The organism is Heyndrickxia camelliae, from assembly GCF_002844575.1.
Lineage (GTDB): Bacteria > Bacillota > Bacilli > Bacillales > Bacillaceae_C > Margalitia > Margalitia camelliae.
Genome location: NZ_PIQO01000024.1, coordinates 1 through 55,657, shown reverse-complemented (window position 1 = coordinate 55,657; position 55,657 = coordinate 1). Strand labels below are relative to the sequence as shown.

General features: G+C 36.5%; 58 protein-coding genes and 3 pseudogenes. 22 read left to right on the top strand and 39 right to left on the bottom strand.

Going from position 1 to position 55,657, the window contains the following annotated elements:
* Nucleotides 1–278 precede the first annotated feature (278 nt).
* Together CWO92_RS21605 and CWO92_RS26465 are read left to right on the top strand one after the other, a co-directional pair.
* A complete protein-coding gene (locus CWO92_RS21605) occupies nucleotides 279–1,409 on the top strand; it encodes an ABC transporter ATP-binding protein (RefSeq protein ID WP_101356276.1) in 1,131 nt (376 codons plus the stop codon).
* Between the two features lie 47 nt (nucleotides 1,410–1,456).
* The gene (locus CWO92_RS26465) at nucleotides 1,457–2,974 is read left to right on the top strand and encodes a glycine betaine ABC transporter substrate-binding protein (RefSeq protein ID WP_302466789.1); all 1,518 of its coding nucleotides are present in this window, start codon (nucleotides 1,457–1,459) and stop codon (nucleotides 2,972–2,974) included.
* A gap of 37 nt (nucleotides 2,975–3,011) precedes the next feature.
* Here the strand turns inward: CWO92_RS26465 and CWO92_RS21595 are convergent, their stop codons facing one another.
* The 3 genes from CWO92_RS21595 to CWO92_RS21585 are packed head-to-tail and all read right to left on the bottom strand — an operon-like array spanning nucleotide 3,012 to nucleotide 4,675.
* A complete protein-coding gene (locus CWO92_RS21595) occupies nucleotides 3,012–3,344 on the bottom strand; it encodes a YrdB family protein (RefSeq protein ID WP_101356275.1) in 333 nt (110 codons plus the stop codon).
* 18 nt (nucleotides 3,345–3,362) lie between these two features.
* Nucleotides 3,363–4,040 (bottom strand): MBL fold metallo-hydrolase, encoded by a 678-nt coding sequence (locus tag CWO92_RS21590; protein WP_101356274.1) that lies wholly within the window; start codon nucleotides 4,038–4,040, stop codon nucleotides 3,363–3,365.
* A complete protein-coding gene (locus CWO92_RS21585) occupies nucleotides 4,037–4,675 on the bottom strand; it encodes a TetR/AcrR family transcriptional regulator (RefSeq protein WP_101356273.1) in 639 nt (212 codons plus the stop codon). Before CWO92_RS21585 ends, CWO92_RS21590 begins: the two co-directional genes overlap by 4 nt.
* A 275-nt stretch (nucleotides 4,676–4,950) precedes the next feature.
* On the opposite strand from CWO92_RS21585, the gene CWO92_RS21580 reads away from it, so the two are divergent.
* The 3 genes from CWO92_RS21580 (at nucleotide 4,951) to CWO92_RS21570 (ending at nucleotide 7,268) form a co-directional block, all read left to right on the top strand.
* A complete protein-coding gene (locus CWO92_RS21580) occupies nucleotides 4,951–5,811 on the top strand; it encodes a pirin family protein (RefSeq protein ID WP_101356272.1) in 861 nt (286 codons plus the stop codon).
* A 76-nt stretch (nucleotides 5,812–5,887) separates the two neighbouring features.
* On the top strand, nucleotides 5,888–6,439 hold the full coding sequence (locus CWO92_RS21575; protein WP_101356271.1) for an NADPH-dependent FMN reductase: 552 nt from the start codon (nucleotides 5,888–5,890) through the stop codon (nucleotides 6,437–6,439).
* Nucleotides 6,440–6,821: 382 nt separating this feature from the next.
* Nucleotides 6,822–7,268 (top strand): C40 family peptidase, encoded by a 447-nt coding sequence (locus CWO92_RS21570; RefSeq protein ID WP_101356270.1) that lies wholly within the window; start codon nucleotides 6,822–6,824, stop codon nucleotides 7,266–7,268.
* Between the two features lie 46 nt (nucleotides 7,269–7,314).
* Here CWO92_RS21570 and CWO92_RS21565 read toward each other — a convergent pair whose 3' ends face one another.
* The 7 genes from CWO92_RS21565 to hutU form a co-directional block, all read right to left on the bottom strand.
* Nucleotides 7,315–7,842 carry a 5' nucleotidase, NT5C type gene (locus tag CWO92_RS21565; protein ID WP_321207797.1) on the bottom strand — a complete coding sequence of 176 codons (528 nt, stop codon included), beginning with the start codon at nucleotides 7,840–7,842 and terminating at the stop codon, nucleotides 7,315–7,317.
* A gap of 72 nt (nucleotides 7,843–7,914) precedes the next feature.
* Nucleotides 7,915–9,033 carry a DUF1835 domain-containing protein gene (locus tag CWO92_RS21560; protein ID WP_101356268.1) on the bottom strand — a complete coding sequence of 373 codons (1,119 nt, stop codon included), beginning with the start codon at nucleotides 9,031–9,033 and terminating at the stop codon, nucleotides 7,915–7,917.
* Nucleotides 9,034–9,104: 71 nt separating this feature from the next.
* Complete coding sequence (locus CWO92_RS21555; RefSeq protein ID WP_101356267.1) at nucleotides 9,105–10,058, bottom strand: DUF4871 domain-containing protein; 954 nt, start codon at nucleotides 10,056–10,058, stop codon at nucleotides 9,105–9,107.
* Entirely contained in the window at nucleotides 10,045–10,569 is a 525-nt protein-coding gene (locus CWO92_RS21550) for an RNA polymerase sigma factor (RefSeq protein ID WP_101356266.1), read from the bottom strand. Before CWO92_RS21550 ends, CWO92_RS21555 begins: the two co-directional genes overlap by 14 nt.
* A gap of 366 nt (nucleotides 10,570–10,935) precedes the next feature.
* Nucleotides 10,936–11,937: an agmatinase family protein gene (locus CWO92_RS21545; RefSeq protein ID WP_101356265.1), complete on the bottom strand. Its 1,002-nt coding sequence runs from the start codon at nucleotides 11,935–11,937 to the stop codon at nucleotides 10,936–10,938.
* Nucleotides 11,931–13,208: an imidazolonepropionase gene (gene hutI, locus CWO92_RS21540; RefSeq protein WP_101356264.1), complete on the bottom strand. Its 1,278-nt coding sequence runs from the start codon at nucleotides 13,206–13,208 to the stop codon at nucleotides 11,931–11,933. Before hutI ends, CWO92_RS21545 begins: the two co-directional genes overlap by 7 nt.
* Before the next feature lie 22 nt (nucleotides 13,209–13,230).
* On the bottom strand, nucleotides 13,231–14,898 hold the full coding sequence (gene hutU, locus CWO92_RS21535; protein ID WP_101356263.1) for a urocanate hydratase: 1,668 nt from the start codon (nucleotides 14,896–14,898) through the stop codon (nucleotides 13,231–13,233).
* Nucleotides 14,899–15,213: 315 nt separating this feature from the next.
* Here hutU and CWO92_RS21530 point away from each other — a divergent pair, with 315 nt between their 5' ends.
* Nucleotides 15,214–15,561 carry a YkgJ family cysteine cluster protein gene (locus CWO92_RS21530; RefSeq protein WP_101356262.1) on the top strand — a complete coding sequence of 116 codons (348 nt, stop codon included), beginning with the start codon at nucleotides 15,214–15,216 and terminating at the stop codon, nucleotides 15,559–15,561.
* A 28-nt stretch (nucleotides 15,562–15,589) separates the two neighbouring features.
* Here CWO92_RS21530 and CWO92_RS21525 read toward each other — a convergent pair whose 3' ends face one another.
* The 5 genes from CWO92_RS21525 to CWO92_RS21505 all read right to left on the bottom strand — a co-directional run bounded on the left by CWO92_RS21525 (nucleotide 15,590) and on the right by CWO92_RS21505 (nucleotide 21,301).
* A complete protein-coding gene (locus CWO92_RS21525; protein WP_133120601.1) occupies nucleotides 15,590–17,056 on the bottom strand; it encodes a helix-turn-helix domain-containing protein in 1,467 nt (488 codons plus the stop codon).
* A gap of 218 nt (nucleotides 17,057–17,274) precedes the next feature.
* Nucleotides 17,275–18,105: an energy-coupling factor transporter transmembrane component T family protein gene (locus tag CWO92_RS21520; protein ID WP_101356260.1), complete on the bottom strand. Its 831-nt coding sequence runs from the start codon at nucleotides 18,103–18,105 to the stop codon at nucleotides 17,275–17,277.
* Nucleotides 18,096–19,808 (bottom strand): ABC transporter ATP-binding protein, encoded by a 1,713-nt coding sequence (locus CWO92_RS21515; protein WP_101356259.1) that lies wholly within the window; start codon nucleotides 19,806–19,808, stop codon nucleotides 18,096–18,098. The genes CWO92_RS21520 and CWO92_RS21515 overlap by 10 nt, the downstream gene beginning before the upstream one ends.
* A gap of 34 nt (nucleotides 19,809–19,842) precedes the next feature.
* Entirely contained in the window at nucleotides 19,843–20,400 is a 558-nt protein-coding gene (locus CWO92_RS21510) for an ECF-type riboflavin transporter substrate-binding protein (RefSeq protein ID WP_101356258.1), read from the bottom strand.
* A 40-nt stretch (nucleotides 20,401–20,440) separates the two neighbouring features.
* Nucleotides 20,441–21,301, bottom strand: a complete 861-nt coding sequence (locus tag CWO92_RS21505) for an SAM hydrolase/SAM-dependent halogenase family protein (protein ID WP_101356257.1) — start codon at nucleotides 21,299–21,301, stop codon at nucleotides 20,441–20,443.
* Between the two features lie 705 nt (nucleotides 21,302–22,006).
* Here CWO92_RS21505 and CWO92_RS21500 point away from each other — a divergent pair.
* Nucleotides 22,007–22,426 carry a hypothetical protein gene (locus tag CWO92_RS21500; protein ID WP_101356256.1) on the top strand — a complete coding sequence of 140 codons (420 nt, stop codon included), beginning with the start codon at nucleotides 22,007–22,009 and terminating at the stop codon, nucleotides 22,424–22,426.
* A 55-nt stretch (nucleotides 22,427–22,481) separates the two neighbouring features.
* Here the strand turns inward: CWO92_RS21500 and CWO92_RS21495 are convergent, their stop codons facing one another.
* A complete protein-coding gene (locus tag CWO92_RS21495) occupies nucleotides 22,482–23,909 on the bottom strand; it encodes an alanine/glycine:cation symporter family protein (RefSeq protein WP_101356278.1) in 1,428 nt (475 codons plus the stop codon).
* A gap of 150 nt (nucleotides 23,910–24,059) precedes the next feature.
* Between CWO92_RS21495 and CWO92_RS21490 the strand changes: the two genes are divergently transcribed.
* The gene (locus tag CWO92_RS21490; protein WP_101356255.1) at nucleotides 24,060–24,545 is read left to right on the top strand and encodes a PCYCGC motif-containing (lipo)protein; all 486 of its coding nucleotides are present in this window, start codon (nucleotides 24,060–24,062) and stop codon (nucleotides 24,543–24,545) included.
* A gap of 62 nt (nucleotides 24,546–24,607) precedes the next feature.
* Here CWO92_RS21490 and CWO92_RS21485 read toward each other — a convergent pair whose 3' ends face one another.
* The 5 genes from CWO92_RS21485 to CWO92_RS21465 form a co-directional block, all read right to left on the bottom strand.
* Nucleotides 24,608–24,919, bottom strand: coding sequence for an iron-sulfur cluster assembly accessory protein (locus CWO92_RS21485; protein WP_101356254.1), 312 nt, complete (start codon nucleotides 24,917–24,919; stop codon nucleotides 24,608–24,610).
* A 238-nt stretch (nucleotides 24,920–25,157) separates the two neighbouring features.
* Nucleotides 25,158–26,018, bottom strand: coding sequence for an AraC family transcriptional regulator (locus CWO92_RS21480; protein WP_101356253.1), 861 nt, complete (start codon nucleotides 26,016–26,018; stop codon nucleotides 25,158–25,160).
* Nucleotides 26,019–26,236: 218 nt separating this feature from the next.
* Nucleotides 26,237–26,473 carry a spore germination protein gene (locus CWO92_RS21475; protein ID WP_101356252.1) on the bottom strand — a complete coding sequence of 79 codons (237 nt, stop codon included), beginning with the start codon at nucleotides 26,471–26,473 and terminating at the stop codon, nucleotides 26,237–26,239.
* A gap of 15 nt (nucleotides 26,474–26,488) precedes the next feature.
* A complete protein-coding gene (locus tag CWO92_RS21470) occupies nucleotides 26,489–26,722 on the bottom strand; it encodes a hypothetical protein (protein WP_101356251.1) in 234 nt (77 codons plus the stop codon).
* A gap of 75 nt (nucleotides 26,723–26,797) precedes the next feature.
* Nucleotides 26,798–26,989 carry a hypothetical protein gene (locus CWO92_RS21465; protein WP_158176632.1) on the bottom strand — a complete coding sequence of 64 codons (192 nt, stop codon included), beginning with the start codon at nucleotides 26,987–26,989 and terminating at the stop codon, nucleotides 26,798–26,800.
* Between the two features lie 259 nt (nucleotides 26,990–27,248).
* Here CWO92_RS21465 and CWO92_RS21460 point away from each other — a divergent pair, with 259 nt between their 5' ends.
* From CWO92_RS21460 to CWO92_RS21440, 5 genes are all read left to right on the top strand, one after another.
* Complete coding sequence (locus CWO92_RS21460) at nucleotides 27,249–27,455, top strand: hypothetical protein (RefSeq protein ID WP_101356249.1); 207 nt, start codon at nucleotides 27,249–27,251, stop codon at nucleotides 27,453–27,455.
* Between the two features lie 239 nt (nucleotides 27,456–27,694).
* Entirely contained in the window at nucleotides 27,695–28,819 is a 1,125-nt protein-coding gene (locus CWO92_RS21455; RefSeq protein WP_101356277.1) for a GerAB/ArcD/ProY family transporter, read from the top strand.
* Between the two features lie 592 nt (nucleotides 28,820–29,411).
* Nucleotides 29,412–29,798, top strand: a complete 387-nt coding sequence (locus CWO92_RS21450) for an MFS transporter (protein WP_101356248.1) — start codon at nucleotides 29,412–29,414, stop codon at nucleotides 29,796–29,798.
* Nucleotides 29,799–29,811: 13 nt separating this feature from the next.
* Nucleotides 29,812–30,708 (top strand): MFS transporter, encoded by an 897-nt coding sequence (locus CWO92_RS21445; RefSeq protein ID WP_101356247.1) that lies wholly within the window; start codon nucleotides 29,812–29,814, stop codon nucleotides 30,706–30,708.
* A 123-nt stretch (nucleotides 30,709–30,831) separates the two neighbouring features.
* Entirely contained in the window at nucleotides 30,832–31,404 is a 573-nt protein-coding gene (locus tag CWO92_RS21440) for a DUF421 domain-containing protein (RefSeq protein WP_101356246.1), read from the top strand.
* Between the two features lie 149 nt (nucleotides 31,405–31,553).
* Here CWO92_RS21440 and CWO92_RS21435 read toward each other — a convergent pair whose 3' ends face one another.
* From CWO92_RS21435 to CWO92_RS21410, 6 genes are all read right to left on the bottom strand, one after another.
* On the bottom strand, nucleotides 31,554–32,327 hold the full coding sequence (locus tag CWO92_RS21435) for a putative protein N(5)-glutamine methyltransferase (RefSeq protein ID WP_101356245.1): 774 nt from the start codon (nucleotides 32,325–32,327) through the stop codon (nucleotides 31,554–31,556).
* Nucleotides 32,328–33,023: 696 nt separating this feature from the next.
* The gene (locus tag CWO92_RS21430) at nucleotides 33,024–34,430 is read right to left on the bottom strand and encodes a sensor histidine kinase (RefSeq protein ID WP_101356244.1); all 1,407 of its coding nucleotides are present in this window, start codon (nucleotides 34,428–34,430) and stop codon (nucleotides 33,024–33,026) included.
* A gap of 3 nt (nucleotides 34,431–34,433) precedes the next feature.
* Nucleotides 34,434–35,147 carry a response regulator transcription factor gene (locus CWO92_RS21425; protein WP_101356243.1) on the bottom strand — a complete coding sequence of 238 codons (714 nt, stop codon included), beginning with the start codon at nucleotides 35,145–35,147 and terminating at the stop codon, nucleotides 34,434–34,436.
* A 73-nt stretch (nucleotides 35,148–35,220) separates the two neighbouring features.
* A complete protein-coding gene (locus CWO92_RS21420) occupies nucleotides 35,221–35,583 on the bottom strand; it encodes a YxeA family protein (protein WP_101356242.1) in 363 nt (120 codons plus the stop codon).
* Nucleotides 35,584–35,599: 16 nt separating this feature from the next.
* A complete protein-coding gene (locus tag CWO92_RS21415; RefSeq protein ID WP_101356241.1) occupies nucleotides 35,600–37,525 on the bottom strand; it encodes an ABC transporter permease in 1,926 nt (641 codons plus the stop codon).
* 2 nt (nucleotides 37,526–37,527) lie between these two features.
* Nucleotides 37,528–38,283, bottom strand: a complete 756-nt coding sequence (locus CWO92_RS21410) for an ABC transporter ATP-binding protein (protein ID WP_101356240.1) — start codon at nucleotides 38,281–38,283, stop codon at nucleotides 37,528–37,530.
* An 854-nt stretch (nucleotides 38,284–39,137) separates the two neighbouring features.
* On the opposite strand from CWO92_RS21410, the gene CWO92_RS21405 reads away from it, so the two are divergent.
* Genes CWO92_RS21405 through CWO92_RS21395 form a run of 3 tightly spaced genes read left to right on the top strand, consistent with a single transcriptional unit; the run spans nucleotide 39,138 to nucleotide 41,445 of the window.
* Nucleotides 39,138–39,965, top strand: a complete 828-nt coding sequence (locus CWO92_RS21405) for an amino acid ABC transporter substrate-binding protein (protein WP_101356239.1) — start codon at nucleotides 39,138–39,140, stop codon at nucleotides 39,963–39,965.
* Complete coding sequence (locus tag CWO92_RS21400; protein ID WP_101356238.1) at nucleotides 39,952–40,650, top strand: amino acid ABC transporter permease; 699 nt, start codon at nucleotides 39,952–39,954, stop codon at nucleotides 40,648–40,650. Before CWO92_RS21405 ends, CWO92_RS21400 begins: the two co-directional genes overlap by 14 nt.
* Before the next feature lie 60 nt (nucleotides 40,651–40,710).
* Nucleotides 40,711–41,445 carry an amino acid ABC transporter ATP-binding protein gene (locus CWO92_RS21395; RefSeq protein WP_101356237.1) on the top strand — a complete coding sequence of 245 codons (735 nt, stop codon included), beginning with the start codon at nucleotides 40,711–40,713 and terminating at the stop codon, nucleotides 41,443–41,445.
* A gap of 315 nt (nucleotides 41,446–41,760) precedes the next feature.
* Here CWO92_RS21395 and CWO92_RS21390 read toward each other — a convergent pair whose 3' ends face one another.
* Complete coding sequence (locus CWO92_RS21390; protein ID WP_101356236.1) at nucleotides 41,761–42,249, bottom strand: CBO0543 family protein; 489 nt, start codon at nucleotides 42,247–42,249, stop codon at nucleotides 41,761–41,763.
* A gap of 453 nt (nucleotides 42,250–42,702) precedes the next feature.
* Nucleotides 42,703–43,107 (bottom strand): hypothetical protein, encoded by a 405-nt coding sequence (locus CWO92_RS21385; protein ID WP_101356235.1) that lies wholly within the window; start codon nucleotides 43,105–43,107, stop codon nucleotides 42,703–42,705.
* 120 nt (nucleotides 43,108–43,227) lie between these two features.
* Between CWO92_RS21385 and CWO92_RS25150 the strand changes: the two genes are divergently transcribed.
* Nucleotides 43,228–43,434, top strand: a complete 207-nt coding sequence (locus tag CWO92_RS25150; protein WP_133120600.1) for a hypothetical protein — start codon at nucleotides 43,228–43,230, stop codon at nucleotides 43,432–43,434.
* Nucleotides 43,435–43,997: 563 nt separating this feature from the next.
* On the opposite strand, the gene CWO92_RS21375 is transcribed toward CWO92_RS25150, so the two are convergent.
* Both CWO92_RS21375 and CWO92_RS21370 read right to left on the bottom strand, forming a co-directional pair.
* A complete protein-coding gene (locus CWO92_RS21375; RefSeq protein ID WP_101356233.1) occupies nucleotides 43,998–44,465 on the bottom strand; it encodes a hypothetical protein in 468 nt (155 codons plus the stop codon).
* A 457-nt stretch (nucleotides 44,466–44,922) separates the two neighbouring features.
* Nucleotides 44,923–45,273, bottom strand: a complete 351-nt coding sequence (locus CWO92_RS21370) for a VOC family protein (RefSeq protein ID WP_101356232.1) — start codon at nucleotides 45,271–45,273, stop codon at nucleotides 44,923–44,925.
* 632 nt (nucleotides 45,274–45,905) lie between these two features.
* Between CWO92_RS21370 and CWO92_RS26385 the strand changes: the two genes are divergently transcribed.
* The 3 genes from CWO92_RS26385 to CWO92_RS21360 all read left to right on the top strand — a co-directional run bounded on the left by CWO92_RS26385 (nucleotide 45,906) and on the right by CWO92_RS21360 (nucleotide 47,459).
* The gene (locus CWO92_RS26385; RefSeq protein WP_268877613.1) at nucleotides 45,906–46,028 is read left to right on the top strand and encodes a hypothetical protein; all 123 of its coding nucleotides are present in this window, start codon (nucleotides 45,906–45,908) and stop codon (nucleotides 46,026–46,028) included.
* Between the two features lie 389 nt (nucleotides 46,029–46,417).
* Entirely contained in the window at nucleotides 46,418–46,864 is a 447-nt protein-coding gene (locus CWO92_RS21365) for a MarR family winged helix-turn-helix transcriptional regulator (RefSeq protein ID WP_101356231.1), read from the top strand.
* Nucleotides 46,865–47,006: 142 nt separating this feature from the next.
* Nucleotides 47,007–47,459, top strand: a complete 453-nt coding sequence (locus CWO92_RS21360; RefSeq protein WP_101356230.1) for an ArsI/CadI family heavy metal resistance metalloenzyme — start codon at nucleotides 47,007–47,009, stop codon at nucleotides 47,457–47,459.
* Between the two features lie 218 nt (nucleotides 47,460–47,677).
* On the opposite strand, the gene CWO92_RS21355 is transcribed toward CWO92_RS21360, so the two are convergent.
* The 3 genes from CWO92_RS21355 to CWO92_RS21345 all read right to left on the bottom strand — a co-directional run bounded on the left by CWO92_RS21355 (nucleotide 47,678) and on the right by CWO92_RS21345 (nucleotide 49,991).
* Nucleotides 47,678–47,893 carry a hypothetical protein gene (locus CWO92_RS21355; RefSeq protein ID WP_101356229.1) on the bottom strand — a complete coding sequence of 72 codons (216 nt, stop codon included), beginning with the start codon at nucleotides 47,891–47,893 and terminating at the stop codon, nucleotides 47,678–47,680.
* 450 nt (nucleotides 47,894–48,343) lie between these two features.
* On the bottom strand, nucleotides 48,344–48,961 hold the full coding sequence (srtD, locus tag CWO92_RS21350) for a class D sortase, LPxTATN-specific (protein ID WP_101356228.1): 618 nt from the start codon (nucleotides 48,959–48,961) through the stop codon (nucleotides 48,344–48,346).
* Nucleotide 48,962: 1 nt separating this feature from the next.
* Nucleotides 48,963–49,991, bottom strand: a complete 1,029-nt coding sequence (locus CWO92_RS21345) for a processed acidic surface protein (protein ID WP_235851651.1) — start codon at nucleotides 49,989–49,991, stop codon at nucleotides 48,963–48,965.
* 468 nt (nucleotides 49,992–50,459) lie between these two features.
* On the opposite strand from CWO92_RS21345, the pseudogene CWO92_RS21340 reads away from it, so the two are divergent.
* Nucleotides 50,460–50,798: pseudogene (locus CWO92_RS21340) on the top strand (transposase); the annotation flags it as partial.
* 178 nt (nucleotides 50,799–50,976) lie between these two features.
* On the opposite strand, the gene CWO92_RS21335 reads toward CWO92_RS21340, so the two are convergent.
* Nucleotides 50,977–51,303, bottom strand: a complete 327-nt coding sequence (locus CWO92_RS21335; protein ID WP_437177569.1) for a cupin domain-containing protein — start codon at nucleotides 51,301–51,303, stop codon at nucleotides 50,977–50,979.
* A 324-nt stretch (nucleotides 51,304–51,627) separates the two neighbouring features.
* Between CWO92_RS21335 and CWO92_RS21330 the strand changes: the two genes are divergently transcribed.
* Nucleotides 51,628–52,116 carry a DinB family protein gene (locus CWO92_RS21330; RefSeq protein ID WP_101356226.1) on the top strand — a complete coding sequence of 163 codons (489 nt, stop codon included), beginning with the start codon at nucleotides 51,628–51,630 and terminating at the stop codon, nucleotides 52,114–52,116.
* Between the two features lie 921 nt (nucleotides 52,117–53,037).
* On the opposite strand, the pseudogene CWO92_RS26705 reads toward CWO92_RS21330, so the two are convergent.
* The 4 genes and pseudogenes from CWO92_RS26705 to CWO92_RS21315 form a co-directional block, all read right to left on the bottom strand.
* Nucleotides 53,038–53,795: pseudogene (locus CWO92_RS26705) on the bottom strand (transposase); the annotation flags it as partial.
* A gap of 449 nt (nucleotides 53,796–54,244) precedes the next feature.
* Complete coding sequence (locus CWO92_RS26170) at nucleotides 54,245–54,541, bottom strand: alpha/beta fold hydrolase (protein ID WP_235851650.1); 297 nt, start codon at nucleotides 54,539–54,541, stop codon at nucleotides 54,245–54,247.
* A gap of 8 nt (nucleotides 54,542–54,549) precedes the next feature.
* A pseudogene (locus CWO92_RS26165) lies at nucleotides 54,550–54,878 on the bottom strand (serine hydrolase domain-containing protein); the annotation flags it as partial.
* Nucleotides 54,879–55,077: 199 nt separating this feature from the next.
* Entirely contained in the window at nucleotides 55,078–55,596 is a 519-nt protein-coding gene (locus tag CWO92_RS21315) for a YfiT family bacillithiol transferase (protein WP_101356225.1), read from the bottom strand.
* Between the last annotated feature and the right edge of the window lie 61 nt (nucleotides 55,597–55,657).

Below are 55,657 nucleotides of genomic sequence, written 5' to 3'. Positions count from 1 at the left end.
ATATGTTTTTTCATCACTTTTACCCCAAATTTCTACACTTCCCCCTCCTTTTTCCTCGCTCTCCCCCTGTTTTTCCTCACCCATCCCCGTTTTTGGTTTCTACATATTTTTTCGGGTTCTTCAGCAATAACATCCTGGTTCATTTTTCCCCATCAATTTGGAAGTTCTACAATAGAAATTCAGCCCTAATGGATTCTAGAACTTTTTACCTAAAATTTTTAAAAAGTGTTTCACATATAAATTTTAGGGTATAGGAATATCGGAGGTGATTTTGAACATTGATAGAATTTAAGAATGTTTCCAAACAATACGATGGTGGCTATTTGGCCATTAAGAATTTGAATTTCACGATTAAGGACAACGAATTGCTTGTTCTGATAGGTCCAAGTGGTTGCGGGAAAACGACCACCATGAAGATGATTAATCGAATTATCGAACCGACCAGTGGCGAAATAACCATCAACGGAGAAAGTATCAAACAGCGGAACCCTGTCGAGCTGAGGAGAAGTATCGGTTATGTCATTCAGCAGATTGGGCTGATGCCGCATATGACGATTAGGGAAAATGTGGCGTTAGTTCCGAAGCTCAAAAAATGGGAGGAAGCACAATACAAGGATAAGGTGGATGAGCTCATGCGTATGGTGGGGCTTGATCCAGATGTCTTGGGTGACCGTTTTCCAGATGAATTATCCGGTGGACAGCAACAGCGAATTGGAGTAATTAGAGCTTTAGCAGCTGACCCAGATATCATTTTGATGGATGAGCCTTTCAGTGCGCTAGATCCAATTAGCAGGGAACAATTACAAGAAGAATTAGTACGCCTACAGCAAGAAATTAAGAAAACAATTGTGTTTGTTACACATGATATGGATGAGGCGTTAAAGATTGCCGATCGTATTTGTATTATGAAAGATGGAGAAATAGTTCAAATTGACAAACCAGAAACAATTCTAAGACACCCAGCAAATGAGTTTGTGCGTCAATTCATTGGTAAAGATCGTCTACAGGACTCCACTATTCTTCCTGAAATTGAACAACTCATGGTACCCCCAATTACTGCCTACCCTTCACGCGGACTCGCTGAGGCTGTAAAAATCATGCGTCAAAAACGAGTGGATAACTTACTAATTGTGGATAAAGATCACCATTACTACGGAATCGTGAATATATGGGATATGAGACGTGCATACGAAAATGAAGAATTGACACTAATTGATCTAATTCAAAAGGACATTCCTACCATTGCGCCGGATGAGAACCCAGAAAAGGCTTTTCAATTAGTGAATGACTCCCCATACGGCTTTGTTCCGGTTATTGACTATGACCAAAGAGTAAAAGGGATTATCAATCGATCCAGTATTGTAAAATTTATCGCAGATCGTTTTGATGATTCAACGGGAGGGATCTAGACATTATTAGTCTATGGAAAGAATTAAAAGATGTTTTTGTTAATCGTTTGCCTGAGGTTGGTAGTTTACTAGTTGAACATATATATCTATCCTTAATATCTATTATTATCGCTATTATTGTTGCGGTTCCCCTTGGAATTTTCCTTACCCGACGTAAGAAAATTGCAGACATTGTTATCGGAATTACTGCAGCTTTGCAAACCATTCCTAGCCTCGCCTTACTTGTCTTTCTAGTACCCTTTATCGGGACAGGTAAACCACCTGCTATTATCGCTTTAACCATTTATGGTTTATTGCCAATCCTTCGTAATACATATTTAGGTATTATGAATGTGAACAGTAGTACGGTGGAAGCAGGTATCGGAATGGGTATGACTAGCAGACAGGTACTCTGGAAAATTGAACTTCCCCTAGCTTTAAACGTCATAATGGGTGGTATTCGGACCGCAGCTGTTATGGTGGTTGGGGTAGCAACGATAGCAGGATTAATTGGAGCTGGCGGTTTAGGAGACCTAATTTTCCGTGGTTTACAAACCTATAATTCCGGGCTTATTATCGCGGGAGCATTGCCATCCGCATTAATCGCTATTTTATTCGATATGATTTTAAAACGTTTCGAAAATGCAGCTAAGCCAGGAACCAAGAAGAAAATGTCAAAGGCGAAGAAATGGGTTGCTGCTTCTGTTACTACTGCCGTCCTTATTGCCGGTATTACGGTTGGAGTGGTTAAAGCTTTCCATAATAAAAACGCCATTACCATTACCGGTAAAAATTTTACGGAACAAGAGATTATGGTCAATATCTATAAAGAGTTAATCGAAGACCGTACCAATTTAAAAGTAAATAAACAATCTTTCATCAGCGGCTCGGCAGCTGTATTTCAAGGCTTAAAAAAAGGAGACTACGATATTAGCGTCGAGTATACAGGTACAGGATTAATGAATTACTTAAAAGAAAATATTGATTCAACCGATCCAGATAAAGTATATAACTACGTTAAGAAACGGTTTAAAGATAAATACAATATTATTTGGTTAGATCCAATTGGCTTTAATAACACCTATTCGCTCACCATTCGCGAAGATGATGCGAAAAAATGGAATATCAAAACCATTTCGGATTTAACTGAAAAGGCCCCGGAGCTAACTCTTGCCTCTGAACCGGAATTTCTTGAACGAGACGATGGATATCCAGGCTTAAAAAAGGCATACGGAATAGCATTCAAGAAAACGCAAGCAATGGATTCCGGTATTATTTATAGTGCAGCGAAAAATCATAAAGCGGACGTCATCGATGCCTATACAACAGATGGCCGAATACCTGCCTTCCATCTGAAGGTATTAGAGGATGACAAACATGTATTTCCACCGTATAATGCGGTTCCGGTTGTCAGAGGGGAAGTTCTCAAAGAACACCCAGAACTCAAAAAAGTACTGAATTTGCTTGCCGGAAAAATCTCTGATAAAAAAATGCAGGAATTAAATGCGGAAGTAGATATTCATAAGAAAACATATAAAGACGTAGCCCATCAATTTTTAGTGGATGAAGGATTACTGAAAAAATAATTTTAAAAGGGTCAGTGAAGGTTGTCGCTGATCCTTTTCATTTATTTATTACATTTTCAAGAATTAGAACAATAACCGCTACTAAAAGAAAAATTGCTGCTGGTGTATGCTCTCCTGTCGTATATACAGCAAAAGAGGCTAATCCAAAAACAATAATTTTCAGTATAATACGTAATGATAAATTTACTGGAAACATCGCTTTTGGAGCAAGAAATAGCCCCCAAAAGATGGCAACCAGAAAAGGCGTTCCAATTCCAAGCAGCAGTTTCACTCCGATTCCTTTCCCGGTATCAAATCCCCAAAAACCATAAGCAACTAAAGCCACTATCTCGACAAGAAAAACAATTGCGAATAGGAAATATTGAAACATTAGGAACCTCCTCCCTATTTAAATCGAATTCTGGCTCATTTCTTGAATATAGCGTTTTAATTGACTCGCAGGTTGAAGGACTGAATTTCCATGACACACCTCTAATCTCTTCGGTTGCAGCTGATCAATAATCCTGCTGCTATTTACAGCTTCTTTCATATCGGCAGTAAACATGGACATTGGCTTTTGCAACTGACCTTTTTTTGATGTAAATAAATCACCTGCTAGCAACACCTCATCTTCTACATGATAATATGCGACATGACCTGGTGAATGGCCCGGTGTATGATAAGGCCTTAAGCCAGCAAAACTTTGAAGATTCCCCTGATCATCAATAGACAATGCTTTTGTAATCCCCCTGTTTACAGACTGTGCTGCTTTTTTTCTTCTTGGATAAGGAAGCTCACCTTCCATATAAGGGATTTCTATTGGATGCGCATACACGGGGACATTTTTTTCCTTTAAAATTGTCTTTAATGCACCGACATGATCTGAATGACCATGAGTTAACAAAATGGTATGGAGAGGTCCTCTTTGGATTTTTTCTATACTTTTTAAAATGCCTTTTGCCATAGAGGAAATGCCTGCATCAACAAGTGTCACACCATTTTCATCTGCTACAATCCAGACATGAATAGGAATGATCATCCACGTTTTCAAACTCCAAATATGCTCAGAAATTTGTTCCACTTTCATTTGTTACAGCCCCTTTGTTTTAATTTTTCCTTAAATCCCAGAAGCAAAATCTCCACTGCCTGATGAAAAGTAGGTGTTAACCTTGCCATTAAAACTTCCAATGGTTCGTGCGGATAAGCATATGTTGCAATAATGCCCTGTATGGTAAAGAAAAATATTCGACTAAAAGCTAAAACTTGCTCATTATCATCAATGGAAAGGCATTCTTGAATTCCAAGCCTAATGATATTAAATAACTCTAAACGAATTCTGTTAATTTCTGAATCTGGTTCCTCTACATCGACTCTTGAAGATCTTGTAGTAATAAAAATGGAATACATACTTCGATTAAGTAGACAAAAATAAATAAACTCTCTGCTAATCTCCATTAATTTCTCTTCAGATGTTATGGTCACATCCTTTGAGATATTTTCTAATTTCTCCTTCAGCATTTGTAATACAGGCATGGATAGTTTGTGTAAAAGTGCTTCCTTATCCTTGAAATAAATATAAATGGTGGTATGGGAACACCCTGCTTCTTTGGCAATCTCCCGCATCGTTACATGGTCATAGCCCTTTTTTGAAAAAAGCCTGCTTGCAGCATGTAGTATATTCTTCTTTGTCTCCTCAGATCGTTGTTCCTGTTTACTCGACATTACCATTCCTCACACTTCTTCAGTTCATTTATCAACTAACCAACGGTTACTAACCTATGGTTATAATATAACCGTTGGTTAGTTTTGTTGTCAAACTATTTTTTGAGAATATTACGATAAGTTACTTTCCAATATCACCATATGTTTAAGTCCTTTTTTATTGTAATGTAACTTAACATTAATTATCTCAAATCAATATATTTTTCATTTTCCACCCGCATGTGTATCATATTAAAAGCAAACGAAATATAAAAATTCCGAAAGAAGGAATCTTCATGCAAGGTCATTCTATCTTTCAACGAGATATAAAAAGTCATTGGAATGTACATTATAATCAAAACGGATATCCTCATGTACAACAGGGCTGGATACTGCATCCTGAGCGTCAAAAGGAATTCGATCCATTTATATTAATGGCTGAGGATTGGTTTAAACGAGGCACCTTCTCCGATCATCCCCATCGTGGCTTTCAAACAGTGACATATGTAGTGGATGGACGCCTTGAGCATATTGATAATCATGGCGGTCATTCCATTTTAGAAGCTGGGGATGTCCAGTATATGAATGCAGGATGGGCAGCAAGACACGCAGAGGAAGCTGTGGATGATGATTTAATTCACACACTTCAATTGTGGCTGAACCTTCCCAAATCATTAAAGAACACGAAAACGTCTTATCAAAACATTTTTGTGGAAGATGCTCCAGAGGTCCGCTTTGACGGTGGCAGAATCAAGGTTTACTCCGGTGATGTAGCCGGTGTAAAAGGTCCAATGGAAAGCTTAGTACCACTAACCATGTCTGAAATTAGCTTTTCTGCCGGTGCCACGTATAGACATGTTATACCAGAAAATCATAATGCCTTTTTGTATGTATTATCAGGCGAGCTTGAATTCGGTGCAAGCAAAACAATCTTGGAGAAAACAGGTGCAGCAACACTTACTTTTAATCAAAGTGGATCCGGAAACAGTGAGCTTGTCATCAAAGCACATACTCGTTCAAAAGTGCTCATTTATTCTGGGGTACCAATTGAGGAAGAGGTAGTTACTTATGGACCGTTTGTTATGAATACAATGGAAGAAATTAAACAAGCCTTCCGTGACTACCGTGCAGGAAAATTTGGTCCACCGGCAGTTTAATTTGATTTTTTAACATCTGATGATATAATAAACGCAGTTAGTTACTTTTTGTAATCAAAAAAGGAGGAACATAAAAATGAAAAAAATCGTAGCATTAGTAGGAAGTAATCGCAAGGAATCCTATAATAAGAAACTTGCTTTATATATGCAAAACCGTTATCAAGATAAACTGGATATCGAAATTTTACCAATTGATGAGCTTCCTATGTATAATCAAGATGATGAACTTGATCCACCCGCAATTGTAAATGAAATTAAAGGAAAAGTAAAAGAAAGTGATGGAGTTTTAATTGTTACACCTGAGTACAATCATTCCATTCCGGCTGTTTTAAAAAATGCGATTGATTGGTTCTCAAGAGTAGATAGAGTAATGGTAAATAAGCCGGTTATGATTGCAGGAGGATCCGGTGGTGTATTAGGTACAGTGCGTGCGCAAATGCACCTTCGCCAAATAATGAACTCACCAGGTGTTTCCGCACTTACTTTACCAGGAAATGAAGTATTTATCGGTGCTATTCAAAGCAAGATAGATGAAACAGGAAAACTAGTTGATGAAGCTACTATCCAATTTATCGATTCCGTTGTGGACAATTATATTCATTGGATTGAACAAACAAAAGGATATTAATTAGCAAAGCACAAGCGCCTTTCTCATCTGCGTACGGTTGAGTGAAATAGCTTTTCCAATTTCACCTGATGCTGACTTATCGTAGAGAGGAGACAGTACGTAATATTCGTATTACAAAAAAAAAAGATCAAACCAAATTGGTTTGGTCTTTTTTTATTACTATCTTGTTAGAAATGATGAACAGAAGGTAACTTTGTTACAAGTTTTTATCACAGCATTCGTAAGAAAAGCCGATGAGATAGAATTTCCACTCCATAATATAATGAAGTTGGTGTCAAACACTGTCACATTATGAAATACAACTGTAAATCCCCTGTGAAGACTTGGTTATACAAAAACTTGTATAGTAGGGTTAACAAACAACCTCAGGAGGTACAACAGCATGTTTAAAAAGATAATCCCTACTGTCGTAATAGCAGCCGCACTTACTTTTGGATTTTCAGTAAAATCACTCAACGCGGAAGCTGCTTCTTACCACACAAAGGCGATTACTGTTGCAAAGAGTAACCTTGGTGTTCCATATCGTTGGGGCGGCGTAACCCCATCAGGTTTTGATTGTTCCGGTCTTGTAAAATATTCTTACAGCAAAGCAGGAGTAACCCTGCCGAGAACAGCAGCAGATATGTTTAAAAAAGGAACTAAATCTAAATCTTTACGAACTGGCGATTTAGTGTTTTTTGCACAAAGTAAAGCTTCAAAACCAACTCATGTTGGTATCTATCTTGGAAGCGGGAAATTTATCAATGCTTCTTCATCTAAAGGTGTTTCTATCACAACATTAAGCAATCCATATTGGAAGCCTCGTTATGTTGGGGCAAAGCATATCTAAATATGAAAGTAGCTTCGGTGGAGAACCGAAGCCTTTTTGTTTGGTTTTATCCCAAAAAGTATTTTCTAACATCTTGCCAATTATTCACTCTTACATAACCTGTCAAATTAATATTATGCGGTGCTGTATATAATATTCCCTGCCCCATAAAGGTCTTAAAATGCCTTGCATTATCATCGATAAGATAGTCCGCACGGATAATGCTTTTATCACCGCAAAAGACAAAGTTCATATCATTTAAAAAGCCAAAATGCTCTTTTAACCATTCATATTTTGCCGTAAAAGATGCCGGAACTTCCATAGCCGCTGTGGTTATGAAGATTTCGAAGGATTCACTAAGCTCCCTGATTACCTCTTGACTGTCTTTCATGACTTCTAAATCGCGAAAGAATGTTGGATCCATTAAATACTTCCTAAGGCCATCTTTTATATCAGGGCGTAATTCTCTGAGTTTTTTTCCCTGCAAATCCTCTAGAGTAAGATTCTCATTATAGTCACGATTATATACGGTTAGTTGTTTGGGAACGAAATCGGCCATTACTTCATCCATATCAATAGCAATTCTTTTCACCATTATTCCTCCATTCTCTTCTGCCTTTATTATATATAAAAATATGCTCAGCTTCATTAAAGCTGAGCAGCAAAGTTATTTCCTTAATCTAACACTATAATGATGTAACGACTTTGGTATCCCTTTTAACTCCAGCTTTCCGTTGTAAATCAGATGGCGAATTCGATACTCTAAAAAAGTGTCGCCAATCGGTTCCTCTAACTCTCCTAGAATGCGTCCGACTAATCTCCCAACCTTAACAAATGCATGTTCATCTTTTTCACATTCTAGTTCTTTTAGGATTTCTAGGATGAATGAGTCAAAATAATCCTCGGACACGGTTTTTATTACTTCATCTAACCAAATTCGTAGTACACCTGTTAAATTAGAAAGCTTTTCCCATTCCTGTTGAAAAAACTCCTTTTCAGCTGAAGTTAGCGGTGCTGCTGTAGTTTTTTCTTTTTCAAGAATAAGTTTATAATGTTCAGGTGCCAGTCCACCTGAATGGTATATATTATGTTCTTCGTTTTCAGGAGGTATTTTATAAGCATGATACAGTTCAGTGGAGTTATGAAGAAAAATATCATTCGTCTTATCCTTCAATAAGTATAGGATAAAACGAAGGAATGTTTGCTCTTCCGCATTATTGGCGTACCAGATGTGGATGGGGGCATGGTCAGGGATATCCTCTATCTCATAAAGCGCATTTGTAAAATGATTTTCATACCAAGCATCATCGAAGGGAAAATTTATATTTTCCAAAAGCCACTCATTTCGATTGGTACGACCTATTTTTTCCTCCATATTCATAATCGGTCCGATGTTGGCAAAACCCGGAAATCCAATAACCGTTTTCGGCCTTTCTAATCCCACTCTAAGCGAGCCAGCAGCATGCTCTGAACTAATAAGGTGATATGCACCTGTTTTGCCAAATAAGGTTTTGCGACGTTGAATGCGAATTTGTTCATTTATTTTTTCCACCATCATCTGAATGCCTTCTTGATTGATAAAATAACCACGGCCTTCTAATGGCTTATATTCCTCGTGATGGAACGTATCAAATTCTTCCCCATTATCTAATTCAAATGTCTCCCATTCCCCATTCTGTAGCAGCTTACTTGGAATTACATATTTAGGAGAACTAATTTTATAAACAAATACTACATTCGGTTCCTCAAAAAAGTATACAAATACTCCATTTACCCTCGTTCTCACAACATAGTCCCCTTTGACAAAATTGACTTACAGTTACCCTAACACAAAATACAAAAGTTGTAAAAAGCTTCCTACCTTTGGACATCTACAACTGTACTCTCCCCAAACACGGTAATTTTCCACTTGCCGGGTTTATCCAGGTTAAGCTTCCCTGTATACCCCGTGCGAATTTCTCCAGTTGCGTAATGAATCCGACTTTCTAGAATAAAAGGAAACCTAATCTGATGACTTTTATTGTTCAATAAGGAAGCTTCCACAGGAATAGTCTTTTCTTTCCTATCTCCTTTTACCTCTAAATGCACATCCGAAGTCAGTCCTGTCCTCATATCATCTCTTGATAATATAAATTCCGCATTATCGGTTGCTATGTTTGGCGCCTTTACATTTACTACTATCGATCCGTATGACCGACCATCGATGGACACATCTATTTTCCATAGACCTTTTTTAGGGAAAGGTTTAAAGCTTGTTAACGCACTTGCGTCTTCCCCATAGATTGGCCCCTGAAGTTCCGTTTCGTCTACAACAAACTTTTCACCAGTTTCCTCATGTGTGGCTATTGCTTTCAATTCTTTGTTTAACAATTTTTCTGGGTTACCCCAAACATACCAAAACATTTTGGAGCCTGCCCGTGGGTCATTTGCAATAAATTCGGCATCCAGAAATCCGATTTTTCCTTTGATTCCGCGCACCCGATTTTTATAAACAATGGAACCATCACGGCCCAACAAATCAAATGTTGGACTTACATGCCAGTATCCCTTTCGGATTAATTTCGGTGTATGAGAGGGATTAGCCGGATGATGGGAGACTATTAATAAAATAGGGATGAAAATAACCAGAAACATGGCTGATGCAATTGTTAGTTTTTTCAAAAGACTACCATAATCAAGGATTCTTTTGTTTTCTCTAGCTGCCAGACGCAATTGATGAAGGATTTTTTCTTGCTGAACAGGCGGTAATTGCTGTTTTGGCATCGACCGTAAAAGGAATAATTTATACTCATCTTCTTTATTGAACTCCATAATCCCGCTCCTCCTTCCATTCCTTTGATTGTAATTGAAGTTTTTTTAATGCACGATGAAATGTTAAATTCACTTTATGTTTCGTCCATCCTAATACTTCGGCTGTTTCGGAAACCGATAGATCCATGATTCCTCTTAAAATCAACACTTCTCTGTCTTTCTTTTTCATTTCGTTGATTGCTTTATAAATTTGTTGGATTTCCTCTTTACGGATTAAGTACTCTTCTAGATGCAATTGATTGGATGGGATAATTTGTAAGAGTTTGTCTGGCAGTTGAGGCAGCTTCTGCTTTTTTCGATGATGATCAATGGCAATACGGCGCGCAATGGAGACAAGCCATGTTTTTGAATCTGCCTTTCCTTCAAATTGTTGAATACCTTTTAACGCTTTTAAAAAACACTCCTGAACAAGGTCTTCCACATCGGTGCTCTGTGTGTAATAAACCAAGAAGTGATAAATATAGGAGTTGTACTTTCGGAATAAATCTTCTATCATCTGTACCTTATCCACTGAAGATCCTCCCTTCTAAAGAAACACTATTACTAATTAGACGGTTGTGACCAAGGAAAATTTCAATTTTAAGAAGAAAAAATAAAGAAGAGACCATCACTAGTAATTTAGCGAGCACCAGTTCCGCTATCTGTGACAAAAGGAGAGATATTCCTCGGTTTGCGGACATAGGTTCAACTATTTAATAAGGTTGCAGTGATTTTCTTGTGTTTTCCAGCGAATAACGAATCCTGTGTCCTGGTAGCTTAAAAAGTAGGCAGTTTTATACCAATATCGGATTCTCAGTCCGTTTCATTTAATAAGCTTAATGTTCGCTAATAACCAAAAAGGCCTAATCCATATTGGAACTAGGCCTTTTCAATCATCCTATTTCTTCCGCATCCTCAACCCTGTCATGAACGATAAAAATACATGTGTTCCAGCCTTCACTGTAGGCTGTACTACTCCGTCCCTCATCGGATCCAAGCAAACAATATCCATGGCACCTACCTTAGGATGAAGACCTGCCGTGTATACTGCCTCAAACAGTTCATCTGTCCTCATTCCTCCTGGAGTGGAGGCAGGAACGCCTGGTGCATAGGCAATATCCAATACATCCATATCAACGGTAAGATAGATGCGCTTTACTTTCTCCCCTAATATTTGCAGCGCTTGTTCAACCGTCTCTTTTATCCCCCTTTTACGCGCTTTCTTTAATGTAATGTAGTTCACTCCGTATTCCTTTGCACACTTCACTAAGGATGGTGCGTTAAAGAAGCCGTGCAAACCGATGTTGAATACATTTTCCCCCTTGATTGTCCCGCTCTCAATCAAGTTTCGAATCGGTGTACCGTTGGTAGGTCCATGATCCTTTAAATCTCGCAAATCAAAATGAGTGTCGAGTTGCAAAATGCCGATCTCCTCACTAGGGTAGGTTTCCTTCCAGCCTTTCACCAGCATCGCAGTGATGGAATGATCTCCGCCAATGCTGATTGGGATAGAACTTGAAAACTCTTTCGTTAGCCCATGGAATGCATCTTTTATATTTTGATGGCTTAATAGAATATCTGTGAAGTGCATTTTTACATCTCCTACATCCAAAACGGATAGATCCCTTAAATCCACTTCCTCATCTAGATTGTACGTATTGAAGCCTTTCCAAGCCCGTCTAAAACTCTCCGGGAATTCGGATGCCCCAGATGCGCTAATCGATGATCTTGAAATAGGAACTCCCATCAACACGACATCCCATTGCTCTTTCCCATCTTCTTCCCTCAAATGATGTATAGGCTGAATCCATTCATTGACCTTTAAATCCTCTCCCCAAGCCACCTTTTTCCAAGAAAAGGCTGGAGTATCAATTGGAAGTTTACTTAATGCATCTAACATAGCTGACCACTCTCTACCACTATTTTTCCTGACTTAATGACCGTATCTGTATGATTCATTCCATAATGATATTGCAACTGCATATAATTTGGTACATTCATCACAACCACATCCGCCTTTTTGCCAACTTCTAAACTGCCAATTTCCCCCGCACGATTAATTGCGTGTGCGGCATTTATGGTAGTTGCCACAATCGCCTCTGCGGGGGTCATCCCCATTTTCATGCATGCCAGATTCATAATGAATGGCAAAGCGGTTGTTGGCGAAGAGCCAGGATTACAATCAGTCGACAACGCAATAGCAACACCTTCATCAATCATCTTACGTCCTCGTGCGGAATCGGCCATTAAAAAGAATGCTGTACCCGGAAGAAGAACCCCTATAACTCCTTCTTCTGCCATTCTTTTTATCCCTTCATCTGATGCTCTTAATAAATGATCAGCAGAAATAGCTCCAACCTCAGCTGCTAATTCCGCCCCCTTATAAGGCTCGATTTCGTCTGCATGGATTTTCGGAATTAGACCGTATTTCTTACCCGCCTCAAGAATCAAACGGCTCTGTTCCGGGGTAAATACACCTCTTTCACAAAAGACATCATTAAACTCTGCTAAACTAGCAGAAGCAACTACAGGAATCATTTCTTCAATTATGATTCTTACAAACTCATCTGGATGCTCCTTATATTCTCCTGGAACCGCATGCGCTCCCATAAAAGTCCTTACGACGTCCATCACATGCTCATCATTTAACCGTTTCGCCACTTCTAGCTGCTTTTTCTCCGTTTCCCAATCAAGTCCATACCCGCTTTTCGCTTCTACGGTTGTAACCCCATGTTTTAAAAAGGAATCCAAGCGCCTCATACTTTCAGTAAAAAGCTCCTCATGCGATGCTAAACGAGTACGGGATGTAGTAGCATGAATGCCGCCCCCATTATTCATGATATCCATATATGTCGCACCATTTAAACGCATATTAAACTCATTTTCACGGCTTCCCGCATATACAAGATGTGTATGGGGGTCCACAAGGCCTGGCATCACTATTTTTCCTCGGGCATCCATCACAGTTGCTTCAGACATTCGGCCTGCGTACATTTCTACTAATTCCCCAGTTGTCCCTACAGCTTGAATTTCCCCATTCTCTAACCAAAGTGCACCATCTCTAATAATATGAAGCTCGTTCATCGCTTCTTTCGTCAAAGGCGTTTCCGAACCGCCCTTTACTGTAATTAATTCATTCGCATGTTGAATGAAAATTGGCTTTTCAGACATCCCTGACACCTCCATAAAGATATTATTGTGAACGCAACATTGGAATATGAATCCCTTTTTCCTCTGCTGTTTTAATGGCTAGATCATAACCTGCGTCTACATGACGGACAACGCCCATTCCAGGGTCTGTTGTTAACACCCTTTCCAGGCGTTTTTCTGCTTCTTTTGTACCATCTGCCACAATGACCATTCCCGCATGTAAAGAATATCCCATGCCGACACCACCGCCATGATGAACAGATACCCAACTAGCTCCTCCAACAGCATTGATCATCGCATTCAAAATTGGCCAATCTGCCACTGCATCACTGCCATCCTTCATGCCTTCCGTTTCACGATTTGGTGAAGCCACGGAACCAGAATCCAAGTGATCACGTCCAATGACAATAGGTGCCTTCAACTCACCGCTCGCCACCATATCATTAATGATTTTGCCGAAACGAGCTCGTTCTCCATACCCTAACCAGCAAATGCGAGCAGGAAGCCCTTGAAATTGGATTTTTTCGCGAGCCATCTTAATCCAATTACATAAATGCGTATTGTAACTAAACTCACGCAGAATTACCTCATCTGTTTTATAGATATCCTCGGGATCTCCTGATAATGCCACCCAACGGAAAGGGCCCTTTCCTTCACAGAATTGAGGACGAATATATGCTGGAACAAATCCAGGGAATTGAAAGGCATTTTCTACCCCTTCATCCTTCGCTACTTGACGTATGTTGTTTCCATAATCAAATGTAACAGCGCCTCTTTCTTGCATATTAAGCATCGCTTTTACATGCTCTGCCATACTTGCTTTGGACTTTTTCACATATTCAGCTGGATTTTCCTTGCGCAACTTATCTGCAGCTTCCAAGCTGTATCCGATTGGGACATACCCATTCAATGGATCATGCGCGGATGTTTGATCTGTTAATACATCAGGAATAAAGCCAATCTCCAGCATTTTCGGTAAAATTTCAGCTGCATTTCCTAATAATCCAATAGATAATGCCCTTCCTTCTACTTTTGCTTCTTTCGCAAGACGAATGGCTTCCTCCAGTGAATTCGTTTTTGTATCCAAATATCTAGTTTCTATACGGCGGTCAATTCTTGATTCATCTACCTCAATAGCAATACATACACCTTCTGCCATTGTTACCGCTAGCGGTTGTGCACCACCCATGCCGCCAAGACCGGCCGTAACCGTAATGGTTTGCTTTAGCGAACCTCCAAAATGCTGTCTTCCCGCTTCCGCAAATGTTTCATATGTTCCTTGCACAATTCCTTGGCTGCCGATATAAATCCAACTTCCTGCTGTCATTTGTCCGTACATCATTAACCCTTTTTTATCTAGTTCATGGAAGGTATCCCAATTGGCCCATGCCGGCACAAGATTCGAGTTAGCAATCAAAACTCGCGGTGCATCCGTATGTGTCTTAAAAACGGCAACCGGTTTTCCCGATTGGATTAAAAGAGTTTCATCCGATTCTAACTCATGCAACGTTCTCACAATCGCATCGTAGCAATCCCAATTTCGGGCCGCCTTTCCAATTCCGCCATAAACAACTAAATCCTCAGGACGTTCCGCTACATCCTTATTCAAATTATTCATCAACATACGTAATGCAGCTTCTTGAATCCAGCCTTTTGTATGCAATTCTGTACCAGTATAGGTTTTAATCACTCTATCTGTATCCGCTTTCATTTTATCCCTCCTGAAACTTATTTCTTTTATTATATAAAGGAAATACACAGGAAAAGTTTTTAATTAATATTAGATTTCTTATACTTTTTCAGCTTAAATATTTTACTTTTTATAAAAAATTGTTTATTTATGTATATTTATATTATATTTGTATACTTATTCAATATTACAATGGAGTATATGGAAACCGCTCAAAAAAATAAAAAACATATTGACAAAATAATATTTTTGTGGTATTATGAAATATTAAACTATTGATTATAACGCCGTAATGTGATAAATTTCCTTTATCTTGTATTTCAGGGAGGAGATAGGGTGGATACATTACCATGCAAAGGTTGCAGAGGGCTTTGTTGCGGACCTGTCCCAATCACAGAAAAAGATTTAATGAAGATAAGACGAAGGATTAAAAGAATGCCAGTGAAGCACAGGTCCAATCTTGAAAATCAAACAAGGTATTTTGGAACATGCATCTTTTATGATTTAGATAATGACAAATGTGGCATTCATGATGCCAGACCGGAAATTTGTAAAATGTTCGGTTATTATGAAAAGCTTGTTTGTTTTCGCAAGCCAGAGCTTGCAACTAAACCTTTACCTGCTAGATTAGAAGACTCTATTGGAATATTATCGGTAGATTTTACATGGGACTATTTTAAATAATATTCGGGCTGTTACATACAGCCCTTAATCAATGCTCTATCCTATATTGTTTCGGCGCTTTCCCTACCACTTTTTTAAATACACGTGAAAAGTAATGCTGATTTTGAAAGCCAGTTAACAACGCGATTTCTTTTATCGCCAATTCCGTTTCATCTAGTAATCTTTTTGCCTCTCTGATCCTTAATAACGTTAGGCTTTCTCGAAATGTTTTAGATGTTTTTTCAACAAATAAATGACTGATATACGTTGGATTCCTCCCAACAAATTCTGCAACATTTCCTAAGTCGAGACTAGCTTTCCAATAGTGAAGCTCCATAAAATGAATACATCTATCAATAAGTTCCATATGCTGATTTCTCATTCTATCAAATACCGAATCTACTAACTTCGAAGTAAATATCAGTAGTTTTTGCACAATCCGGTATATCAATGGTTCGTAAAGAATAGTATCAAAAATATCCAAATATTCCTGTTCATATTGATTTGCATCAACATGGACCGATTTCATATAACGACGAATTTGCGCTAAAATGCTTGTTAAACGAATTCGGAGAAGCCCTGGATCAGGATACGGGCTGGTAATATGCAGAAATTCACTCGTTAAAAAGTTGGATATCCCCTCTTTATCCCCTTCATTTAAAAAGCTCATCCATTGCCGCTGTTCTTCTGGCGTTAAAAAAGGGTCGATAAAATCCCATTCTAATGACTTTTGAAAAAGAAGCACGCGTCGATACCCAACAAAAAATGTCACCTCTGACATCTTTCTAGTCCGGATATATTTTTCATGAATCGTGAGATCTGCGTCATCCTCATGATTGATTATAATACAAATCGGTTCCCCCTCCTGTTGTTCCCAATCATGTAAGAAGCGCTTTCCCAATTCCTCCCAATCAATATCTTTTATTCTTCTAAATAAGCAAATCGACATATCACTCAAAGGGAAAATAATGGGCGAAACAGGAAATATGTATTCCTTAATGAATTCATTTAATTTCGGCAGATAAAAGGGTTTCTCTGGTTGAAAGGCAATAAATAAATATGGATTGGCATTTTTGCTTTCCTCCATAAATAACTCTTCATATATTACCTCTTGTTTTAAAGAGGAATTAGGATGGAGAGAAGAACTCTTTTGTTTTTGAAGATGTTTTCGAATAAAGTTATTGACTTGTTTTAAAAGTTCTTGAGGGGAGAACGGTTTTATTAGTAAGCAGTTCGCCCCCATATCAATAGCCTTTTTCGCTGTTTCATAAGTTGCCTCCATTGTTATACAAATCAATACGGGTTCCATTATTTTTAGTAATTTCACCACTGACTCCCCGCTGCCTATATTCATATCGTAGATAAAAATATCAGGACGCTCATGTTCCAGCAATGTTACCGTATTGTTTAAATCTGTTGCAACATTAATGTCTGCATTAGAAATAGAGGATTCAATCAGCCATTGAATTCCCTTAGCTTCAAATTCGTCATGATCTGCAATTACGATTTTGATCAACTCGTTCACCTTCTTGTTCGCCTTCTCTTTAAATTGATTATCGCAAAGAGAACTGGGTGGGTAAAGATTTTGGATTCTAGATTTATTACCTGGTTCGGTCGAATTATTCCGAGGTATGACTGAATTATTTTTCAAACTGACTGAGTTATCTATAAATGCAACTTCCACAATCCGATTAAACGAAAAAATAGGGAAATCGATTTAGCCGATCTCCCCTTTTAGACAAATGGATTATAAAATCGATTTCCATCATGAAAAGTAATGAGCAAGGTAGCTCCTAAAATACATGCACCTAAAACCAGCATAAAATAATCAGCACGTTTGAAAGACTTTCCACTGTACCAAGTACGTTTTCTGTTTTTCCCAAAGCCTCGCAATTCCATTGCGTTCGTAATCACTTCAATACGATCCAAGCTAGATAAAATTAACGGAATAATAATCGATGCTGTATTTTTTACTCGCTTAAATAGCTTTTCTTTCTTCGATAAGTCAATCCCACGCGCCTGCTGAGATTGGGCAATATTGCGAAAATCCCGCTGAATATCCGGGATATATCTTAGAGCAATGGAAACGGCATAGGCGATCTTATAAGGAACCCCAATCCGATTTAAGGAAGCAGCAAACTCACTTGGATGGGTTGTTACAATAAATAATAACGCGGCTGGAATAACCACAAAGTATTTTATTGTTATATTAAACTGGTAAAACAGTTGCTCCATTGTCACATTATATCTACCAGCAATATCAACTAAAACATGGCTTGTTCCATAAATCCGCACACCCTCTTGCGGGGAAAAAATATAAATCGCCATATTATTTAAAAGTAAAAAGAACAAGATAAAATATAGAACAAAGGAGATCTCACGAAAGTGAATCTTGGAAACCATAAAAATAGCAATGCTCATGATGAATAAAAATAGCAAAATACGTGTATCATATGTAAGCATGGCGGCGGAAGACCACATGATAAAAAGGATTAGCTTCGTCGCACCTGAAAGCTCGTGAACGGGTGATGTACGTTTAATATAGGATAGCATTTCTACTGCCATATCTTCCTTGCCTCCTTGTCATAAGCGATAAATCTCGCGACAAACTCAAGTGGGTCTGGAATATCCGCACGAACTGCTAAATCATATAACGATGTCTCCTTCAAATTTGCCTTTTCAATAATCGCTTGATTGGTAAGAACATGTGCAGCAGAATCATCTGCAATCAATCTTCCATCTGCAATCACCAGCGCTCTTGGTGTATACTCTAACATAAGATGCATATCATGCGTAATCATTAAAATGGTTACGCCGCTTCTATTTAACTCCATCAAAAATTCCATGATATCTGTATATGATCTAAGATCTTGCCCTGCGGTAGGTTCATCCAGTATTAATACTTCGGGATTAAGAACCAAAATCGAGGCAATTGTCACACGTTTCTTTTGTCCAAAGCTTAAAGCAGAAATCGGCCAATTGCGATAAGGATATAGACCGCAAACTTTCAGCGTCTTATCTACTCGTTCCCTTAATTCCTCCTCCGGCACACCGCGCATTACAAGTCCCATCGCAACTTCATCAAAAATCATATGCTTCGATATCATCTGATTCGGATTTTGCATAACCATTCCAATTATTTGTGATCGCTCTCTAATCGAATCGTTTGTGATATCCTTTCCATTATAAAGAATTCTTCCAGAACGTACTTTTTCAAAACCGCAAATTAGCTTCGACAAAGTTGACTTACCAGCCCCATTTTTGCCTACAATACTGACCATTTCTCCTTTTTTAATAGAAAAGGAAATGTTCTGCAGCGTTTTTTTTCCGGTATGGTAACCAAAGGTAAGATTCTCTACCTCCAATATAGGAGCTTCCTTATCTTGTGAATTTTGCAACTGTGTGTTTTCAAACCATTTCTGAAGTTGCTCCTTACATGAAGAAATATCTAGTTGATCAAGATTAGCAGTGTGCATATTATGAGTAATTGTGCAACCGGCATATTTCAAAGCTTTTACATACAATGGCTCGCGGATATGATTTTCTCCTAATATATTTGACGCTAATAATTCATCCGGTGTTGAATCACTAACAATACGCCCCTCATTCATCACGATAATTCGATCGACATTTCGATGTAAAACGTCCTCTAGCCGATGTTCTACAATAATGGCCGTTGTACTGGTTTCCTTTTGTATGCGGTCAATCAATTCAATAGCCTGCTTCCCTGTTGCAGGGTCAAGATTTGCAAGGGGCTCATCAAATAGGAGAATTTCTACTTGATCCACCATTACTCCTCCAAGGGCCACCCTTTGCTTTTGACCTCCGGATAGCTCGTGAATAGAAGCCTCTAGGTAATTCTCCATGTCTATTAATTTTAAGACGTCCATCACTTGCTCTTTCATCTGCTCTTGTTTGATACAATCATTTTCAAGGGCAAATGCGATATCCTCCGCAACGGACAAACCAATAAATTGCCCATCTGGATCCTGTAAAACTGTTCCAACCATTTTAGAGATAGAAAATAAGTCTAACTCCTTTGTTTCTTTCTCTTTTATTTTCAGACTCCCATGGATTTCCCCACTATAGGAAAAAGGAATAAGCCCATTGATACAATGAGCCAGTGTGCTTTTCCCAGATCCAGAAGGCCCGACAATCAGAACTTTTTCCCCTTCATGAATAGTTAGATTAATATCATGAAGAGTCGGTTCAGTTTGACTTCGATATTTAAAAGTAAAATGTTCAAAATGAATTATGGCATTTTTCATGCTTGTTCTCCCTGCTTTGTAGCTCGAAATTCCATTACATATCTTTTGTCAGACTTCCTGTTTTGCCACGTGTCCTTGCATAAGCAATTAGAAGAATGGTCCCAATAATAGCTACGGAAATAATATTCGCTATTCCCGCAAATAATCCCTGTACAAATACCTTATTAGACGGCTCAGCGTAAATTAGAATATCTAATGTTGGTGCTATTAAGAACCATCCAGCAGCTTGAACAATAAATTGCACCAAATTAAATGTTACAATTTGCCTTACACCAAATATACCTGACTCAATATTAATCTTTTTAGAAACCAGGCCGATGAAAAATCCGACAAAGACAGAAACCACAACCCAGCTCCACCAAACAGATCCATATGATGTTGTATCCGACAAAGCATGGCCAATTAATCCAATCAAACCGCCAGCGATTGGACCAAATACAACAGCCATTAAGGCAAGAAATCCATAGGAAGTTTGAATTTTCGTGTTTGGTATTGGAGATGGTATAGACACATAATTATTTAAAATCACAAACACCGCTGCGCCAATCCCAATGGCAACGATTGTTTTAACAGATAATCCCTTTCTATTCATATAAATCGCCTCCCATTTTCAATATATTTTAAATTTTCAATTACCTATTATAGATGATTTTTGGTATTTTGCGTATAGAAATTTTCCAATTAGCACCCGTTGAAATATGATACGCTTTCGCAAATGAACCTTGGTTAATCGCGACTCCTAAATTATCTAGCGAGTTGACATAAAGCAATGGCTCTCCAAGATGTGTGTCTGAGAAAAAACGGCCAAATGTCATGATATTCTTATACACTTGACGGGTATTATTGGCGATTGTTACTTCCAAGGAATCTCCATAAGTTATCCCTGCACTTTCAAATAATTGGCGGCTTACATTTGTCCAGAGATTACCAAAACGAACGTCTAAAATGTCGACCGTACCAGTAATAACGTCTCCCGTAATAGCAGCCTCAGGAACTGACAATTCCACTAATTGTTCCACATTTATAGCAGGACCAACTTCTTCAAAGGAAATAACTCCTGAAGCTAGACGAGCACCTGTATAAGCGTAGACATCCCGTCCATGAAATGTATACGACTCACCAGAGTTAGGCAATCGATTCACATTTTCATCTATTTCTCTTGCCTCGATGACCCCAATTCTTTGTTTAATATGTGTAATAGTTCCATTATCCGGTGTAACAATATAATGATTGTCAGCGGTTTTGACAACAATACTTAATCGGTTTGAACCAACCCCAGGATCAACAACAGAAACAAAGACTGTACCTTCGGGCCAATAAGAAACAGTTTGGTATAGACGATAGGAGCCCTCCCATATATTGTATTGTGGTATTTCATGTGTTAAGTCAAAAATATTGAGATTTGAATCCACTGATAATGCAACACCATACATCGCACTCACTGCACCATCGCAAGTACCAAAGTCTGTTTGAAGAACTAAATGTTTTCCCATTTTTGAATGCCTCCATTTGCAGTTAAATTATATGTTGAAAAATAAAAAACCACGCCATTATCAATAAATGATAAGGACGTGGTTGGAATCTACGTGGTACCACCTTACTTCACCGCATGCTCACACATACAGTCTCATCAAGTACATAAGTCCGCTAAAAACGATTGACTCTTTATACTGTGGTTTTGATAACGAGTACCAACTCTCGTCGGAACCTACTTATATCCACGCACTTTTCTTAAAAGGGGCCTTATGTTATCGAAAATCCTTTAAACTACTTCAGGCTAGTTTTAAAATGGAGTTCCTTTAAGAAAGATTGCCCCTAAACTAGGCCAAATAAAGATGTTTAAGAAAGAAAGGCCGATAACAAAAAACATTTATTTCGAAAAGCTGGTTGCTAAGATATGTTCAGCACGAAACTCAGAGGCCATTGTTCAGATTTCTATCTTTTGCTTCTTTTCAGCTACCGAAGCTCTCTGTGTAAAAATATTGAAATCCTACTTTTCTCTTCATCGTTTTTAAAAAGTTTTTACTATTTTGTTTTAATAATAAATTATTATACGAAACAATTTTTGGTAAGGCAAGCATGAATTCTAAAAATTTTTATTTATCCATATATATTCATGGCGCACTTTTTAAATGTATAAATTTGGGATAACTGAATTACACTAACAATAACTATTTTATACACAAAGGGAAGTATATATGAGGAATATTGCGGCATTTTTTTCCATGCTTATGCCTGGATTCGGGCAATTCTATAATCAGCAATGCGCAAAAGGGGCATTCTTTATTGTTATTGAACTTTTTGAAAATATTTTTGGTAGAATCAATAAGGCAATACAATTAGATTTTAACGGTATGCATCAAGAAGCTTTACATACTGTTAATTATGACTTTATGTTATTTTACCCAGGTTTCTATGTATATGCGGTTTGGGACGCCTGGTACTATGCTAAGACTGGGGCCGATAAGAAGAAAACCGCTCTCCCCTTTCTGATTGCTGGGATTATAGGAGAGTTTTCCGCAATCTTCTCCTCCAAATTTGCTGTTCCCACCCTTTCAGTAGGACTCATCATGATTATTCCAATGGTTGCCGGCATGATATTTTTCAGAAAACAATAACCGCCTTTTCTTGTTCTTGTGGAAAAAGAAAAGGCGGTTTTCATTATGTTGTCGTTCACGTATTAATAGTAACATCCTTAGCAGTGCCATGAATTTTCTCTTTTCGGCGAACATCTTTAAATATCTTTGTCTCCGCCACAATAACACGCGAAAGAAGAAGCAAGGCAATTAAGTTCGGAATAGCCATCAAAGCATTGAACACATCTGAAATTCCCCATACAATCTTAAGACTGGAAACAGATCCTACTAGAACAGCCAGGGTAAATATCACACGGTACACATAAACAGATCTGTCCCCTAACAGATAACCAACACATTTTTCACCGTAGTAGGACCAGCCGATAACCGTAGAATAGGCAAAGAAAATGAGACCAAAGGTGACAATATAGCCCCCAACATGAGGGAGAAATCCGTTAAATGCCGCAACAGTTAGCGACGAGCTTTGGTCAGTATCTGCCCCAACCCACTTTCCACTCATTACTAATGTTAAGCCTGTTATAGAACAAACGACAATGGTATCCAGAAATGTACCAGTCATAGACACAAGTGCTTGGCGCCCAGGATAATCCGTTTTTGCGGCAGCTGCAGCAATCGGTGCGGACCCAAGACCTGCTTCATTCGAGAACACCCCTCTGGCAACTCCGTAACGAACTGCTGTACCAAGAACCCCGCCGCCTACAGATTTTGCGGTGAAAGCCTCTCCGAAAATTAGTCCTAATGCATGTGGGATCTCTTTAATATTTAGTAAAATGATAATCAATCCGCCTAGAACATAAAATATAGCCATAAAAGGAACGATGAATCCAGTAACTCGGCCGATACTTTTAATGCCCCCTAAAATAACTAGCCCTGTAAATACAGCTAGTACAATTCCTGTAATCCAAGGACTTATACCAAAACTTCCGTTTAGTGCCTCCGCAACAGAATTAGATTGAACTAAGTTTCCAATTCCAAAAGAAGCTACTGCACCAAAAATAGCAAATAGAACTGCTAACCACTTCCAGCCAAGACCTCTTTCAATATAATACATTGGACCGCCGGACATTTCGCCTTTACTATTTTTCACACGATATTTAACAGAAAGAATCGCCTCGCCATACTTCGTTGCCATACCGAAAATTGCCGTTACCCACATCCAAAAGACGGCACCAGGTCCACCTGCAATAACCGCCGTCGATACACCCGCAATATTACCAGTTCCAATTGTCGCTGCAAGCGCTGTCATTAATGACTGAAAATGTGAAATATCGCCCGATGATTTTTTATCTTGGCTGCGCGTAAAAGCAAGCTTTAATGCATATGGTAGATTGGAAAATTGCAGAAAGCCTAGACGAAAGGACAAAAAAATACCTGTTCCTACCAGAAGCACCAACATTGCTGGTCCCCATACAATATCACTTGTCTTACTTATTAGTTCCTCTAACCACTTCACTAAACCACCTCTTTTTATTGGAATATTGGCAATCTTTACAATGTATTCCATTGGTTGCATTGAAATTCCTTTATTTTTTGCCGTTTTATTAGAAAAAAGTTTTCATATTTTTAGTTGGATGTGTCAATATTGCGACTTTACTTGATTACAGTTATAGGAAAATTTAACATTAGGATAGTAGAAAATAGAGGAGATGAAACAATGACAAGATATATTTTGAGCACTCTAATCATACTCTCATTCATAATCTCGGCAGGATGCGCAAATTCAGAACAAAATAATATCAAAGGAAAGGATGACCATACAACCGCAATGGGAGATATTGCGGAGGAAACCTCATCCATGCATGAACTTCCGATGTTTTTAAAAGATCAAACTGATAATATAAAGACTATTTATAAAGCCTCTGCCGCAAGTCAAGAATTACTTGAAAAGATACCTTGTTATTGCGGATGCGGAGAAAGTGTAGGACATAAAAATAATTATGACTGCTTTGTTAGAGAAAATAAGAAAAATGGCGGAGTGGTTTGGGATTCGCATGGTGTGAATTGTGATGTTTGCTTAGAAACAGCTGCACAATCTATTACAGACTATCAAAATGGAAAATCTATAAAAGAGATACGAAAAGAAATCGATCAAAAATACAAGGAAGGCTATGCAAAGCCAACCCCAACACCCCAAGTGTAACAAAAAGTGTCCGCGACAGGCGGACACTTTTGCCTTTTGTCCACGAGTGGTGCCAGGCACCATTAATGGTGGTGGTGTCCGGCATGTCCTTTTTTGGGATTGGTGATGACGAATTCTTCTTGCGGAACGAAGAAGAATTGAATCCAGACGCCATCCAAGTATTCCTCATCCCTTTTATCAAGTAGGATATCAATCCCTTTATCTGTTTTTACAATTTCATCATGCTCTGTTGGATTATCAAATTGTAAGGCATAATGTGCGTGATCTCCGTGAACCTCGGTAACTATCACTCGGAGCATCTTTCCCTCAGATTCCTCATCATTTAACATTTTATTCATGATTTTTGCTGCATTGCGGTTTATCTTTACTTGCATGTCATTAGGACCTCGATTCTATATTGTTTATTTCATTATTCTACCACAATAATAAGCATGGCAAACGTCAGAAGTCTTCAAGTGGATCGCTCTTAAAAGATTAGCTTACTGTGAAGCCGATATTTTGCTAAAATGGCCCTAATTTAACTGTTACGCGAATTCCGAATATCCATGCTCGAGTACCCACAAATACCGAATACAAAGCAAATGCCCTTCATGTTTGAAGGGCATTCGTTCTCTATTTTACTGGAATCCAAATTTCTGAGTAATACTCATCCTGATATGCGTCATCGTCCGGATATACTTCTAATTCAGGTGTTTCCGCGTGGCGATATCCGCTGGAAGGAAACCATTCTGAAAAAATCCGCTCCCATGTTTTTTGCATTGCATCAGGCATTGGTCCACGAACTTCGAATACTGCCCATTTGGAGGCGGGGATTTCAAGGTTAAGATAGTTTTCAGGCTTCTCACCTTCATGGGCGGCAGCGATCCAATAGTCAATCTTGTGTGCCTCTGTATTACTTTTATCAACACAAACACCAAGTACCCCTTTAACCGGACCATTGTTTAATTGATTCAATACCCTTGTTGTTCCATCTGAATTTACTTCCTCCCATAGTTTTGGAATTTTTTCAAGGTTTTCGTTGTTCAACACCGAATACTCCCTCTTAATTCCAACTACTTGAAATGCTTCTTTTTCCACTACACTGTACTTCACTGGTTCTACCCCTTTCAAACTCACCTGAATACTCAGGCGGTTATAAGATTGCAGCTTTCCCTTCCCTTTCCGTACTTCACTTGGTGAAACTCCATGCTGCCTGCGAAAGGCCTTCGTGAAAGCCTCGGGGGTGTCGTATCCATACTTAAAGGCTAAATCAATTATTTTTTCATCTGATCTGAGCAGCTCCTCGGCAGCAAGGCTCAGGCGCCGGCGCCGAATATACTCTCCTACCGATATATCTGTCAATACAGCAAAAGTTCGTTGAAAATGGAATACAGATACATTTGCCTCTTTGGCGATATCATCAATAGAAAGCGAATTTAGCAAATGTTCTTCCATGTAATCAATTGCTCTCTGTAATGATTCCACCCAAGTCATATCGCTCACCCCTTATACACATCTTAATGGTTGATCTTTCTGTCTTCCTGTCTTTTTGTGCTTTCTTATGTCATATCCATCCTTGTAAATTCTGCATGAGATATGAATTTTCCTTTAAGCAAATGAAGACTTCCACTAGCATTCAAAGCTTGTCCACTTATATTGGGGTCTAAAAAAAATAGTCAGGTGTACAGAAATACACCTGACGAATCAATAAATTAGATAATACTATTTTTTACAGAAGCACTATCACTAACATCTGGGTCTATCAAGTAATCGATCGGTATGTTGATTGGTGACAAATCGCCGTTTAATTCTCCGAATCCTTGATTACGCTTATAGGAAGTAAATTGATCTATATATTGAACCGGTCCAACATTAACGACAGAAGCATTATCAATAGAATTAATCTTGAATCCCAGCAAATTAAGAGCAAAAGGGGTAAAAAACACCATGTATATACCTCCCAACTATAGGATGCTATTTTTCACAGAAGGGGTATCAATAAAGTCGGAATCAATGGCTGTTGTTATCGGGAAAAAAACAGGTGAACCGTCGCCATTTAATTCTCCTGTCCCTTGATTTCGCTTATATGAAACAAACAAATCAATGTGCTGGCTAACACCTACATTCACTGTAGCGGCATGGTCAACGGCATTTATTTTAAAAACTTGAAGGTTAATCTCAACCGGAGCAAAATACATATTATACCTCCCATTTTAAAATCGAAGCTGCTTTTAGCTTTTTTGCTTATTTTTCCAAGACATTTTCCTTGAAACTTATTTTATATCCGACCGCTTTTCACTATAAAAATCAAGCGTATCATCGTCAATAAGTTCACTTACGGTAAAAAAACGCGGACAGCCATCCGCTAAAAACTGTCCAAAAGGCTGATTCTTTTTACCGCTCGCTGCTCTATTAGCTTGAACGGTGGATCCAACCGATACAGTACCAGAATGATCCGCGTTCACTATAAAAATATCTCCAAGATTTATGCGAGTTGAATTAAACTTCATTATCCATTTCCTTTCTCAAAATTTGCAGAATTAATTCATCCTATGCTCAAAAGAAATATATTATTCAGTAGATATTCCCCCCACCCAATGTTTTCGCGTTCCAATATAAATACACCGTTTTTTGCATTTTCTAAATAACAGACTAGATTTCTGCCCATACCAATTATTTTTTATTGAATACGAATAGATTAATGGGATGTAAAGGAGGGGAATTATGTCTAAGCAAAGTCGCAGTAAAGTCATTAATGTCGATAAGCTTGTCATACATGCGAAGGAAGTTGAAATCATTCAAGAAAGACCAGTTCATACCGAACCAGAAAGAAGAAACCCTTGGGATTTCTTCTGGCGAGGACAGCCTAGAACTCAGGGGAATATGACAGCAGCAACACCTGAGAATATACCTGCAGAGGAAAGTGAGTAAAAAAAAGGCCGCCTTTGGCCTTTTTTCCTCTTTGGGGTCAGGTTCCTTGTCCCACTTTTTTTCAGTGTATGAACTGGGATGAACAGCCTAAGCATGCCACAATACAAATGTTACATACATCTTATATCCTTTCTATGAAATTTGTACATAACAATCCTTTTTTGGGAGAGAATAGCTTGAAGGAGAGATGTTTGATTCACGTACATCTTTTATCAAAAGAAAACTTTCGGGGGTTAATTATGCAACCGCCATTGATTCCAGAAAACAAAAAATTCTCCCCCTATCTAGTGTTTTTTACTGTTGCTGGTATGCAAATTGGAATAGGGGTATTGGGCTTTCAACGCATTATCGCAAAGTTTGCAGGATATGATGCATGGATATCCGTTCTGTTGGCAGGATTAAGCACTCATATTATCATTTGGTTTATATATAAACAACTGGAAACCGTTAATGGGGATCTTACTGATATTCACAGTGCTGTGTTTGGAAAATGGATAGGAAAATTATTAAATCTCTTCTTTGTTTTTTATTTTTCCTTGTTTGTAGTCACCGTTCTTCGTACATATATTGAGGTTATTCAAGTATGGATGTTCCCTGATATGAGCACAGCTTGGTTTACTTTCGCCTATTTGCTTTTATCCATCTATGTGATTAATGGTGGAATACGAACTGTAGTAGGTTTATTCTTTTTTGGGTCCGTTCTTCCTTACTACATTATTTATTTCTATGGTTATGCCATTCCTTTTTCCGACTTTCGGCACTTTTTACCGATTTTTAATCATTCCTTAAATGACGTAATTGAGGCGACTCAAGGTATGTCCTTAACGAATCTTGGTTATGAGCTACTCTTAATTTATTACCCTTTTATTAAAGCTCCCAACAAATCCAAAAAGTGGTCTCATATCGGGCTGCTTTTCACAACGATTGTCAATTTATATGTTACCTTTATAACCTTTGCGTTCTATTCTCAGGCTCAATTACAAAAAGATATTTGGGCAACCTTAACCACCTTTAAAATTATTCACTTTCCAGTAGTAGAACGATTTGAATTTATCGGTATTGCTAACTGGTGTTTAGTTGTTCTCCCTATTGTTTGTCTTTCTTTATGGAGTGCGAGTCGAGTTTTAAAGAGAACCCTTAAAGTCAAACAAAAGTATGGAGTCATTTTAATAAGCTGTTTTGTTTTTTTCATTAACATTCAATTAAAATCACGATTTCATGTAGATATCATCAATAATATCATTGCTGACATGGGTTTCATCATTAATTATGTATATATTCCGCTTTTGTTTCTACTGCTGATGATTGTTAATAAAGTAAAGAAAAAAATGAAAAAACAAAATAATCATTCCGCTACATCATAATGAACGAGATCTTTAGATAGGAGAAGGTCTCGTTCTTTATTTGTCTTTGAACAAACGAGAATCACAAGGATATTTTCTCCTCTACGTGAATATAACAAATTAAATAGTCTATAGGAAGAAGGTGCCTAATATGTTACAAAAATTATGCATCCTCTCTTTTATTTTGCTTTTCTTGTCATTTGTCGTTTGGCTCTACACACATCTTTCCCCTGAATATGGGAACATTTCTTCCTCAACATCCTTTAAGCATCTCACTATATGGAGCAATATCGGTACGGGTGCTTTTCTTGTCACTACAGTAGTACTGATATTCGTCCTAATCATACGAAAAAGGACCTTTTAAATAAGGGAAATATGGACGGAATATATATACTTACAGATGCAATTGGTAAAAGAAGATAAAAGAGAGAGAATAGAGAGGTCTTCATTAAATAAATCAAAAAAATTTCAGTAATATACAGAAAAGTTTGATAAAATACAATTATAAAAATAACCTATTTCCATTTTTATAAGGAGGCTAGCGGCAATGTTCATCAATCCAATCGTTTCTTATTCATTTCAATAAAATTTGAAATGAAAGAGGGATGAAAAATTGAATAAAGAATCTATGAAAACCTTCTATTTACTATGGGTAACACAAGGACTTTCCGCCTTAGGGAGCTCATTATCATACTTCACCATAGTAGTTTGGTTTTCTAGTGTTGTTTTTGCTGAGCATCAAAACGCAGAACTTACGTTAGCACTAACCATTTTATCCTTGGTCTTTACTTTGCCACAAATCATCGCTTCACCGATTGCTGGAATTCTTGTTGATAAAATAAGTAGAAAACGTATTTTATGGAGTGCTGATGCAATTCAGGGTGCTATCACCCTTATTATTGCATATATAGCATACTCAGAAAGTCATCAATACTGGAGTATACTAATATTACTTTGTGTTATAGCCTTAGTCAGTGTTTTTCACAATCTAGCATTTTAATGTCTCCTATATCATGATTGTACCAACAGAGAAATTACCAAGAGCAAATGCATTGATGCAGACACTATGGACGTTAACATCAGCTATTGGTCCCGCTCTTTCGGCCCTTTTAATAAGTAAATGGGGTATATCGACCCTTTTCCTTATTGACGCAGTTACATTTATCATCAGTTCGATAAGTATTTTATTTATTAACATTCCTTCACCAAAGAAAAAATCCAACTTCGCAAAAAAGGAAAAAAATAGGCGGATGTTTTCAAACGAGATTAGGACGGGATGGAAATATTTAAAATTTCCACCCCTCTTATGGTTATTAGGGTTACAATTAATCGCTAATTTTGCGTTCTCTACAGATGTATTAATTCCAGTCGTAGTTAAACATTCTACTGACTGGCTAAAATGGGGATGGAATTTTGAATCTTCCTTTGCATTTATTGACACATTAGGATTTATTGGAGGTACATTAGGCGGGTTTTTAGCTGCATACATTGGTGTTTTTACTAAAAAGAGAGCATTAGGAGTATTGATACCTTATATAGGGATTAGTTTAGCATTGCTCGCTTTTGGAAGCTCAAAGGCATTGATAAATGGAGGTATATTTTATTTTGTTAGAATGTTTTTAACAACTATTGCTCATACACATATCTCTACCATTTGGCAAATGACAATACCCCCATCAACTCAAGGGCGGGTATTTGGTTTAACAAGATTTATCATAAGCGCATTGTTGCCATTACAACTTTCGATGGTAGGTTTCATTAGCTCGTTAACTTCTCCAATCGTCATCTATTTAGTATTGGGAGGAGCGCTGTTAGTTTATACTATCTTTCTATTTTTTTATCATCCGTTTTTTGCACTTGGTAATATACACAAGGATCATTCATACGATCCAACAAATATAAATGGTTAAGTGATGAGACCTAAATGAGGTTCGTTTGGGTCTCTTTAAAATCTAAATTGCCCACAGTATATTTAATAGAACAAAGGAGAAATTAAGAGTATCGTTTATTTTAATGAATAGATTGAGGTAACTATGAATTACATTTGGGAGTCATTAGCAATTTTATTTACCGGTGTTTGCTTAATAAGGATTGCAGGAAAAAAAACCGTGGCACAAATGTCTGGATTGGAGGTTATAACGATTTTAACTATAGCATCCACAACTGGCCACGCTATTTCAGAACAAGGCTTGCTAAAAACCATTATAGCCCTGTGTGCTCTCGTAGCACTACTTATGATCATTCAATTTCTAGCAATAAAATACAATCTTGTGAAAAAAATATTTATAGGGAAGGCAACACCAGTTATCCAAAACGGCCAAATTATAAACCAAAATCTAAAACGCCTCCGCATATCTGTTGATCAGTTAGAGGCAAGGCTACGCGAAAACGGAATTCCTTCTGTCAGTGATGTGAAGACTGCGAGCTTTGAAGTTACAGGAGAATTTGGGTATGAGTTAATGAATGAGGCAAAAGCCGTTACACTTGGAGACCTTGATAAAAAAATAGAGAATTTAAAATCAGATATACTCCAACAGCTAAGTATAATGGATCAAAATACTGCTATGAGCACTGTTCAAGATCACCGTAAAATGCAGCAGGATTAGATTCATAACCAGTTTTGGACCAATATTGTTTCAATATATGTAATGAAAAAGCAAGCAGCTAATTCCAAAGCGTTTGCTTTTTTTGTAGTAAACTTACTTTTCTCCTGGCATTTTCATTCCACCACTTATTCGCTCTCAAATGCCAATTATCAAAGTGTTGGATTGGTTCCTATTACTACTGTAGCATCTAGTTCCATGTTTCTTACTACTTTCGTGGACAATCCAGCATTAGTAAATATCTCAAAAGTTTGTGGTGCCTGCATTTCACTAGTCTCTATCAATAAATGTCCTCCAGAAGCAAGCCAAATCGGTGCTTCTTCTACCACTCTTCGTAATACATGTAAACCATCCTCTCCACCGTCTAGAGCCAAGTTTGGTTCATAAAGACGCGCCTCTGAGGGAAGCAGTTCTATTGCCTTTGTTGGAACATAGGGTACATTGGCAACTAAGATATTAACATTCCCCTTAATCGATGGAGGAAGAGCTTCATACAAGTCACCTTCTGAAACATATCCCCCCAATTTAGATACATTTCTTCTTGCATATTCGGTAGCAATGGGGTCGATGTCCGAACAATATAATGAGATTTCTCGTAACTCAGATGCAAGAGCAGCACCTATTGCTCCCGAACCGCAACAAAGATCTACAACAATATCACCAGAACATGCCAAGTCTACTGCCTTACTTACAAGAAATTTCGTGCGTTGCCGTGGAATAAAAACTCCCTCTTCCAATATAATCCGCAGTCCACAGAAATGTGCCCATCCAACTACATATTCAAGTGGCAAACCAGCTACTCGTTTTTCTACCTTTTTTATGAGGTCCTCTTTACAATTTGCCTCTGAAATAAGTAACTGGGCTTCATCTTCTGCGAAAACACAACCGGCATCACGGAGCTTAGTTACAATAGATTTCACATCCAAAAAGCTATTTATCTTTCTACCTATTCCAATCACCCTTTTATTTTAGTTAATATTTTTTAATTCGATAAAAAAGAAGAATATCCTTTAAAAACACCTAACTAATCTTTTTGTATAAGAACCACTGTCCAAGTCCGGTTGTGCTTATCGTAGACCATTATTTAAAGGATATCCATTTTCCGAAGTGATAAAAAAACCAGTCCATATAAGAACTGGGTTTCTAATAACTTTTATTTAATACGATATTATTTCCGAGAAATTTATGTATTGAGCTTTTTAATGATGTAAAAGAGTAATAACTGAATTGGGATCCTTCATCCGTTGTGACGATGAAGGATTCTTTTTAAAATTTGTAGGTTTTTTCTTTAAAATCAGTCAATTTATTTTTTGTAAATATGCCTGAACCGAGCTTCCTCCTAAATGTAAAAAATACACACAAAAAAAGACTTTTGTTTTAGCTAAGGCCCTTTTCCATCAACAATCAGCTTGCTTATGCCATGCGGGGGCTAATCTTGCACCCCCAGCCAACTTTCTACCTCAATACAAGGTTAATAGTATCAATGTAAATTCTCAGTTCCGATAAACGCAGCTGGTTCTTCCATTAACACCCTCCGTACCTCAAAAAGCAAAGAGCTACTGAAGCAACAACTTCTTAGCGTCAATTCGATTCCCTCGTAATAAGTATCAGTTTCTCATCCATCATATTAGTATTTCAATGGTTGTTCCTCTACCAATTTCACTTTCTAGGGTGATTTGACCTTCGTGAGCTTCGATTATGTCATTTGCAATGGCCATGCCAAGCCCTGATCCCTTATGAGCAGCCCCTGTATTTGTACCGCGATAATAACGATCAAAAATCCTTTCCAGCTCCTCCTTCTTAATCCCCTTACCATCATCCTTAATCAAAATATGTATATGTTCTTTCCTTTCAATACTCACTTCTACCTTCACATCGACATCGTTATGAACAAGCGCATTATAAATTAAATTATTGATGGCTCGTCGAAAAAGAATTTCATCAACTTCTGCTATTATGTTCTCTTGGTTTACATGAAACTGGATATTGCGGTCAGCATATTTTGGGTCATTCAATAAATCAATCACAATCTTTCGCAACAAGGTGACAATATTTACTTCTTTTTTCTTTAACGATAGCTCTTTATTCTTTAATCTGGTGGATAAATTTAAATCTTCCATTACTTCTTTAATATAAAGGGACTTCGCCTCGATAATCCCTGCGTATTCCCTTATTTCCTCAAGGGTAAAGTCATAATCCGGATTCTTGATCATTTCTGCATAGCCCTGAATCGAGGACAGCGGGGTTTTAATATCATGTGAAATATTAGCAATCCATTCCTCCTTCATCGAATCTAACTTTGCTCTTTCTTTTTCGCTCAACTTTAATTGATCAGATAAATAATTTAAATTATAGAATACATTCTTATATAACCCTGTTGATTCAGTATGGTGATTGAATTCATGATTGGCCAACTTTTTTATACCGTCAATGAGCGTATGTAATGGCTGGGTAAGTCTTTTGCTAAAAAGGTAGCCGACCATTAATGCGATTATGATATCTATTAGAAAAATAACCATTCCTATTTTAATTACTTTTAAAATATCTCGATTATCGTAGGAGAAAAATTGCCGATTTAAATTCCGATTTTCAATACCAATCAAATAGCTGTACTGACGGCCTTTTCCCTTCTTTTCCCCAACATAAACGACTGTATCGGCATTAACCTCTTTATACTTATACATTTGAATCATATCTGCTGGGTTATATTTTTTCTTACTATTCGCCGGAGCCCGAAAGCTGTATACCACTTTTCCATTTTCATCTAAAATTTGGATCCAAGCGTTCTTTTCCTCTAATTTTTTTTGCCCTTTTTCAGAAATTGTTACATCATGATGATTTGTGATAATTTCTGTTTGGAACTTTCTCGTGAATTGTTCCGGGGATATTTCACGATTTTGAAAAATTGGGACATTCAAAGCAGATTGAGCCACAAGCATGGCAATTCCAAGGATGAGATTGATGAAAATAATTAAGACAACAACCAATACAACAGATAATAAATATCTTCCCGTCAGCTTCCATTTCATAAACTATTCATCCTCTATAACCAGCTTATACCCTAACCCTTTGACAGTCATCAGATAGTGAGGATGAGAAGGCTGTTCTTCAATTTTTTCCCGCAGTCTGCGGATATGGACCATGACTGTATTATCCATGCCGAAGAAATCCTCCCCCCAAACAGTATCGTAAAGCTGTTCTTTACTGATTACCTTGTTCTTATTTTGGAGGAAAACCTTCATTAGCCCAAGTTCCTTTGGCTTCAATTCAATCACTTGCCCGTTCTTTTTCAACTGTGCCTTTTCTTCGTTTAATTCAAAGGGACCTCCCTTGATGTTTGCCTCTATCAATGATTCAGACTGCATGTACTCTGTCCGGCGTAAATGGGCTTTTACACGATAAGCAACCTCTTTGGGGCTAAATGGCTTAGTAATGTAATCATCTCCGCCAATCGCAAAGCCCAATATCTTATCAATTTCCTCAGTTTTTGCCGATAAAAATAGAATGGGTACCTTGGAAATGTTTCTAATTTCTTTACAGACATCATAGCCTTCACCATCCGGCAGCATAATATCTAATATAACAAGATCCGGATGATTATTTTGGAATTGAACAAGTCCTTCTTTTGAAGTAGTTGCTGTTATTACGTTTTCAATTCCTTCTTTTTTTAACACCGTTTTGATTAGTCGTAAAATATCTTCCTCATCATCAATGATTAAAACCTTTTTGTTAATGGACAAGATCATTACCTCCAGATTTGTCTTCTGCCTATTATATTATAGTGAAAAGGAATCCCTTTTCATAAGGATTCCTTTATATTTATTTCCCTAACTTTTCACTTGCCTTTTTTGGGATATCTCCCTTTTTCACTTCTTGATAGGAGGTAACACCTTTTTCATCCTTCACAAATAAAGTTAAATAAGCATTTTCTCGAAGCTGCTTTTGAGCAGTAAATGTTAATATTTTTTGTCGGCCATCCTTGTCAAATGCAGGAAGTTTATATTCATAGCTTACATACTTTACTCCTCTATCATCTTTATCTTCCAGCATCTTTCCTTGGTCAATAATTTGAGTATAATATTGATCTGCTCCCAGCCTATTAAAGTTAACCTTTTGAAGAATAGCCAATCCGCCAACTAGAACAACTGCGATCGCTGCAATAGCCCCTATTAATTTTTTCATTATCTTTTCCTCTTTTCTATTTTATGATTATTTTGTAATAGTTCCTTACTGTTAGGAAATAATAAGCAATGTAAATACAAACATAAATGCCTATACATATGCTGACTGGAATCATCAAATTTGTTTGCATGATTTTAGATAACGTGATTAGGGCCACGATAGAGTGGGCCATACCAGCTAGTAATGGCAAGGCAAAAATAAATAGAATCTGTTTTGAAATTGATTTTTTTACTTCCTTCTTATTCACACCAATTTTGTATAAAATCACATAACGATCTTTATCTAGGGTTGCCTCTGTCAGTTGCTTAAAGTAGATAATGCTTCCGGTGGCAGCTAAGAATACTAATCCTAAAAACCCGCCAATAAAAATGAGTAAACCTGTTGACTCCATTCCTCGAGCATAATCCGAATAAAAACTTGAGAAACTTGCTTCCTTCGGTAACAAAGTTTGTATCTCTTTCGTTAATGTTTTTGCATCATCTTCATTCTTCAGTTCGTAAACTTCCATATCTACAATGTTTGTTCTACTTGCAATTTTAGAAAATAACTCATCACTAATAACAACTGTGATACCGGCCGTAGGGGTATTGAGTACATTATATTTCTTCAACTTTTTAAAGGTAATCTTCTCGCTTTTATCATTCACTTTTAGCGAAATCGTTGCCCCAATATACTTCGGTGAGAAACCCTCGGAATAGCCAGCTTCTAGTGCAGCTGCCTCATTTCCTTTTAATGATAGTGACTCATCTCTTTTTTGCCATTTAGCTAATTGATTAAAGGTTTTATTGCCTATAATGCTGTATTCCATTTCATTTGGTAAGTTATTACTATGGAGATTTGTAATATCGACGTCCATCATTATTGTAGGGACAGCCATGTGATAGACAATTGTATGATTTTTATCCCGTGATATCCGCTCTCTAATCTGCTTGGATACATTCTTGTCTTTTGCAATAAACATCATGCTATTAGGATTTGATGTTTCTGCACTACTACTGTTGTTATAGTAAAAACTATAAGCCGCTCCAACCGCCGTTAATGTAGTTGCACTTAGAACAGCAATAATCGTTAGTGTACGGGCATTTCCCTTTATACGATAGAGTAGCTGCGATGTACTGATTAAATTGATTCCACTCCAAAAATGATGTTTATTTTTTCGTAATACCTTTAATAAATAAACCGTAAGTGTACTAAATAATAAATACGTACCAAGAATCACCGTGACTAAAATCACCAGTAGAGTTATCAAAAACCCCATTTTTCTCCACACTTCTGATTCAAAAATATTTTGAAGTGCAAGCCAGTATCCAACTCCAACTAACAGAACCGAAATCAACGCAGTAATGATAGAAGACTTTGGTTCCTTTTCCCCTTCCTGCTCGGCTTTGAATAACTCAATTAATTTAAAGCGGTATATTAAACGATATCCGTGTATCGAAGTAATTGCTGTAATGATGATGAATACTATAATGGTATTAAGAATTGCTTGAAGCGGAATAGTAAAATTTCCAATCGCGTGGTAACCCATGACCTCCATTAAAATGGAGACAAAAAGCTTTGACAAAATGGAACCAAGGATGATCCCAATCAATAGAGCGATAATCCCCATGATAAAGTTTTCATAAAATAACATCCTGCCGATTTGCTTTTTGCGAACGCCAAGTAAGGAATAGAGTCCGACTTCCTTTTTGCGTTTCTTTATAAAAAACGAATTGGAATACCAGATAAATACAGCTACAAAAATCATTAGCACAATGGAAGCACCATTAAAGACAGAGCTAATTTTATTGGATGATTCAGTTGTTTCCTGTATAGTTTGATCATATTTTAAAGAAACAAAGGTAAAGTAAATGACAATACTGAAAATCATTGAGCCTATATATAAGAAATAATTAGTAAAGTTTTTTCGAATATTTTTTCTGGCGATACTAAATAACGTCATGTTTAATGCCCACCTCCAAGTGAAGCAAGGACATCCATTATTTTTTGAAAGAATTCTTGACGGGAATTTTGCATTTTTTGAATTTGTGCATAGATTCCTCCATCTTTAATAAATAAAATTCGTTTACAGAAGCTTGCTGCAAAGGCATCATGTGTGACCATCATGATCGTGGAGCGATTCAGCTCGTTAAGTGCTGTTAAGCTTTCCAGCAAATCAGTAGCGGATTTTGAATCCAAGGCTCCTGTAGGCTCGTCCGCCAATATGAGGCTCGGTTTTGTCACCATCGCCCTTGAAGCTGCCGTTCTTTGTTTCTGGCCTCCAGAGATATGATAGGGATATTTATCAAGTATTTCTTGAATTCCAAACATATCTGCTATTTCCTTGACACGATTTTCTATTTCTTTTGCCGGCACTTTTGATAATGCTAGTGGCAGCAAGATGTTTTCTTTAACCGTTAAGGTATCTAGTAAATTATAATCTTGAAAAATAAATCCGAGGTTATTACGGCGAAAATCTGATAATTGCTCTTCCTTCATAGTGACAATATTTTGATCGGCGATAATAATTTCTCCTGAAGTTGGCGTATCAATAGTAGATAAGATATTAAGTAATGTGGATTTCCCGGCTCCTGAGGGCCCCATAATGCCGATAAATTCTCCTTCTTTTATCTCCAAATCAATATCTTCCAATGCTTTATACTGATTTCCTTTCGTACCGTATACTTTTTGAATATTTTTTGCACGTAAGATGGTTTTCATTTAAAAGTCCTCCTTAATAACTACAAATCAGAGTATACTGGTCTAACCTTACATGGTTTTAATCTAAACCTTACATAAACCTTAAAAATATAAGGGCAGTCTGAAAATTGGTTTTTTACCTAAATCAATAAAATAAAAAACCAAGAATATGGTTATCTTGGAATTTTTAGCTTAGTAGAAATTCGCCCTAAAATGGACCTTTTTGACAACCCAATCGCTGTGGTATGAATAGAGGAACTTTAGCTAAGTTATTAGGATAAACCCAGTATCTCGTTAAACTAAGAAAGTATTATCCAGAGAGAGGTTTTAAATTGAATAGAGACACCCGGGCATTATAAAGGAGGCCTTTTGTATAACGATTCTTCACCATGTTAATCATTTCTCATACTATATCTGTTATATTTCGGTCTTCATTGTAAATCCCTTACAGAGGACTGGAGGAATAGATTTTTAAAGTTATAATGATAGAGAAACGTGGTAATACGCATTCGAAGAGCGTTAAAAAGAATGCACTCGTTGTGAGGGATATGGTCAAAAACGGCAATAATTTTTTTATCTATCCATCAAGTTAAGGATTCAGGATTTGAAACAACTACGATATGTTGATGTTAGTGAGGGATATCCTATTCTGCGGTCCGTTTTTGAATCAGAAGCTGCAGTTGGACAGGGAAACAGAAGTGGCATAATGCTAAAAACCTACCAGGAAACTTTCTGGTAGGTTTTTCCTCATGAAATTTTTAAACAGGATACACTAAATTCACCATTTTTCACACCTTTTTTATTGACAGAGAATAAATGATTGCAATAGGATAGAGAAGTCCAAGAAAAACAATCGGAATTAGGGGGTTTTATCATTGAAAAAACTAACCGTTATATTAGCTCTTGTATTAAGCTTTATGTTCGTGTTAACTGCTTGCGGGACAAACGATAATAGCAAAGCAAATAACGATACAAAAAAGACAAATAATAATCAGTCGGCGGATTTATTGAAAAAAATTAAAGACGACGGCAAACTGGTTATCGGAACAGAAGGGACGTATCCTCCGTTTACTTTCCATGATGATAAAGGAACGTTAACAGGCTTTGATGTGGAGCTTGCTAAAGAAGTGGCAAAGCGGCTTGGCGTAAAGGCAGAATTCAAAGAAACCCAATGGGATGCAATGTTTGCTGGTCTTGATGCGAAGCGTTTTGACATGATTTCAAATGAAGTAGGAATCCGCCCAGACCGTCAAGAAAAATATGATTTCTCTTCTCCTTATATTACATCAGCTGCTGTGTTAATAACTCAGAGCGGTAACAATAAAGTAAAAACATTTGAAGACATTAAAGGATTGAATTCAGCTCAATCATTAACTAGTAACTACGCAGATATTGCGAAAAAGTATGGAGCGAATATCGTCGGTGTAGAAGGCTTCCAACAGGCCGTTGAACTACTCGCTCAAAAACGTGTAGATGTTACCATTAATGATAAAATTTCATACCTAGACTATAAAAAGCAAAAGCCAGATGCTCCAATTAAGGTTGCGGCAACCAGCAAAGATGCATCACAAAGCGCCTTTATGTTCAGAAAGGACTCTAATACTCTTGTTGATGCGGTAAACAAGGCATTAAAAGATATGATTGATGACGGCACGTACGACAAAATCTCTAAGAAATGGTTTGGTGAAAATGTACTTAAATAGTATTTTTTCTGATCCGGAACGTGTAGCAAAGTTAATGGATATTGCCAAAACCTCCCTCCAACCCATGTTGGAGGGTGCTGTTACGTACACCATTCCATTAACGATTATCTCATTTATCGTGGGATTAATTTTAGCTGTATTAACAGCACTCGGACGGATTTCACATATTAAAATATTCCGGGGAATCGCCCGCGTCTACGTTTCCATCATCCGCGGAACCCCATTATTAGTTCAGCTGTTTATTATTTTCTACGGACTGCCGAACCTTGGAGTAACACTTGATCCATTTATTTCAGCAATTATTGGTTTTTCACTCAGTGTCGGGGCATATGCCTCTGAAATTATCCGTGCTGCCATTGTTTCCACACCAAAGGGGCAATGGGAGGCAGCTTATTCGATTGGCATGTCGTATACACAGGCATTGAGGAGAATCATTTTGCCGCAAGCCGCCAGGGTATCGATACCGCCATTATCCAATTCATTCATTAGTCTTGTAAAGGATACCTCACTTGCATCGCTTGTGCTTGTAACGGAAATGTTCCGCCGCGCCCAGGAAATTGCTTCTAGAAACTATGAATTTTTATTGGTTTATTCCGAAGCCGCGCTCATTTATTGGGTGATTTGTTTCTTCCTTTCCATTCTCCAGCAATGGGTTGAAAAAAGGCTGGACCGCTATACATCCTAAACATATCTGAATTAGGAAGCCACACCTGTTCGTAATGTTTAAGCTAAAAGGAGTTTTACCATGATTTCAATAAAGGGATTATATAAACAATTCGGGTCATTAGAGGTTTTAAAAGGGATCGACCTTGAGGTGGAAAAAGGCAAAGTCGTTGTTGTCATCGGTCCGTCCGGTTCTGGCAAAACTACAATGCTGCGCTGTTTAAATGTGCTAGAAACTCCGACAAAAGGGGTTATTTCCATAGAAGGGAAGAGCTTTGATTTCTCCAAGCCGGTTGCAAAAAGTACAATTGCATCGTTTCGACGATTAACAGGAATGGTGTTTCAAAGTTATAATCTCTTTCCACATAAAACAGCCCTCGAGAACGTCATGGAGGGTCCGATGATAGTAAAAAAGGAACATAAGGATACTGCCCGTAAAAAGGCACAGTCCCTGTTAAATAAAGTAGGACTTGAGGATAAAATGGACTATTATCCCGCCCAGCTTTCAGGAGGTCAACAGCAACGTGTCGGGATTGCCCGTGCATTAGCCATGGAACCGGAAGTCATGCTCTTTGATGAACCGACATCGGCGCTTGACCCGGAACTTGTCGGCGAGGTGTTAAAGGTCATGAAGGATCTCGCTCAGGAAGGTATGACGATGATTGTCGTCACCCATGAAATGCGGTTTGCTCGTGAAGCAGCCGATGAAGTCATTTTCATGGATGGAGGCGTCGTTGTGGAACGCAACAAGCCGGAAGAGATTTTCACCAATCCCAAAGAAGAACGAACTCGGAAATTTTTAAATATGATTCAGTAAGGTGCTGTAGTCTTTTGACTATGGCATTTCTATTTTTAGGAAAAGACCTTATTTTAACCCCGCTTATTCGCACTCTATCGTTTGGAAATTTTGACGGTTGGATAAATTGAACATGAAAAACTTTACTAAATAGTTATTAGAATACTTAATTTAAGAATCTTCATAGTCTAATTTATATTGCTAATCTGACTGCTGCAGCATCTTTTATTTCCCCCAAGAAAACTAAACCTTGGTTAAATAAACTATTCAAGTTTATAAAATTGCACATTTAGCTGTTGAGCAAAGCCTCAAAAAAGAACTCCTGAGTATCAACCATTAAGATTCGGTTATATCTTGCTTACCTTTGAACTTATCTAATATTTTCATTAGGCCAACTAACCCTCTAATCGTAAATAAAGTAAAACTGACACTGACAAATGTATGGAAAGGTGACCATTTTTTCCATTTGAATAATCCAGTGTTTCTTTCCATATACCATTGCCCAATACTCATTGGAACACTAAAAATCAAACTCTTTAATAAAATTTTACCAAAATTGTCATTATACGAGATTTTCACCCATATAACACTTAAAATGGGGAAAAATAACATGTCATAAATGATATTCGTTTTAAAAATTTTCGGAAGAGGACGAACTGGATATTCAAGTTTTTGTTTTCCAACAACATAAGCATCAATTAAAGTAGCTATAACACCCTTTGAGGAAAAAATCAAAAGATTTTCTCTCATTTTTGGTCCCTTGAATAAAAATGGAAATGAAGCAATACAAACTGCTAGTAAGAAGTTTAACAATTTTTTCTCCACTCATTAACATCCTCTCATTTGTTGATGCAATACGATATTCTTATATTACCCAAAACTAATCTTTAATACCTGTAGGCTTTTTTAGTCACTTTTTTAAACGAAAGCTAACAAAACGGTCCTATTAATTAATTTCACTTCTTGGTAATGTAAATAAAAATAAAAGGCTTCTAATCAACGTAAAGTATTGCAGTTTTTGAGCAATAAATGAGAGGAAAATGCATTTAGTAACGAACATATTTTTTCATTTTATGGAAAATTACACCTTAATATAAACTCTTTAATAAACACCAAAGCTATATTTTTTTACAACGACTACCGCAATCCAAATAAAAAAGTCCTTTCTTCATTGAGAAAGGATTAAGAAAGTGGTTTACAATTGATTTAAAAGATTTTGCAATTGACATGTCAGAAATAAGAGACCTCTTTATACGATGTACATTTAGTATTAATTTACTAATTTTTTTGTATCCTTATGATTGCATTTGACGGCGTATAACCATCTTTGCTTCCAAGCATCAACTGCCCATATTTAGTTGGGATTTCAATATACTGAACTACTTTATTTTTATATAAAAATACAAGCAAGTATATATCATCTCGAGAATGTATATTAGATGGATCTTTAAATTTAACTCCCAATTGCTTATTTATGGTTTGTTGATTAGAGTAAGGAGTTATTAGGTAAGCTTTATCCCAATCGAATTCCGTTAGAGAATTAAAATCTATTTCCGTCACGTTTTTTTCCTCTATAGCAGAACGAATAGATTTCTCTAATCCTTTGTTATGCATACTAACAACTTGAGAACAACTTGTTAAAAAAAGTAGTGAAAAACAAGTTAAAAATATTATTTTCTTCAATATATCACCCCAATTTAGTAAATGGAAAATGTATTATTCGGCAAAATACTAAAAGCTTTTCTTCCACATAATATAATTCTTTAATTCACGTTAGTAATTTTTTTCGAATGGTGGTTTTCTATGAGCGATCGCCATCATTATTGGAATAAGAAACTTAGGACAGGAGGTAATGACAATATTAATAGTGCAATTGAGATAAGCCATTTTGTCAATGTTTTGGAGAGTTTTTCATTAACATCACCTTTATACCATCCACTAAATTGCAGTTTATTTCGATATAAAACAGTAAATAAAATTAAAATTGAAATTACCATCATTATTCCATAAGTAATTGAATCTTTTGTCCCTAATTTTTGGTAGATTAAAGCAATTGTTTTGCCTAAAAGCAAATAAAAAATTATGAGTAAAAAAACCGTTCTTATGAACTCTAATAGTACCCTTGTAAAATCCCGCAGTACCCTCATTACTTTCACTCTCCACGCTTGATTATTCAACTATCTAATTTTTACGGGGAACATTTGTGGACAACTTGTCTTAAACACAGTACTTTTTTTGTTATAGAAGGACTTACAACATGGTTCCTAATTCCATTAATAAGGCATTAATCCAAAAACTAGCATTGTTTTCCTCATATATTCCCCTCTTGCTTACATAATGTAACTTTCTTTTTTATACGCGCAATGAATTATAAATACTAGATTACTATTCTGACTCGACATCTCTAATCTCTATGTTTCCTATACGTTGCCTGTATTATGGAGGTTTCAATTATCATTTATGTTTCAACAAAAAATGATTGTGCCCCCGTTTGTACAATAAGAAAAAGCATCCCTCATTATAGAAATGCCCTCTTTACTTTCATTAAATTAATTCACAATATCCCTTTTATATTATTCATTAGAAAGTTTTTTGGTGTTATTCGTTATACATTGAAAACCATAAAGGATTATGGCCCTTATAAAATCGATTACTAAGTATTGGAATTTTGTTAATTTTACTAAGGAAGCAATTTTATAACGATTTAATAGTGTTAATCCACCTAAATAGATAAAACAAATATGTAGTATCGTATTAGAAATTATATATAATGGGAATTTTCCATAAGTCATTTTTAACATCCAAAGACTTGAAACAAAGTAAGGACCCCAATTAAAAAAGTTCATACTTTTTACATAAGACATACCTTTATAAAATCGCCACCATTTTTTCCTTTCTCCGAATAAATCTAAAGCTGCTGTAACAGTACATATAAAAATGGCTGATGGAACATATTTTTTAAATGAACTTCTACCTAAGAACGGAACCGTTAGCCAAGGTAGAATTAACAATGTTATTTGTAATAAATTTATTTTTTTCATAATACCACCTCGAAGTTTATGGTATGTATTTTTTACTAATTCATTCAGATTCTTGTTATATAGCTGTTATTTCACTTTAGTTTAGGTGGGATCTCTTCACAATCTGCGATCTATATAAAAAAAGATCGAAGGGAAACCAGGATTCATCCGATTTTCCTTCGACCTAGTTCAAATTTTTTTACTTAAGGATTACATGGATTTAGTACATTAATTTTTGGTCACTTATCTAGACATATACAAAACGTGTAGCTTTGAAATAAAGTTTGAATTTTGAACCTTACCTATCCTTTGCACATATTGAGTAATGAACTGTACTCGAAAAGTTTTCGATGTGTTTGTCCATTGATAATGTTGGAGTTTGAACACGACTGAAACTTGGAACATTAGGACTTCCACTTAATCTAGATACCAGCTGCGTTGCATTATGTCCTTCTCATAGATTGGTTCTTCTCTTATCTCAAAGATGACTAAGAATATTAATAAGCTTACCGAAGGGATCTTTTACATAAAAACGTCTAACCCCCCATGGTTCCTCAATTGGTCCATACTCAATTGGAATCTCTGCTTTTTTTATGCGAGTTAGTGCAATATCGAGATCATCAACTTCAATTGAAAAGTCCGGCACTGGTGTCCCTGAACCGCCTTCAGAAGCAAAGCTAATTTGAGTTTCCATTTTCTCATGCGAACCGTAAGTTGCAATAAATCCCATATCCATCAGTTGATCAAGTCCGAGCACTTCCCCGTAAAAGTACTTTGCTTTAGATATATCATGAGTCTCAACATTGGCAACAATTCGTTTGACCTTCATTACTACATCCTCCTAAATTTTGATATAGAATTAATTCTATAACCTGATCCAATAATTCAATCATACAGTATATAGATCTTATGCACATCATGCGTCTTAAACTCAATCATTTTAAACAACGTTATTTTTAATCTGTTACAAATTAACAGCATAGACTTTTCACTATCCCAACATTTTATAACTTAATTCTGATTCATGTTAAAAAAAAAAAACAATAAACTACACTTTTAAATCATTATTCCAATCCCATTCCACTTCCTCTCAGGGGGAAATACTGTTATCAGTCTTAATATCCACCAAGTTTTTTTCTATTCTCATATATTGACATGCTTCCATATTCAATCCTGCTATCTAGCTAATATTTAGTTGTTCCCTCCCCCTCCTTACGGTTATTTATGGTTAAGTACACTATAACAGGAATGCCAGCTCTTTTATAGAACTGAAAAAGGCTGATATCTTTTTGCAGCTACACAACATTGGTCCAGTATCTTTCAGCGAATGTTCTAAAGATAAGGTCAAAATAAATATGTTCTCACAACAAATTAGCAATATAAATAAGCAAATAAAGCTCAGGATTAGGTACCGACCCCTGAAAGTTAAAAGTAACTAATCTGACTTTAGGAGGTGTTTTTATGGCCAAATATAGTGAACCATTCAAAATGAAGCTCGTCACCGAGTATATATTTAGCTGGCAACATTGGATATGGATCATTAGGAAAAAATATAATATCGGCAGCCAGACAACTATACATTAATAGATATGATTACAAGTCATTGATGCTAAACAAAGATGCTTCTTATTTAGAAATCTAACTTTGGGAGGTAACCACCTTATCCGAGCGTTTTTTGACGTCAAAATTCACTGTTCTTATTGAGCTAATGCCCCCGATAGTTTAAATACATTACTTCACAAACGATATTCAATTATGACTTCATCTATCACAAATATTTACAACATCTTAGCTATAAGGTTTCACTTATTTTTCTCTACCTTTTTCACGTAAGTATTCTCAAGCCATGCTGTTTTAAAAATCCATATCTAAACATTTTTCCTATAACCAATAATAATAAGATTTAAAAAATCTTTATTAAAATAGTTGCAAATTGCAAATAATAGGAGTATAAATAATTTAGAGGTGAAATTATGGAAGACCTTAGAGAAATGTTTCAAATTATGACAAGACGATTTGGACTTTTAAATAAAAATTGTTGTCAAGTTGGCGGAACTGAATTATCACTAGTACAAAGCCATATCCTTTATGAACTGCTTCGTAAAGAAAAACCATCTATGCAAGAAGTTGCAGATTCTCTTGGTATGGATATAACCACTTTTAGTCGGCAAATTCAAACTTTAGTCAAGATGGAACTGGTTTTTAAAACACCACTTCCAGAAGATAGAAGGGTTTCACAACTAAGCTTAACTACACAAGGGAATTATGTGGCAGCTAAAATAGATGCTGAAATGAACGAATATCTTAATGAAGTGTTTGCAAATATGAGTGAGTTTGAACAAGATATGGTTATTAAGTCAGTTAAACTGTTAAACGATGCTATGTCAAAGTCTTCTGTTTGTTGCAAACCGTTATTATGAGCAAGAGTATATTCTTGCTCTTTTAATAAAAACAATACTTGCAAACTGCAAATAATTTCAAGGGTGGTGAACTGTATGTAGTCTATAACGATCAATTTTGCGTTAATAATTCAAATTAATTTCATATTAGGGGGAAACTGTAATGAAATACGCTCATGTTGGTCTTAACGTAACAAATATAAAAAACTCCATCGACTTCTACAGAACACTATTTGGTGCAGAACCAGTTAAAGTAAAGTCTGATTATGCAAAGTTCCTTCTTTTGAATCCAGGATTAAACTTTACACTAAATCTCCGTGATCAAGTAACTGGTAATCAAGTAGGACATTTCGGTATTCAAGTTGAAAGTACAGAAGAGGTTTTGGATCATAAGAACAGACTTGCCGAAAACGGTATAATTGCTCAATATGACGAAATTAATACAACATGCTGTTACGCTCTCCAAGATAAATTTTGGGTAGAAGACCCTGATGGTAACGAGTGGGAGTTTTTTTATACAAAAGCTGATGTAGATAATAGCAGGGAAGACACTTCTTCTTGTTGTGCATCTGAACCAAAGGATACAAAGGAAATCTTAAATATCTGCTGTTCTTAACCTAATCCTAAACTTAAATAAAGAGCAGAGATTAAACCTTCTGCTCTTTATTATTCCTATTTTTCTGTTACAGCAAATTGTTTAATTCTATTTCCAATTTCCATTCTACTCGTTGGAAGACTTCTTCAACAAACCTCCCCCGTTAGTCAATTAAGAAAAAAGCCACCAAATTGGCTGCTGAATCTTAAACTCTTGCACCCGTTACGTAAAGAGTATTTTTATGAATTTGTAGTGAATTTTAAATGTTTATCACCCAAGATAGTAATGTTTATATTCCATCTTGGATGCATAACTAAACTATTAATTTCATCCAATTCTAAAGCCATATGAATTTCATCATCTTCAGTGGTAAGAATAGCCATTCTCTTATTTTCAATATCTATATATGGTTTTAAACTTTCTACCATTTCTATTTTCCAATCAAAAAAGTTCATCATTTCATCTCCTATTTCCTAACTAATCACTACTCAATATAAGAGTATTTTATCGGTTCTGTTTCCGCTAATCTGTCCCTTTTGCCAGTTCAGTTTATGCTCCTTCAGTTTTAATAATGGCTTCAAGTCTTTCTTTAAATACTTTTAATCCCTGTTCATTTTTTTAAATTAATTCTCATAGATAAAATTGTATACTACTATTCAGTATAAATAGATTCCCATTTCTTTATGCAATCCTTTAGCTTATAAAGGAAAAAGTTGCCCCTCTGCGTAATTTAAGAGGTATGAAAAAAGCCGTTACGGGGGCATGCTGAAATGACGCGGTTTATTATACGTAAGATTCCCATAGGAAGGAAGTCCCTAAATTATACGCTATAAGAATTTCGATCTTAAGAAAAAACCGAAGTTAAATTACTTCGGTTCATCTATTACTCCAAAGGAAATTAGGCACTATTTCATCGCCAGTTTACTAGAGAGCAAATATCCAACTAAAATATATCTCTTCGGCGCTTGTCCAATAAAGTAAAAGGGGTAGCAGGTAGAAACAGTAAGAGTTGCTGTTGGTCTCGGTACAATGACAGTACGGTCATCCTTATCTACAATTCTTACCTTACTAACCTTATAAGTAAACTCTCCAGCAGATGTCCTGACAATGAGTAGATCACCTTTTCCTACCTCTCCTAGCTTTCGAAAAACAGTATCTCGGTGTCCAGCAAGAACAGAATTGTCTTTTTCTCCAGGAAGCACACTTCCGCCATAATGTCCGACTCCCTTAGCTAGTTCATTTTCATTTGCTCCCTCGAATATTGGAAGTGTGGCGTCTAATTTTGGAATAATTAGCTCTCCGAAATTTTCGCCTGTCTTTGGACGAACAGGATATAAAGCCTTTGGTTCTTGATTCTTTTCAACAGGCTTATCCGGTTTTGGAGAAACGGCATAAGCCTTATGAATTTTATACAAAGTATAACCCTTTACAAATTTGAAAACATTTGAGGTTGAAATACCCACACCAATAACGATTACAAGTATCGAAGCAAAAAGGATTATTTTTGTGTTTCTTTTTTTCATCTTAAGCAGCCTTTCGATAATAACGAAGTCCAAATATACCAGCTAATGCAATGATGAAGCCTAAAAGAATATTCATTGCATAATTTCCTGCCGTATTTGGTAGTTGACCGCCTTTTACAGTTTTAAAAACAGGCTTTTGTTTCTTTACTTCCTTTATTTTCTCAGTAGCGGTATTTAGATCTTTTCCTATGTGCTTAATTGTACCGGAATTCACTATATCTCCAGAGATGATAAAATCCGCTAAAAGATTACCATTTAAATCATAGATGCTTGCTTTTAATTTTGCATTATCCAAACTTTCCAATTTCAGTAGGTCTAAAAATGATAATGGCTTTTCTTTATTGCCCTTTACGATGGAAAACTTCACCTTTACTTCCATCATAGATAACAACTCATCATAAATAGATAGGAACTCTTGTATTTGATTGGAAGTTAATTGATTAATTGAATCAAATTGTGCAAAAGCCATCAAGCGTTGTGAAAGCTGTTCTAGTTTCGCTATAGCTTCTGGTGTCGAAAGCTTTTCGTTTAGTCCCTCTAAATGATTCTTCAAATTCGTTAACTCATCTTTTGTTAACCCAAATTCATCCTGGAATAATGGCAAAAGTTCATTTATAAACTCCTTATCAAATTGCTCATCTATGCCATTACCATCTGGGTTTAAATAAAAGTCAACAGCTATATCAAGATCGTCAACAAACACATAATCACTGATATCCTCGCCATTTTCCTTCAATAAAGACTTCAGATCATCAATTGTTAAGTTGTAGTCATCTTTCATATAATTCAGATTACTATAGTCAGCTTTAATCACTTCACCAAGATAGGACCTTAATCCATCTTTACCATTCACCGTTTTAAAATCAGTAATTGTTTCATCATAGTTACTAAGTGCTTTATCTATATCTTCCTTTGTAACGGTCATACCACGTATCGCGCTAATTTCTTTCAAATACGCTTTCAAATCGGTATCAAAACTAGCTGATTGTGCAGCAAATGAAATCTTTGGTGAAACTGCTAGCATTAACACAAATGCCAATAGGACTTTCCACATTTCCCCATTTTACACTTCCCCTTATAAATTAAATTTGTATAGCTAGATAATTATACTCTATAGAAATAATAAATGGATATAGGAAAAATGTGAATATTTATAACTTGTAAAAAGGGATTGTTATTTAATGAATATACTAAAATAGTAGCATCAAAGTAATAGTTTTTCCTACTCAACCCCTTTTCATTTATAAAGGATATGATTAGTAGATAAATTGGTACAGATAAAGAATATTTCTAATCATCTCAATGAAATCAAAAAATGCTGTAGAAACATGATAGAGGCTGGTTAGGACGGACGTAGCATATAACAATCGAAGTAATGATACTACATGAAGGAATTAGGGGCTACCGGCAAATCACTAGTTTAAGAGAGGATTTAAAGATGAATCCAGTCATTGGTCAGGATGTTTCAAAAGGGAAAGTCAGGTTCAAGCATTTTTAGATAGAACGATTTACTGATCCTAAAAAGCTAGTAGCTTTCGCTGGAGTGGATTAAAGTGAATCTGGTAAGTTTTCGACCACCAAAAAGCGAATCACAAAAAAGGATCCAGTAGACTCTGTCACGCCTTATACATGGCCGTTCGTTGAGTAATACGTGACAAAACAAGCGATGAAGTCATGCCTCGAAATAAGAAATTACGAGAGTTTTATAATATGAAACGTGAAGAAGGAAACCCTTTTAAAGTAGCAGTCATTAATTATGTCAATAAGCTCTTACACTGGATTTATACCCTTTTTGAAGAACAGAACAACTTTCCAAGGTATAGAGATTAGAATCTAAATCTAACTAGATAGTATAAATAACGGAAGATTATTTGGCATGCCCATTTTTAGTATAGCATGAGATATTTTAAGTTTTTATTGATAAATTGATAAATTATTTGCTGGTTTAGTGACTCAAGAAAAAAACTGCCAGAAATGACAGTCGGGTATTTCACTTTAATTTTTGCTCGTCCCATTTATATCATTAGATACTTTTTCAAAACATATATTAACTGTCCTTTGGTTTGAGCGAGTTCATGCATTGTATTAGCTGGAATTGTAAATATTTCACCTGGCCCTAGAGAAACTGTTTTATTATTTTCTAAATCAATAATCAGTTCACCTTCCAAAACATAAAACAATTCATCACAATCATCGTGCTTATGCCAGTGAAATTCCCCATCTATTACAGCTATTCGAAGAGCGTGGTCATTTACTTCGCTTACAATGAAATTTGTGTACTCATTTTTATCTTGTGTTAATTTGTGTAAGTTAAAGACTTCTAACTGTCCTTTGTGCTGCATATTCTTTCTCCTTTTAACCTTTTATTCTTTTACTAAATTCGACAGGAATATCAAAAAACCTTTTTCAGGAATGCACCATATAGTTTAAGTACATTTATTCACAAACTTGTTAATAATAATAAAAAAGAGCTGCCGTCACAACTCAATCTTAAAACAGTTGTTCTTTTTCATTTAACACAGCATATGATAAAATTTTATTATATTTTTTAGAATTATCGAACATTATCGTTCAATTAAAGAGCAGTTAATAGCCACATACAACACGTCCAAATGTTTTGACCGAGGGATTATCTATTAAAGGGATTAAATTGGAGGGATTAGAAAATGAATGTAAGGACACTATTATTACATCAATGGGCAAGCTGCTTAGATCAAGAAGACTGGTTTCCACCACTTGAAAAAGTTCTAGAGGATATCACCTTTGAACAGGCAATTTGGAAACCAGTTGAAGGGGCACATTCCATTTGGGAATTAGTTTGTCATTTGCTTTTCTATGAAAAAAGAATTCTGTTACGATTTCTTGGTGAAACAACACATGAACCACAGGCTGAAAATAATGACGCTACATATCTATTACCAACTGAGACATCTCAAAATTGGCAAAAAACAAAACAAGAATACTTTTATGTTCATCGTGAACTAGAAAAAATACTAGCAACATCAGAACTAGAAGATTTGTATAGAGAGATCCCTAAAGACAATCCATTAGTGATTGAATTGAAGAGTTTAGCAATGCACGACGCCTATCATATTGGACAAATTGTATTCCTTAGTAAAATGCAAGGAGCTTGGGCAGCAAAACGCAGTTTTTAAAAGATTTATTAGCTTTACAGTTATACCATTAATGGGAGCTTTAAAGGTATAAGAACAGGAACATCCGATTTGGACGTTCCCATATTTTATACCTAAAAAACAACTCTTCACTCATATTGAACATCTTCCTAAACTTTCCTGTGCTTTAGTCGAACAACAAAAAAAGCTGAAATCTTTATTTTTTCAGCCCTATACCATTAGTTAGATACCATTTATTAAAAGAATACTAATGATGGTAGAAACCAATTATCATACTCAACCTATCCTCTCCCTGAAAAACTCATTAGCATACCCCTCTAAGTGGAAAAAGGGTATTTATAAAAACTAATTATATGTAAAATTTATCCTTTTAGAGAAAGCGATTTAATATCTTTTAATATATGTACTATTAATAATAAAGCTACAAGGATCCACAGTATTTCTGCAATAATTTGTAATTAATGCATCAGATTGGTTTAGCAACTGTTGGTGTATTTTTATTACCTCTTCAATATTATTCAGAACTCCGTACTTCCCCAATTTTATATAAAAAAATACTATTATTTAAGGAAAACACAAATTTTTTTTGCCCTGAAGGTATACACACTCTCTCCTAAGTTCTTTTATACAATTTAGTAGGAATATACGCTTCAAAATAGAATAAGGTTTTCCCCAAAACTCTCAACTATCTGCCCATATAGTTCAACAAAGTACAGTTTTTTTGTTGAATATAAACTTCGTACTGCTAATTCCTTTACTTTTTGCTTGTTTATGAGTCCTTTTTAATTTTCCAATAATAGTTGCTGCACATAAAGTTACTAAAATATAACTTCAATGAACACTCTTACAATATTTACATATAATGGATTATGCTTGGATTTGCACCTCAAGCACCTTCAATTGTGGGAAGTGTCTTATTGGCACTTCTCTTTTATTTCATGAACTAAGATTACCGGCTTCATTCATTATCCCGGCTAAAGAAATTTTGTTTATTCCTTTCATCTTGAGTAGTTTCATGGCAAAAGAGATTTTATTTAACACTTCTGTTAATGTTGTTCTACTCATTCCAGTTGTTTTACTGCGAGGTCATATTCTTCTAATAATTGTTCTAGGTGAAACTTATATGCATCAAGTGCTTGTTCCGTTCGAATAGAAAATTTTGCGTTAATAATCGAGCTTTATTGCGGCCTTAGTTGTCTATCCATTAATACTTCCATCCAGCCATAATATCAAGTTAAGTCCTGGATGAGTTCTTTGGGAGTGGGGAACAAACGAAGTGTCGCGATGGCTCCTTTGCACGAAACATCTTTAAATACTCTCATCTTCTTAAATGATTCGGATGATGGGCGAACGAAAGAATAGTAGCGACTTTGACCATAACGGCGATCACTGAGCACATCTTTTTTATCATACTTTGATTGAGTATTGTTACGATTCTCTTTATTCCTTTTTACTAAGTTTGGATTAACCACTTAGATAGGTTAACCCAATAAATGGTACCTACTATTTTTGCCTTTAAATGTTTTAGTTTTTGTACATCTTGTATCCAGTTTACTAGTTTCATAAACCTCATTGATTTCAAACGAAAGGATCACCGGTGATGATTACGCGTAGTTAATAGCACAAGCCACGTGGAATTGTTGGGCGATATCGATCCCAACAATCAAATGATTACTAGAAATTATTTCAATTAGTTGAATGTGTTTGTTTTACATTTTAAAGTTCATAATAAGGCTCCTCCTTAAGACTTGAGTTTGATTGGTCTCTTACTCGTATCTTACTGAGGAGCTCTATTTTTTTAACCTGATATTTGACGATCTACAGGAAGGCTAACCTGTCCTTTACTCATTAAGAAAAGAGCAACCCTGTTAAAGGGAATGCCCCGCTTGCTTTATAAGAATTAAGGAAACAGTGCAAGCAATTGAAAACTCATGAATGAAGAAAACTTTTTACCACAGCTAAGAAGGCTGATAAATTATCATCATGCACAAAGTGACCGGCATTCTCTATCGTCACAAATTCGCAATTCCGAATAAGCTCCGAAACATCCTGCAATTTATTTTGAGGAACATGACTGGACCCACCGCCTATAATAAGAGTCGGTTTGCTAATGTCCTTAAGACGGGCCCACCATTCGGGATTGGGGTCATTAAGTTGCTTTAAAATCGAGGGCACAACCAGCCAATGGCAGTGGACCATCAGGTTTAGAAGAAATCTCGATTTGCTTATCCGAAAAAGGAGGTGGAGTGTCTTCAACAATTAACCTTTCTATTCTTGATGGAAATCTTTGCGAGAAAAGATAGGATACTGTTCCTCCCATGGAATGACCAAGAAGCGTAAATTGTTCTAAATTCATCGCATTTGCAAAATGAAGCAAATCATCACACATGAATTCAAAGGTATAAGTGCCAACTCTTTTACTGCCAGCGTGCCCCCGCTGATCCAAAGCGAAAATCTAAAAATAGTTCCATCTTCAGATTTGTTCAGTCCGTGAGAATGGGTTACTAAATGTCGAAGAGTAGTCCTTCCCAAGTAATTGTTTATCTAATTCAGGGAAATAGTTTATCGCCAAATCATCAAGGCTTTTCATTTCCCCTTCGTATATCGCATAAGCTACTACTAGGCCGAGGTAACTCTTTCTTGCAGATGCTACATTAAATTGCAAAGATGCTGATACAGGTGGATTCAGCACAATTGGAATGATAACCGTTATATTACTCTAAGATTACTTTATTGTTTTTTAAAATATATAAAGCTGTTATATCGTATACCCAATCAATTATTTTTTTAAATCCCCCATTGTTACTTACTCCTTCTCCTTGTTTTTAACAATCTGATAATAACTCAATTCTTTAGAAGTATTGAATAATCCTTATTGCACTAACCTGACCCGTTAGCGCAATAAGAAAAAAGCTGCCAATACTGACAGCTGATTCTTAGCTCTTGCACCCGTTACTTCAATGTAATTTTTCACAAAGTATCTTACCAGCCCTTACGATTACACAAAGAAGTAATATGTGCAAGATGATGTCGCCCGTGCCAAGCGTAAATACCTATATTTTCACCTACTGAAACTTCACCTGATTCTGGGTGGATAAATGTCCTTTCTATATCAGCCCTGCTTAGACTTCGTAAAAGGTTGGTCCAGCGTTTGTGCAATGATTCGAGCAGAGATAATGAAGTATCAATTGGTAATTTACAATCAGATAGTTTCGCCCACTCCTTTTCATCATATGGCTTTATTACAGGTTTTTCTTCTGTGAGAGCCAATTTAAAGCGAATGTATGCGTTCATATGACTATCCGCAAGGTGATGAATTACTTGCCGAACAGTCCACCCTCCTGAACGATAAGGTGTATCAAGCTGTTCATTATCTATATCTTTTACAGCATTCTGTAATAATCTTGGTAAATCTTCAATCTCATCTATCCAAACGTTTGTAACGCTGTTAGTAATCTCACCTTTGAATTCAAATTTTCCAATAGGGTATTTTAAATCCATTTATTTTCCTCCCTTAATTCATTTTTAATCTTTGAATAGGCTACACTTAGTTGGACAGAAT

What these genes read in the sequence shown, in the direction of transcription:
- CWO92_RS21595 (WP_101356275.1), bottom strand. Translation starts at nt 3,344, where the DNA reads ATGTTTCAATATTTCCTATTCGCAATTGTTTTTCTTGTCGAGATAGTG.
- CWO92_RS21590 (WP_101356274.1), bottom strand. Translation starts at nt 4,040, where the DNA reads ATGAAAGTGGAACAAATTTCTGAGCATATTTGGAGTTTGAAAACGTGG.
- CWO92_RS21585 (WP_101356273.1), bottom strand. Translation starts at nt 4,675, where the DNA reads ATGTCGAGTAAACAGGAACAACGATCTGAGGAGACAAAGAAGAATATA.
- CWO92_RS21580 (WP_101356272.1), top strand. Translation starts at nt 4,951, where the DNA reads ATGCAAGGTCATTCTATCTTTCAACGAGATATAAAAAGTCATTGGAAT.
- CWO92_RS21575 (WP_101356271.1), top strand. Translation starts at nt 5,888, where the DNA reads ATGAAAAAAATCGTAGCATTAGTAGGAAGTAATCGCAAGGAATCCTAT.
- CWO92_RS21570 (WP_101356270.1), top strand. Translation starts at nt 6,822, where the DNA reads ATGTTTAAAAAGATAATCCCTACTGTCGTAATAGCAGCCGCACTTACT.
- CWO92_RS21565 (WP_321207797.1), bottom strand. Translation starts at nt 7,842, where the DNA reads ATGGTGAAAAGAATTGCTATTGATATGGATGAAGTAATGGCCGATTTC.
- CWO92_RS21555 (WP_101356267.1), bottom strand. Translation starts at nt 10,058, where the DNA reads ATGGAGTTCAATAAAGAAGATGAGTATAAATTATTCCTTTTACGGTCG.
- CWO92_RS21545 (WP_101356265.1), bottom strand. Translation starts at nt 11,937, where the DNA reads ATGTTAGATGCATTAAGTAAACTTCCAATTGATACTCCAGCCTTTTCT.
- hutI (WP_101356264.1), bottom strand. Translation starts at nt 13,208, where the DNA reads ATGTCTGAAAAGCCAATTTTCATTCAACATGCGAATGAATTAATTACA.
- hutU (WP_101356263.1), bottom strand. Translation starts at nt 14,898, where the DNA reads ATGAAAGCGGATACAGATAGAGTGATTAAAACCTATACTGGTACAGAA.
- CWO92_RS21520 (WP_101356260.1), bottom strand. Translation starts at nt 18,105, where the DNA reads ATGGCAGTAGAAATGCTATCCTATATTAAACGTACATCACCCGTTCAC.
- CWO92_RS21515 (WP_101356259.1), bottom strand. Translation starts at nt 19,808, where the DNA reads ATGAAAAATGCCATAATTCATTTTGAACATTTTACTTTTAAATATCGA.
- CWO92_RS21510 (WP_101356258.1), bottom strand. Translation starts at nt 20,400, where the DNA reads ATGAATAGAAAGGGATTATCTGTTAAAACAATCGTTGCCATTGGGATT.
- CWO92_RS21505 (WP_101356257.1), bottom strand. Translation starts at nt 21,301, where the DNA reads ATGGGAAAACATTTAGTTCTTCAAACAGACTTTGGTACTTGCGATGGT.
- CWO92_RS21500 (WP_101356256.1), top strand. Translation starts at nt 22,007, where the DNA reads ATGAGGAATATTGCGGCATTTTTTTCCATGCTTATGCCTGGATTCGGG.
- CWO92_RS21495 (WP_101356278.1), bottom strand. Translation starts at nt 23,909, where the DNA reads ATGGAATACATTGTAAAGATTGCCAATATTCCAATAAAAAGAGGTGGT.
- CWO92_RS21490 (WP_101356255.1), top strand. Translation starts at nt 24,060, where the DNA reads ATGACAAGATATATTTTGAGCACTCTAATCATACTCTCATTCATAATC.
- CWO92_RS21485 (WP_101356254.1), bottom strand. Translation starts at nt 24,919, where the DNA reads ATGCAAGTAAAGATAAACCGCAATGCAGCAAAAATCATGAATAAAATG.
- CWO92_RS21480 (WP_101356253.1), bottom strand. Translation starts at nt 26,018, where the DNA reads ATGACTTGGGTGGAATCATTACAGAGAGCAATTGATTACATGGAAGAA.
- CWO92_RS21475 (WP_101356252.1), bottom strand. Translation starts at nt 26,473, where the DNA reads ATGGTGTTTTTTACCCCTTTTGCTCTTAATTTGCTGGGATTCAAGATT.
- CWO92_RS21470 (WP_101356251.1), bottom strand. Translation starts at nt 26,722, where the DNA reads ATGTATTTTGCTCCGGTTGAGATTAACCTTCAAGTTTTTAAAATAAAT.
- CWO92_RS21460 (WP_101356249.1), top strand. Translation starts at nt 27,249, where the DNA reads ATGTCTAAGCAAAGTCGCAGTAAAGTCATTAATGTCGATAAGCTTGTC.
- CWO92_RS21455 (WP_101356277.1), top strand. Translation starts at nt 27,695, where the DNA reads ATGCAACCGCCATTGATTCCAGAAAACAAAAAATTCTCCCCCTATCTA.
- CWO92_RS21445 (WP_101356247.1), top strand. Translation starts at nt 29,812, where the DNA reads ATGATTGTACCAACAGAGAAATTACCAAGAGCAAATGCATTGATGCAG.
- CWO92_RS21440 (WP_101356246.1), top strand. Translation starts at nt 30,832, where the DNA reads ATGAATTACATTTGGGAGTCATTAGCAATTTTATTTACCGGTGTTTGC.
- CWO92_RS21430 (WP_101356244.1), bottom strand. Translation starts at nt 34,430, where the DNA reads ATGAAATGGAAGCTGACGGGAAGATATTTATTATCTGTTGTATTGGTT.
- CWO92_RS21425 (WP_101356243.1), bottom strand. Translation starts at nt 35,147, where the DNA reads ATGATCTTGTCCATTAACAAAAAGGTTTTAATCATTGATGATGAGGAA.
- CWO92_RS21420 (WP_101356242.1), bottom strand. Translation starts at nt 35,583, where the DNA reads ATGAAAAAATTAATAGGGGCTATTGCAGCGATCGCAGTTGTTCTAGTT.
- CWO92_RS21415 (WP_101356241.1), bottom strand. Translation starts at nt 37,525, where the DNA reads ATGACGTTATTTAGTATCGCCAGAAAAAATATTCGAAAAAACTTTACT.
- CWO92_RS21410 (WP_101356240.1), bottom strand. Translation starts at nt 38,283, where the DNA reads ATGAAAACCATCTTACGTGCAAAAAATATTCAAAAAGTATACGGTACG.
- CWO92_RS21400 (WP_101356238.1), top strand. Translation starts at nt 39,952, where the DNA reads ATGTACTTAAATAGTATTTTTTCTGATCCGGAACGTGTAGCAAAGTTA.
- CWO92_RS21395 (WP_101356237.1), top strand. Translation starts at nt 40,711, where the DNA reads ATGATTTCAATAAAGGGATTATATAAACAATTCGGGTCATTAGAGGTT.
- CWO92_RS25150 (WP_133120600.1), top strand. Translation starts at nt 43,228, where the DNA reads ATGAGCGATCGCCATCATTATTGGAATAAGAAACTTAGGACAGGAGGT.
- CWO92_RS21375 (WP_101356233.1), bottom strand. Translation starts at nt 44,465, where the DNA reads ATGAAAAAAATAAATTTATTACAAATAACATTGTTAATTCTACCTTGG.
- CWO92_RS21370 (WP_101356232.1), bottom strand. Translation starts at nt 45,273, where the DNA reads ATGAAGGTCAAACGAATTGTTGCCAATGTTGAGACTCATGATATATCT.
- CWO92_RS26385 (WP_268877613.1), top strand. Translation starts at nt 45,906, where the DNA reads ATGGCCAAATATAGTGAACCATTCAAAATGAAGCTCGTCACCGAGTAT.
- CWO92_RS21365 (WP_101356231.1), top strand. Translation starts at nt 46,418, where the DNA reads ATGGAAGACCTTAGAGAAATGTTTCAAATTATGACAAGACGATTTGGA.
- CWO92_RS21360 (WP_101356230.1), top strand. Translation starts at nt 47,007, where the DNA reads ATGAAATACGCTCATGTTGGTCTTAACGTAACAAATATAAAAAACTCC.
- CWO92_RS21355 (WP_101356229.1), bottom strand. Translation starts at nt 47,893, where the DNA reads ATGAACTTTTTTGATTGGAAAATAGAAATGGTAGAAAGTTTAAAACCA.
- srtD (WP_101356228.1), bottom strand. Translation starts at nt 48,961, where the DNA reads ATGAAAAAAAGAAACACAAAAATAATCCTTTTTGCTTCGATACTTGTA.
- CWO92_RS21335 (WP_437177569.1), bottom strand. Translation starts at nt 51,303, where the DNA reads ATGCAGCACAAAGGACAGTTAGAAGTCTTTAACTTACACAAATTAACA.
- CWO92_RS21330 (WP_101356226.1), top strand. Translation starts at nt 51,628, where the DNA reads ATGAATGTAAGGACACTATTATTACATCAATGGGCAAGCTGCTTAGAT.
- CWO92_RS21315 (WP_101356225.1), bottom strand. Translation starts at nt 55,596, where the DNA reads ATGGATTTAAAATACCCTATTGGAAAATTTGAATTCAAAGGTGAGATT.